The organism is Akkermansiaceae bacterium (assembly GCA_017798145.1).
In the GTDB taxonomy this organism is placed as follows: domain Bacteria; phylum Verrucomicrobiota; class Verrucomicrobiia; order Verrucomicrobiales; family Akkermansiaceae; genus Luteolibacter.
The window spans coordinates 1151844-1209095 of the sequence record CP059069.1; the positions used below are offsets into that span (position 1 = coordinate 1151844).

The following is a 57252-nucleotide window of genomic DNA, read 5'->3' on the forward strand; positions in this document are numbered from 1 at the left end:
CACGCCGCCGTGAGCCACTGGACACCCAAAGGCTGGGTCGTCAACCTCGGTGCCGGATTCCAACACAGCTGGTGGGACAAGGACGAGGTCTCGATGAGCGGAAACCAGTTCCTGCTCGACACCCAGGCACGCGCCCACGGCACCGAGGAATACCTGAAAGTGCTCCGCGCAGAATGGATCAGCCGCATCCTCGGCGAGCAGGCCTATAACGAGCGCCGGAAAATTGACGGCGGCTTCTGGAGCGGCATGGCCCGTTACCAGAGGAAACTTCTCGCAGCAACCGCCGTCACCCTCGGCCCCCTCGGCCAGGAGCTTGGCGAGGCCAATGAGCGCGAGCAAAAAGTCGCTTCCGACACCGTCTCCGCTGCGGATCAGGATATCATCGTGAAAGACGGCAACGTCACCATCCCCGCCGTCGCCCATGGGAAGTCATCCGGAAAAGCCGCCGCCATGAAAAGCTTCGGCGGGGGCATGCAAGTCCACTTCCTCGGCGGAGCCACCGCCGACTACGAGTTCGAACTCCCCTTCTCCGGGAAATACCTGCTCACCGCAAAAGTCGCCACCGTCCAGACCGGACAGCAATTCACCTTCGCCGTGAACGATTCCAAGCAACCCGTGGAAACCCCCGTCCCATACACCCTGGGCATGTGGCAGCAGTCGGAACCCATCGAACTCTCCCTCGACAAAGGCAAGAACACCCTACACTTCCAACTCAAGCAAGGCAGCCGCGGGGTCACCGTAAAGGAGTTCACGCTCACGGAAGTGAAGTGACCATGGAAGGGCTGGATCCTGTGCCCGGCAAGCCGGGCCATATCCTCCATTCCTATCCGGCGGCAGAATGCATACCCTCCTGGGCCAAGGATGCCTTCCAAGGCTCCAGTTGATCCACCGCCACGTGGATCTCGCCCTCGGCGGAACATGGGGTGATGATGGCGATGAATTTCAGATCCCGGTCGGTGCGGTTGAACGTGGCGTGGACGGCACTCTTCGGCACATACACCGATGACCCGGGGCCGAGCGACTGTTTCTCCTGCTCCAGCCATTGCTCCGCCTCGCCCTCGATCACGTAGATCACCTCTTCCTTGTTCGGGTGGGTGTGGAAGGCATGGCAGCCGCCGGGCGGGATCGTGCAGTGGACGACGAGGAGATCATCGGTGGGCGTGAGGCCGGGCTTGGAGTGCCAGATGTGGTCGCGGCCGTCTATGGTCTCGGTCGAGGCGGTGTGGGCGTGGGTGAACATGGTAATAAGTGGCTAGTGCCAAGTGAGCAGTGATCAGTGGAAGATCATTTTCCGGAAACCCATTGGACGGCGTTGGTGATTATCGTTTGGTAGTTGGGGTTGGCGTGGGATTTGTCGTCGTGGCCGTGGGTGTAGGCGACGATGCGTGCCTTCGGGTCGTTGACGATCCAGAGGGCGGGGTGGCGGTCGGGGCTTTTGCCGTCGGGCTGGTTCTCGATGAGTGTGGTGTGGCCGTCCTTGCTGGAGAATCTGAAGTGGTAGGACTCGTCGGCGATGGTGAAGGATTCCGGAACACCTTTGAGGATGGGGTGATCGGCGGAAGCGATGCGCTCCGCGTCCACATCCCCTTTGCCGTGGGCTTTCGTTTCACCGGCGACGAAGCGTTCGTTGTAGCCCTTCCACGGGTGCGACCATGTGGCGGCGTGGAGGAGGAGTATCCCCTTCCCTGCGTCGGCGAAATCGTGGAGGGCTTTCTGGAATTCCGGGGTGCCCCATTGGTCGTGGTTTCCGGAGAAAACGAGGACATCCGCCTTGGGCATGGCATCGAGCGCCTCGGCGAGGTTCATGGTGCCGATCACATCCGCGCCGGTCTTGGAAAGTGTCGCGCGATCCGTGGCGATGAAATCGCGCGGGAAATGGTGCGAAGATCCCGCGCCGACGAGGAGTACGCGCAAGCTTTCGTCCGTCCTGCGAGGTTCGAGGAATTTCTGCCCGGTGGCGGCGGTGCTGTCCGGCGGCAGATCGGACAGGCTGGTCTCGGGAGCGGCCTCCTTCTTTTCCTCCGTGCCGAGACGCGCTCTGTCAGCGGCTCCCATGTAGGCGATGATGTCGCGGATGTTCTTTGCGCCGAGACCTTCGAGCCCTTCCGGCATGAGCGAGCGGCGGGTGTTCTCGCGGATCCTGATGTCCGATTTCCGAATCTCCATCTCGCCGCCCTGGTTGCGGATGGCGACGGTGGTCGCGTTCTCCGAGGTCACCGTGCCGGCGATGGACTTGCCGTCGTTGGTGGTGATGTTCCACTGCCAGAAACTCGGATCGACCTCAAGGTTCGGGTTGACGATGTGACCCAGAAGCTCCGCAGGGGCATGGGTTCCCATCCCGGTCAGGGCGGGGCCGACCTGGCTGGTGCCGAGATCGCCGAACTGGTGGCAGACGGCGCAGGCGGCGGTGAACACGGCCTTGCCGTTCCCAACATCCGCCGGTTTGGAAAGCTCGGGTAGGAGGCTTGCGATGATCTCGTTCTTCTCCCGCAGGCCGGGACGGAGCTTGTCGTTCATCTGCCTGGCTTTCCCCAGAACCTTCCCATCCGGATGGCTGAACAGGCGGGAAATGTCGCTCGGCGAAAGCTCCCCCACCTGCATCCGCCCCCCCTCGATCTCCTCCAGGAGTTTCAGCGTGGCTCCCGGATGTTTCACGATTCCCTCGAAGGCCGCGATACGCAGCGGTTCCGCGATCTGAGCGAAGGCGAGCGCCAGTTTGACGACCTCCGGGGAATCGGCGTAGGCGGAAATGATCGCGAGGTTCATCGGGCTGGCCGTGGCCTTGGCGTCCCTGACCATGGCCATCGTGGAATCCAGCGCCTCCTTGTTGCCGATGGAAATCAGCGACTTCGCCGCCGCGATCCGCTCGGCCTCCGTGGCGGATTCGCCGGACAGATCCGCGACGAGCTGGGCGACCCGTTTTTTCACTGCGGCATCGAGTTCGCCGCTCTCATCGAAGCGCTTGATGAGGGAAATGGCGGCGGAGGAAGTCCCGGGGTCTTCCAGCAGTTTCACCAAGGAGGATTCCAACGGCGAGTCGAGTGCGACCTTGCCCGTTTTGGCGGCAACGATTTCCTGGAGGATCGTCGCGCGCAGGCTCGATCCTTCGGCCGTCACGCTTCCGGCGACCGCCTGGATCAGCTCGGAAACGTGTTGCGGCGAATCGCCCGAAAGCGCGGAGCGCACGAGATTGCCGGCCAGTTGTTCGGTGTTTCCCGGCGCGGAGGAGCCGAGGCAATCGGTGATCACGGCGACGGGATTCTCGCTGGCCGCGGCGATCAGGGCGGACTTCGTCCAGTTGTCCTTCGCTTCGGAAAAAGCGGCGATGAGTTGCTTGCGGTCTTCGGCGGATTCCGGATTCCGGAATTTTCCGTAGGTCGCCATGGCCTCGGAGCCGGTCTTGGCCTGCGGCGGATTTCCCGCCTCGCGGAGCAGGCGCATGGCGGTCTGGCGGGTGTGCCCGTTCGGGCTGCCGAGAGCGGCCTTGACCGAGTCCGGGCTGCCCTTGTCGATCACCGGCACTCCGATTTTCTTCGCCTGCTTGTGCTGGATGCGCCAGATCCGCCCGAAGTAATGGTCGCGATCCGGCCTGACCGCCGCGTTCGCCGGATTGTGTTTCGGGCCGCGGGTGTCGTTGTGGATCACCGCCTGGTTGTAGAAATCGATCACATACAGCGCGCCGTCAGGACCGATGCGGGTATCGATGGGGCGGAACCAGAGATCGCTGCTGCGGATGAACTCGGTTTCCTCCCTGCCCTTTTCCTTTTCCGCGGTGTAGGTGATGCCATCCGGCCTCACGAAATAGTGGCTGACGATGTTGATCGTCGGCTCCCCGGTGAAGTAGCTCAGGTTCCATTTCTCCGGCCAAGCCCCGCCCTCATAGACAGCGCAACCCGCGGCGGCGGTGTAGGAGCCGACCCAGTCGATCTGCCGGTAGGCGGCCTGCTGCCAATCCATGAGCGGATAGGTTCTCTGCCCCGCTACCATCCCGTGGAAACTTTCCGTCCCTGGCAATTTCCCTTTCTGGAGAACGCTCTCGGGCAGCACGGTATGGAAGAAGACGACGCCACTGGTCGGCTGGGTCCAGAAAACCTGGCCGTCGGTGCCCATGCAGAGTCCCCAGGTGTTGCCGCGCTTGCTGGAATACATCTCGATCTCCGTACCGTCGGGTTTGAAACGAACCACGCCGGAGCCGATGTTCACGGGTGGCTTTTCGGGTGCACCGAGGCATTTCACATTTCCGGCGGAATAGCCGTGGGTGGCATAGATCCAACCGTCCAGCCCCCAGCGGAGGTTGTTGATGACGGCGTGGGTGTCACCGTTGCCGAGGCCGGTGTAGAGCTTGGTGCGCTTGTCCGCGACCTCATCGCCATCGGTGTCCTCGAGAAACCAGATGTCCGGCGCGGCGGCGGCGATGACGCCATTGCGGTGAAGGACGAATCCGGTGGCGAGCTCGAGCTTGTCGGCGAAAACCTTCTTTTGATCCATGCGCCCGTCGCCGTCGCCATCGGAGAGGATGCTGATCCGGTCCGTGGGTTCGCGGTCGTAGGCACCGGCTGCGATCGAACCGGAATCCTTCCAGACATCGGTGTTCGTTTTCCGCAATCCGTTCGGGTATTCGGGACTCTCGACCACCCATAGTCGGCCTTTCTCGTCCCAATCGAGATTCATCGCCTTGTTGATGAGCGGTTCCGCGGCGACAAGCGAGATCCCGAACTCCGGATGCAGCTCAATCTTCGCCGCCGCCTCTTCCGGACGGGTCGGGCCGCCGACGGGATAACGCAGGGCGGACCTGGTCTTTTCCCTGTCTGCTAGAAGCGCATCGGCATCGTCCATTTTCCCCGCCCATGCGATCCCGCGGAGCAGGACGCTCTCGATGGAGTTATGGGAGAAATTCGCGTAAACGTGTCCCGGGATGCAGACGAAGGCGCGCCGGTTTCCCGTTTCATAGGTCCACATCTGGGGCTGGATGTCATAGACGTTCACCCGGTTGTCCTTGCCGACTTTCCCGTCCTTCGCCTTCGGCGTGTAGGCGGCAGCGAGGATTTTCGCCTCGGGAAGGATTTCCATGTCGTAATAGATCTCGTCGTCGAGGTCGAAGTTCGAGACGCCCTGCGTGATCGGGTTCTCGATGTCGGTGAAATACAGGGACATCTGGCCTTCGAGGAATTTCGTCTGGGCGAAGTTCCATGATCCGCCGATGACCTGCTTGTACCAGCCGTGATCCCGCGAGACCGCGCCGCCGTGGATCGCGACGACCCCTCCGCCGCGCTCCAGATAGGCCTCGAAGTTTTTCCTGTTTTCCCCGTCTATGTTCCCGGCCTCCGAGGCGTGGAGGATGACCACATCCGTTTCCGCGAGCTGTTCCTTCGTGGGAAAATCGTTTCCGCCGGTGGCCTTCGCACCGCGTTCGTTCAGCAACGCCGTCCAGTCCCTGAGGAACGCAGGATAGTCATGGCAGCCCGGGCGATGCGTCTTCGGGCCGGAGCGGATGAAGACACGGAGAGGTTCTGCAGCGGCTGCGACCTGGAGGAGGGCGAGAAAAAGGAGCAGGTGTTTCATGGGCTTTGTTCCAATAGTGTCAGGAGGCGTTCGGCGCAGGCGCGTGCGAATCCGGAATCGTTGATCTCCGCGTCGATTCTTACGACCTCAACGGTGGCATGTTTTCCGATGGTTTCGAAAAGCGCCGCATCCGCCTCGGGATCGTGGAATGGCTGCCCTTCCGCGCTGATGACGCTGATCGCCTTGGTCGGGATCAGGATCGCGCTGTTCGCTCCGCAGGCGTTCGCCTTTTCCGCAAGGATGCGACCGAGTTCGGCGCATTCCTCCGGCGTGGTGCGCATCAGGGTCACCTGGGGATTGTGGATGTAGAAATTGCGTCCCTCGAATTTTTCGGGCACCGAGGCGCGCTCGCCGAAGTTCACCATGTCGAGGCAGCCCGGCGCGATCACCACGGGGATCCCCGCCTTCGCGGCGGCGTCCATGCGCGTCGGCCCGGCGGTGAGGACGCCGCCGACTAGCTCATCCGCCCACTCGGTGGTGGTGATGTCGAGGACGCCGACGGCCATGCCGCTTTCGATGACCGCTTCCATCGATTTCCCGCCGGCTCCTGTGGCGGCGAAGACCAGCACTTCGTAGCCGTTCTCCTCAAGGATGCGCTTCGCCTCGGTGACGCAGGCGGTGGTGTTACCGAACATGGAGGCTACGATCAGCGGCTTGTCGTCCGATACATCGATCCTCGCCTCGACCATCCCGCAGATCGCCCCTGCGGCGCGGGCGAAGATCGTTTTGGAAAGGCGGTTCAGCCCGGCCACATCGGCGATGCTCGGCATCATCGTGATGTCGCTGGTGCCGAGGTAATGGGCGGTGTTGCCGGAAGCGAGGGTGGAGACCATCAGCTTCGGGAAACCGATGGGCAGAGCCCGCATCGCCGCAGTGGCGATCGCCGTGCCTCCCCCTCCCCCGAGCGAGATCACTCCGTGGATTTCCCCATCGGCCTGAAGTCTCGAAAGCAGGATCGGCGCCGCCTGCGACATCGCCGTGACGCATTCGCCGCGATCCTTGCGGGAAATGATTGCATCAAGCTCCAGTCCCGCCGCCCCGGCGACCTCGTATCGGGTCACATCCGGCTTCATGGCCGGTTCCGCACCCGTTCCCACATCGATGAGGAGCGGTGCGTGCCCGCGCGCGCGGATCAGTTCCGCGAGATACGCGTGTTCCGCGCCCTTCGAGTCCAGCGTTCCGAGGACGGCGATGGTCTTCATCTTTTGATCGGGATGGCCTTGAACTGGCGGGTGAGATCTTCCAGCGATTTCTCAACGCTCATCCGCTCCAGGGAGGATGCGCCGACGAAGCCGACGCAATCCGTCGCCTGGATCACGCGGTCGGCGTCCTCCGGCGTGTTGATCGGGCCGCCGTGGCAGAGGTAGAAGATGTCATCGCGGACGGTCTTCGCCGCGTCGATGATGTCCTGGGTGCGTTTGATCGTCTCCTCCCAGCTCACCACCGCATCGCGCACCCCGATTGAGCCGCCGACGGTCGTGCCGACATGGGCGATGATCGCATCCGCGCCGTTCTCCGCCATGCGCTTTGCCTCCTCGGGAGATCCCACATAGACGATGGAAAACATATCCATCCTGCGTGCGAGCCCGATCATCTCGAACTCCTTTTCCACGCTCATTCCCGTTTCCTCAAGCACCCCGCGGAAGTGTCCGTCCACGATCGTGTGGGTGGGGAAATTGTTCACTCCGGAGAAACCCATGTCTTTCACCTTCCCCAGCCAGTGCCACATGCGGCGGCGGGGATCGGTGGCGTGCACCCCGCAGATCACGGGGATTTCCTCAACGATGGGAAGCACCTCGTATTCGCCAATCTCCATCGCGATCGCGTTCGCATCGCCATAGGCCATGAGACCCGCCGTCGAGCCATGACCCATCATGCGGAAGCGGCCGCTGTTGTAGATGATGATGAGATCCGCCCCGCCTTTCTCGATGAATTTGGCACTGATCCCCGCCCCCGCTCCTGCGGCAATGATCGCGGTTCCTTTCGAGAGCGTGTCATGCAGCCGCTCGATGACCTCGCTGCGGGTGTATGGGTTTCCTTTTCCTGTCCATTGGTTCGGCATGGGATGAAAATGCCTCTCCGGAGCCCTTGCGCCAAGCCGGAAAGCTCCACGAACACATATCCGAAACACACATCGAGGGGAACCCGCGTGATGGGAAAACGGCTGCCGGAGCGAACCGGCAGCCGTTTCATGGAAGGGAAGCGAACACCTGGCGGCGGCGGCGAAGAAGGCCAAGCGCTCCGGCGAAGGCGAGAAGCGCGGTTGACGGCTCCGGGATCACGGAGCTGTCGCTCAGGCGGATGAAGTCGACCTCGAAAAGGTTGTTCGCGGTTTCCGAGTTGCTGTTCGATCGGGCGCCGCCGATGGGATCTAGGCGGATCTGGGTGATGGGCGTTGCGGGATTGAATCCGCTGATGTTATAAGTGACCTCGAACCATCCATCCGCCGCGACCGTTCCGTTTGCAGGGGATGAGATCGCCTGGGACGAATTGTTTAGGCTGAGAATGAGTCCCGTGCTGTTGAACACAGTGACGATGCCTGCCGCTTGTGCCGGGTTCGCGATGTTATCGGCATCCTGGGTTTCGCGGACGCGGAAAGTGAGGGCGACCCAGCTTTCGCCGGCTCCCGGGGTGAGGTTCAGCCCGGTTCGGTAAAGCTGTGGATCGTTGTTGTTGGAAAGCGCGGTTCCGCTGAGGAATCCTCCGGATGCGGCGACAGGATCGACCGTTGTCTGCGTGAAAGGGGAAACGGGCAGTGACGACGTCCAGCCTTCGACCCCCGAATCGAAATCCCATGAGACAACCACCGCTGCGGGAAGGAGGGGTGAGGCGAGAATTGCAAGGACACCTGCGGCAAGACGGATCTGGGTTTTCATTTGCAATCATTGTTCCAATACTCCGCCCTGTAAGCCATGGCCAAAAACAGCCATGCGGCGATCACCGACTCCCTATCCCGATGACGGGTTCCGGAAACTGCAAGGCCTCATTGCCCGCACATCCCGGCAAGGCTGGCACGGAGCAGTTTCCCCATATCCGAGCGCGGGAAACCAGTCACCACATGACACCGCGAGATGCGCTCCGGGCCCGGTGCCTGGCGGTTGTAATCATCGACCGCGGAAGGCAATGCCTCGCCCTCGAACACAGCGATCAGGGCGTGTTCCTTCCTGGTATCCGGGACGGCGATCACCGCCACGCTTTTCCCACGCTCGCCGCAAAGCCGGCCGAGCCGCGCTTCGATCCCGTCCAGATCCACCAACTCGCCCATGACTTTCACGAGGGAATCGGAACGGCCCAGAGGTCTGACCGTCCTTGCGGAAAGCTCCACCCTGTCGTTGGTCGTGAACCAGTCGCCCTCCCTGCGGCGGAATCCCCCGTCCGTGATCGTCCCGGAAAAAAGCGCATCCCCGCGCAGGCGCAGCAGCCCGGCATCGGATAGCTCCGCATCCCAGATGGGCAGCAGTTGGAGCGGAGCTTCCGCGAAAGGCAGGCCGAGCGAATCCAGCGCCTGGGTCGCCACCTGGGAGCAGGTCTCCGTCATGCCGTAACTGGCCAGCACAGGCCAGCCGGCATCGCGCGCAGCCTGCCCCATTTCATCCGGGAGCCTGCCGCCACCCACCACCACCGCACGCAGGGATGGGGCAGCCTCCATGCCCGCGCCCAGGAGGTCGTGCAACTGGGTCGGCACCAGCGAAAGATGGGTGACGCAGCTTTCCCGCAGCCAGCCCGCGCATTTCCGGGCATCCCATTTTCCCTGGTATCGGGAAAACCCGCAGCCCGCCGCATGGGCACGCGCCACCACGCCGAAGCCACCCACGTGATCGATGGGAAGCGCCAAGCCCCAGACCGCATCCGCCCCGGCACCGAGCCATTCGTTCACCGCCCGCGCGGAGAGCAGCAGCGCCTCTTTTGGCAGCACGATGCACCTCGGCTGCCCGGTGCTGCCGGATGTGTGGAAAGGCACCCCGTCCGGGTAGCATCCCTCGTCCTCCCAGAACCTTGCCGATCTGACAGCCTTCACATTCATGAAAGTTTCACCCAGGTGAGCGCATCAAGCTGATCATCGAAACCTAGGCCCGTGCCGCCAGGAACCGTGAACCCCGGCTTCCATTCGCCCAGCGCCTCCGTGAAGGCATTGTTCTCGAAAAGATGGTGCGTCTGCAGCCCGCAGACCCTCACCAACCCCGGAAAAAGCAGCTCCATACGCGCCGCCTCCCATGCCGCAAAGGCCTGTCCGAGCGGATGATCCATGTAACTGGTCACCACCACCGCCTGGCCGTTCATCGCAGCCGCTTCCGCCAGCAGGAAAGGCTCGTCCAGCGCAGGCTTGATGACGGTGAGCTGCGCCGCCTTGCGGTGCGGCCCGGACTCTCGGTCCACCGCCAGCGGTACCCGGTGTTTTTTCCAAAGCCCAGCCCATGTGGTTTCGGAAAACGGGCAGATGTCCTCGATGAAATCGAGAGCCTCTCGCACCTGCGGCGGGAGCCCTGTTAGAAACCCGTCCGCCGTTTCCGGATCCGGCACCTCATTGAAATCCAGCCGCCACCGCAGCGTTGGATAAGCCGCCACCATTTTCCCCAGGAAATCGGCCTCTGCGGCGAGATCTCGTCCCGCCTTCATCTTCACCACCGTGAAGCCCGCCGCCACGGCCGCCGAGACCTCCGCCGCATCCGCCTTCACCAGCGTCGCATGGCTGGTCGGCACCTCCATATCCTCGAACAAGGACTCCTCCGCAACGCGCGCCGCATCATCGAACTCCGCGCACCTCAGCGCCCGCCTCACAATGGGCCAGGCACGCCGCCCCTTGAGATCCTCCAGGCATTTCCCGACAGGGATATCTCCCAGCTCCGGCCACGGGTGGATGCAGCCATATCCCTTGCCCACCCGGATCAATACTCCGGAAAACTCCCGGCGGGAGGAAACCGCATTGAGGAAACCCCGCGCACGCAGCGTGTAGGGGGAGATCCAGATCTCATGGCGTTCTGCAAAATCCATGATCGTTCAGCCGACAAGCTCCCTGGCGATACCCTTCCATTCCTCCTCGGACGAGACACCCTTGCCCGGCATCGTGCGCCCCGCCCGCGAATACCAGTAGCCGGCATTCCCCGTATCGCCTTCCTGCCTGTGGAGCCAGGCATGGATCCAGGATCCAGGCGTTCCCGGGATCTCCTGGCAGAGATCATGCGCCGCATCCCAATTCCCCGCCAGGCAATGCCAGAGCGCCCTAGCCTCCATGGAAATCCCATCCGGCGGAGCCCCACCGTTCCGTGCGGATTCCGCCAATTCAACTGCATTCATCGTCACACCGCCAGCCAAGCCCACACTTCCCTTCCCCGCAAAGCATTTCTCTCACCGCAGCCGCTGCGCAACTCCCAGCCCTTGACCTTTCCCGCGCAAAACCTAGCTTCGCCTAACCATGCCAGACAGCACCCCATTTTCCCCACGCAAGGACAAGGCACAGATCGAGGAATCCGGCGAATTCGCCCCGAAATTCGATTCCGACGGGCTGATCCCGGCCTTGGCGGTAGACGCCACCACCAAGGAACCTCTCATGCTCGCATACATGAATGCGGAATCCCTCAAGCTCACCCTGGAAGCGGGCGAGGCGGTTTATTGGTCACGATCCCGCTCGGAAATCTGGCACAAGGGGAAAACCTCCGGGCACACCCAGAAAATCATCGAGATCCGCACCGACTGCGACCAAGACGCGCTGGTGCTGGTGGTCGAGCAAATCGGCGCGGGAGCCTGCCACACCGGGCGTGATTCCTGCTTCTACCGCAAGATCGTCCCAGGCAGCCCCGCCGCGCTGGAATTCACCCAAACCGATCTCTCTTTCGACCCCGGTTCCGTTTACGGAAAATAGGATCCGTGATCCACCATCACGGGTTTTGCGCATTTCCGCATTTATTTCCCAATTTCACCCTTGCAAAAGGCGAACCCATCCACTAGCCATCTCGCCCCGCGCATGAGGCTGCATTTCACGCAGCGCAAATTCAGATACCTTTCCGCAACCACCAACGCCATGGACATCATCAAGAAAATCGAGCAGGAGCAACTCAAGGAAGACGTTGCATCATTCAACGTGGGCGACACCGTCAAGGTGCATTGCCGGGTGGTCGAGGGCGGCAAGGAGCGCGTCCAGATCTTTGCAGGCCTCGTCATCGCCAAGGGCGGCAGCGGCATCAACTCCGCCTTCACGGTGCGGAAAATTTCCTATGGCGAGGGCGTCGAGCGAGTATTTCCCGTGCACACCCCGCGCATCGCCAAGATCGAGGTGACCAACCGTGGCAAAGTCCGCCGCGCCAAGCTCCACTACCTCCGCGAGCGCGTCGGCAAGCGCGCCCTGCTCGTCAAGAGCGCCGATTGACCGCAGCCCCGATATCATTCCAGAAATGCCCCGCAGGTTCATCGCCTCCGGGGCTTTTTATTGGTTTCCTTCCGTATTTCCCCGCCTAGAGTCACGCAGAAAACATCATGCGAATCCCCCTCTACTTCGCCATACCCATCTGCCTCATTAGCGTCGCCCTGATCTGGGTCGGAGGCACACGTAGCATGGATTTCCTCACCCCACCATCCGAGGCCAGGCTGGAAATGATACGGGCGGAAGCCCTCGCCTCCCTGCCCGTCTCACGCATCGAGGACGATGCCATCTCCATCAGGATCCCTCTCCCGGACAGCGAACCGGCTCTGCCCGACCCCATCCGCATCGATCCCGTGGAACTCGGCGACATCCAGTCGCCCCCGCAGCTCGACAGCTACTCCGACCGCGCCCCGGAAGGTGCCGCGAAACTGATCGCCCTCGCCCGTGCGCTGGAGGGCGAGGGCGCATTCCAGCGCGCCCTGCTGGCCTACGAGCGCGTGCTCGACCTCTCGCAGGCGGATCCGGAGGAAACGAAATCCGCCCTCTCCGCCATCACGCTGCTCCGCCCCACCCTGCCGCGCTGGAACTCACAAAAGGAAGCCGCCCTGCCCGTCCTCATCCATGTCGGCACCGGCGAGAAATTCGCGGATGTGCTCCCGGAAATCCTCGGCCAGATCAGCTCAGACCTGGGCACCGCCTCCTCCGGGTTGCTGGATTTTTCCTTCAAGCTCAACATCGGCCGCTCCATACGCAGCACGGATGCGCCCACGCCCGTCGCCGTATGGATCACCGGAGCCGGTGAAAACGCACCCTCCACGGACGTTCTGTCCTTCACCACCGACAATCCGGAAGCCCTCGCCGCAGACCTCCTCAAGACCTCCTTCAACCTCATCCGCGCCCACCTCGCGAAATCCGCTTCCTACAACCCCGCCCCGGAAGCCCTCGACGATCCCATGGCCGCCATCAACTCCAACATCACCCGCCTCCTGTGGAGGGAGTTCGGCACCATCCTCAATCCTCCCCAAGAGCCCGAAATCAACGAAAACTGACCCATCGCTTCAGACTTTCAGACTTTCAGTTTTTACCCGAAAATGGATTCCCTCACCCAAGCAGCACTTGGCGCAGCCGTCGGCGAGGCCGTCCTCGGGAAAAAACTCGGCAACCGCGCCCTCGCCTGGGGCCTGCTTTTCGGAACACTGCCGGATCTCGATATCATCGCCGCACCGTTCCTCGACACCGCCGGGAACCTCTACCACCACCGCGGTGCCAGCCACTCGCTGCTGCTCATGGTCATCGCCTCGCTGTTTCTCGCCAAGCCCTTGGCGAATCTATGGAAGAGGGAAAAAATCAGCCCCGCCCGCGCCGGTATCTTCGTCTTCCTGACATGGTCCACCCACGTCCTCATCGATTGCTTCACCGTCTATGGCACCTCAGTCCTCTGGCCGTTTTCGGAAACCCGCATCGCATTCAACCACCTCTTCATCATCGATCCCCTCTACACCCTGCCGCTCGTCGCTTCCCTCGCCTGGCTGGCATTTCTCCGCACCAAAAAACAGCAGCGGAAACGCACCCGCATCCTCCGCTGGGGGCTTGGCCTCAGCACCGGCTACGTGCTTTTCTCCATCGCCATGAAATTCATCGCCTCCGCCGGTTTCGAGGCGGATCTCGCCCGCCGGGGAATCACCTGCGAGCGCCGCATGGAGGCACCCACCGCCTTCAACACACTCCTCTGGCGCTCTGCCGTCGATCGGGGCGACGAGATCTGGATCGGCTACCGCTCCGTCCTCGAACTCCCATCCACGCCCGTGCGGTGGACGGTCTATCCACGCCGCAAGGAAGCCCTCGCACCCTTCCTGGGCGAGCGGGAAATCAAAACCCTCACATGGTTCTCACGCGGCTGGTGGATCGCCCGCCCCCACGCCAAGGGCGTATGGCTCGCCGACATGCGCTTCGGCGAGACCCGCACCCACGGAGCCAAGCCCGGAATGGTCGATTCACGTATCATGTTCTCCTGGTCCTTCGACCCGGCTGCCCCCGGAGACCGCCTCCGTAGCCCCGTGCGCAACATCGACGCCAAGGACTCCCTCCGCCGCATCGCATCCCGCATCATCGGCAAGGACGACCAGTGGGAGGCCAACCCCCGCCTGGCCGGCGTCCCCGGAACACTCCCGGAATGGCTGCCCGTCGTGGAATGAGTCCTTATCTTGGAAGATTCCGTGAAAATGCTTGCCCTTTTTCCGCGGAACCCGTAAATCCCCCGCCCCTTCAGCCACCTCAGAACAACGGAGCCCTTGGGAAACCATGCGTGGCAGGACTCCAGAATCGCCCGATCTGATTCAAGACGGGACAAGCAGAACAAACAAAATGGTCAACGAACTAATCGCAGATATGGTGGACGCAGGCGTCCACTACGGTCACCAAACGAAAAAATGGAACCCGCGCATGAAGCCCTTCCTCATGAAGGACAAGGGCGGGATCTACATCATCAACCTCGAGAAAACCGTCCAGCAGCTCGACAAGGCCGCGGACTTCCTCGCAGATCTCGCAGGAAAAAACAAGAACGTCCTCTTCGTCGGCTGCAAGCGCCAGGCACAGGATGCCATCCGCGAGGCCGCTGAGGCCACCGGACAACACTACGTCAACCACCGCTGGCTCGGCGGCATGCTCACCAACGCGACCACCGTCCGCAAATCCGTCGAGCGCCTCCGCTACCTCGAGAACATCGAGAAACAACCCGAGTTCAAATCCATGTCCAAGAAGGAACTCGCCGCCCTCGGCCGCGAGCGCGAAAAACTACTCCGCAACCTCCGCGGTGTCCGCGATCTCGACAAAAAGCCAGATGCCATCGTCATCGTCGATTCCGCCCGCGAGACCATCGCCGTCGCCGAGGCGCACCGCCTTGAGATCCCCATCGTCGCAATCGTAGATACCAACGCCGACCCTGCCAAAGTCCAATACCCGATTCCCGGCAACGACGACGCGATCCGATCCATCCGCATCATCCTCCAGAACCTGGTCGATGCCATGGTCAAGGCAAAGAAGAAGTAATTCACCCCGGAGAGCCGCCGATTTTCAATCAGCCTCTTCCCTGAACACTGAACACTCCCAACCAGCAAACTTCCACAAATGATCACCGCATCAATCGTCAAGGAACTCCGCGACAAGACCAACGCCGGCATGATGGACTGCAAGAAAGTCCTCACCGAAACCAACGGCGACATCGAAGCCTCCATCAAGCTGCTCCGCGAGCGCGGCATCATGAAGGCCGGCACCAAGTCCGACCGCGAGGCCAACGAAGGCATCATCACCGCACGCGTCAACGACAGCACCACCTCCGGCATCCTCCTCGAGGTCAACTGCGAGACCGACTTCGTTTCCCGCAACGAGAACTTCCAGGCATTCGTTTCCGGCATCGCCGACAAGCTCTCCGCTTCCGATGCCAAGGATCGCGATGCAGCCCTCGCCATCCCCCACGGCGACAGCAGCCTTGAAAACTTCGTGAAGGAAAAAGTCCTCGAGCTCGGGGAAAACATCCAGCTCCGTAAGTACGTCCGCTTCGATGCCGCCCCGGGCGGGGTCGTCGCCTCCTACATCCACCTCGGCGGCAAGGTCGGCGTGCTCCTCGAGGTCGGCACCACCAAGCCGGAAACCGCGTCGGCCGCTGCCTTCCAGGAACTCACCAAGGATCTCACCCTCCACATCGCCGCCTCCGCCCCGAAAGGCCTTTCCCGCGACGACATCCCGCAGGACATCGTCGATGCGGAGAAGGAAATCTTCCGGGTCCGCCTGCTCGAGCAAGGCAAGCCGGAGAACATCATCGAGAACATCCTCAAGGGACAGCTCTCCAAGTTCTTCGCGGAATCCTGCTTCCTGGAGCAAGGCTTCGTCAAAGACCCCGATACCACCGTGTCCCAGCTCCTCGAGAACAAGGGGAAGGAACTCGGCGACACCCTCACCGTCACCCGCTTCGTCCGCTTCGGACTCGGTGAGTGAAACCAAGCGGCCCGGTTTCAAGCTTGACTTGCCAGCACTTCAAGCCCATACACCGCGCCCCAAACAAGATCCAAGACTTACAACAAACGAAAATCATCAGCATGCGTGGAGTGAACATGAAAAAAGGGGAGCCGGTTGACCGCGCCCTCAAACGCCTCAAAACCAAGCTCGATTCCGAGGGAATCCTCGAGGAAATGCGCCGCCGCCGCGCCTTCGAAACCCCGACCGAGCGCAAGCAGCGCAAGCTGCGCACCGCCTCCAAGCGCAACAAGGTTCGCTGGCGCTTCAGCATGGGCGCCGCCCCCGCCGATCAGGAGACGGTTGATCTCACCAACGGGTGAGTGAACGCGTTCGTAGGAACGCCTGGCCGTAGGATTCATAGAGCGGAAGCCCCTAACGGCTTCCGCTTTTTTCGTGCGGGTAGCCTACCCGGGAACGCAGCCTGCCCCATCGGTGAAACCGCATCTCATCGCTTCTCGCTGGCCACATACCTGAGGAGCAATCCGCCGACGATGAGTCCGCCGAAGAAGATCCACCAGAACATCCCCTGGACGAATTCAGGCAGTTCCACGTTCATCCCGAAAAGCCCGCCGAAGGCCACGAGCGGCAGGAAAAATCCGGTGACGAGGTTGAGCTTGAAGAGGATGTTCCCGAGGCGTTCCGCGGACTTCGCGTGTTCCTCGGCCGCCTCCGCCTGCCAGAAAAACATGGTCTCCCTGGCATCTGTGTGCAGCAGCTCGGATGCACGCACAAGCTCCTGCGCCCTGTCCCGGTATGCCCTCACCTCCCTGTCTTCCGGCTCCTGTACAAGCGCCTGGTCCAATGCCCCGACAAGGTTCCTGCTGGTACGCGCAAGCGGCCCGGCATGCCTCAGGATATCGAAAAGATCCTGGGCGGATTCCGTTTTCTCAAGCAACTCCTCCCTTTCATCGATCGCCTTCGCATAACGATCCAGCAGATCGCCGAGTTCATCCAGCCCCGGCCCCCCCGGCTGGATCCAGCGCCCGTCCATCCTGCGCCAGAAAAACAGCGCATCCCGCTCCGGCACGCCCGCTTTGGGAACCTCGTGCAGGACAAGCAAGAGCTCGTCATGCCCAACCACGCAGCGCTGGTGCCCCGGCCTGCCGCTCAACTGCTCGCGAAGCTCGCGCTCCAGTTCGTAATGCCCCGGCAATTGCAATTTCTCATCCATCGCTGCGCCCTTGTAGACAATCCCGCAGCTGCCTGCAACCCCGCCATCCGCCCATGTTCAACCTTGATTCCCGGCGAAAATGCGGCATAAGTCCTTCGCAAACATGAAATATCTGCTTCTACTCACCGCCTCGCTCCTGCTGGCGTCCTGCCTGAACAGCTCGCCGCCGGGTTCCGACTACATGGCGGGCATAGGCGGCCCGATCTCACGCCCTGCCTCGGGCGGCCCTCATCATCCGGCTCCGGCCATCCCCGATGATGTGTCCTACTGGGACGGTGACGGCATATCCGGCTCCCCGCTCATCAAGATCAACCGCCGCGAGCAGAAGGCGTATTTCTACAAATCCGGCGTACTTGTCGGCGTATCCAAGATCTCATCCGGCAAGGAGGACAAGGGCACCCCACCCGGCACCTACGAGATCAGCCAGAAGAGCAAGGACCACAAATCAACACTCTATGGTGTCATCAAGGACAAGGCCACCGGGATGACCGTCAACGAAAGTGCGGATATCCGGAAGGACAAACCCGGCCCCGGCCAGGTTTTCTATCCCGCGCCTATGCCCAACTTCATGCGCTTCAACGACGCGATCGGGATGCACACCGGATACCTTCCGGGCTACGCCGCATCCCACGGCTGTGTCCGTATGCCCCATCACATGTCGGAGAAATTCTTCGAGAACGTCTCGGTGGGAACGCCGGTCATCGTCGAGTGAATCGCACGGCGGTTGACGGGGCGGGGAAAGAGTGAATGGTAGCGCCCATGCCGGAGACAGTCCAGGAAGACAGGGAGTATATAGCCAAGGCCTTGGAAGCCCTCTCGGCTGCGATCAGTGCCAGGGACGGCATCCGCGCCCTTGGGGCAATCAAGACCCTCGACTGGGAGGACCAACGCCGCGCCGTCTCGCGCCTGAGCGCGGAACGTGCGGAAACGCTGATCCAGATCCTCGGTGCGGAGGATGCCGCAAAACTTCTCTCCCACCTCACCGAGGCCCAGGCCGTCGAGATCATCGAAGGACTGGCCGCGGAAGAGGCCGCCGCCATCCTTTTCGAACTCCCCACGGAACAATCATCCAATCTCCTGCGCGAACTCCACGAGGACGATGCGGAGGAAATCATCGCCGGGATCGCGGATCCGGGGATCAGGAGGAGCTTTAGGAAGCGCCTCGAGTATGAGGACGGCTGCGCGGGATCGCTGATGCGCGGCAGGCCGGTGACCTTTCGCGAGAGCTGCAGCGTCGGGGAAGTGCTCCAGGATCTCGGTGAGCACGCGGAGGATTACTCTGACCGGGATGTGCAATACCTGTACGTCGTGGATGCGGGCGGAGTCCTCATCGGTGTGCTGCGTCTCCGGGACCTTGTGCTTTCCCTTCGCAACATCACGGTGCGCGAACTCATGATCCCGGATCCCCTGACCGTGGTCGACACCATGCCGCTGGAGGACCTTGCGGAGGTTTTCGAGAGGAAACCATACTTCGGGCTGCCTGTGGTCGATGCCGGGGGACACATCCTCGGGGTCGTCCCGAGGGATGCGGTCAGGCATGAGACGGCGGAAGACCAGGCGGAAATGTTCCTTCAGGCCAGCGGTATCGTCAACGGGGAGGAACTCCGCTCCATGCCGATCCGGGACCGCTGCATCAAGCGCCTCGCCTGGCTCGGGCCCAACATCGTGCTGAACATCGCCGCGGCCTCCGTGATCGCCGCGAACGAGGCGACCTTGCAGGAGGTCATCGCACTGGCCGTTTTCCTGCCCATCGTTTCCGACATGTCCGGCTGTTCCGGGAACCAGGCGGTAGCCGTCTCCATCCGTGAGCTCACGCTCGGAATCCTCCGTCCCGGAGATTACTGGCGGGTGGTCATCAAGGAAGGCGCGGTCGGCATCATCAACGGCATTGTGCTCGGCTTTGTGCTCGGCTCCATCGCCACTCTCTGGAAAGGCAACGTCTATCTCGGCCTGACCGTCTTCATCGCGCTCTGCCTCAACACCATCCTCTCAGTTCTACTCGGCGGACTCGTCCCTCTTTTCCTCAAGCGCCTCAAGGTCGATCCCGCGCTCGCCTCCGGCCCCATACTCACCACCTGCACGGACATGTGCGGTTTCCTGCTGGTGCTGTCCATCGCCTCCGCGATGATCTCCAAGCTGTCCGGCATCTGAGTTCAGCCCGAGCGGCGGTCGAAGTGAAATGGCTGCGGTTGGGAGATCTTGATTTTCACGAAATCGGGATGCCGCACATTGACCATCAGGATGCGCTCTTCGGGAATGATCGCGCTTGGCAGCAGGATGGCCGCACTCGCACTTCGCTCCAACCAGCCAGCACCGAAGTTGCGGGATGGCGATGGTGATTCGAGATCATCCCAGCCAGCTGGCAGGTTTCGCGGAGTGGCGGAATCGGTGATTTCCCCGGGCACATCCACCGTGATGACAACCCATGGCAAGCGCACGGCATCCCACCCTGCATGGACGAGGATTTCCAGCGCTGCAAGCGCCCTCGATTCGGTTAGATATGCGGCGGGAACCCCTTGCGGGTTCCAGCGTCCACCCATCTTCCTGGCGGCCTCGCCGTCCATCGCGGTGGCGGCGCGGTGCTTGCCAACGATCCGGTAGAAAACGGCCATGTCAGTTTGGCACCCCGTTCTCAATCCTCCAGATCAGCGCCTCCACTTCCCGCGCCCCGATCTCCGTATCCGCATAATCGAGCGGGTTCTCGTAATTGAAGGCCATCTCCGGACTATTGAGCCAACGGGCGGCTGTTTCCTGATTTCGATGGAAATCCCTGACCGTCCTGAAAACCCTGGCGTAGCGCACAAGCCGATCCGATTCCGCACGATCCAGGAAACCCGTGTTCTTCCGGCGGTGCAAGGTGGCGCGGGACATCCCCAGCAACGCGCCCATCTTCTCCTCCGTAACCCCGGGGATTTCCTGCATCGCGTGGAACTCATCGAAAGACAGCCCCTCGCGCACCTTGTTCACCACATAGGCTGACTCAGGCTCTCGGAGAATGCGGTTCCCTGCAAATTCCCCATCTGCTCCAGCATGCTGATGCCCATCCATTTTCTGGACCCGATACGCTGCCTTCTTTCGTTTCGTTTGTGACAAAAATTTGCATCACATGAGATAAACCAAGCATTTTTGCCAAACAAAAAAGCCAGCCGTGTTCCAACGGCTGGCTTTTGGATTCGTTTCGGATAAAACCGATCAATAACGGTAATGATCCGCCTTGAACGGGCCGTCCGGGGAAAGTCCGATGTAGTCGGCCTGTGCCTGGGTGAGCCGGGTCAGCTTCGCCCCGATCTTCGCGAGGTGGAGGCGTGCAACCTCTTCGTCGAGATGCTTCGGAAGCACGGTCACCTGTCCGGCCTTGTAGCTATCCCGGTTTTCCCACAGGTCGATCTGGGCGAGCGTCTGGTTGGTGAAGCTGTTCGACATCACGAAGGACGGATGGCCCGTTCCGCAGCCGAGGTTCACGAGGCGACCCTCGGCGAGCATGTAGATGCTGTTGCCGGTCGGGAAGGTGTATTTGTCCACCTGCGGCTTGATGTTGAGACGGGTTACGTCAGGCGCCTTGTTGAGCTTGTCCATCTGGATCTCGTTGTCGAAGTGGCCGATGTTGCAGACGATGGCCTGGTCTTTCATCTTCGACATGTGATCGAGGGTGATGATGTCCTTGTTGCCGGTGGTGGTGACGTAGATATCGCCCCAGCCGAGGGTGTCCTCGATGGTGAGGACGCGGAAACCTTCCATCGCCGCCTGGAGGGCGCAGATCGGATCGACCTCGGTGACGACGACCTGGGCGCCGGCTCCGCGGAGAGCCTGGGCGCAGCCTTTGCCGACATCGCCGTAGCCGAGCACGACCCCGACCTTTCCGGAGATCATCACGTCGGTGGCGCGCTTGATGCCATCAAGCAGGGATTCGCGGCAGCCATATAGGTTGTCGAACTTCGATTTGGTGACGGAGTCATTGACGTTGATCGCAGGGACAAGGAGGGTGCCCGCCTTGGCCATCTGATAGAGGCGGTGAACGCCGGTGGTGGTCTCTTCGGAAACGCCTTTCCAGTCTTTGACGATGGTGTGGAAAATACCGGGCTGCCTGACCTTGATGTCGGCAAGCAGATCCTTGATGACCTGCTCCTCCTCGCTCTCGCCGGGGCTTTCGTGCCAGGTGGAGCCGTTTTCCATTTCGTAGCCCTTGTGGATCAGCAGGGTCGCGTCGCCACCATCATCGACGATGAGCTGCGGGCCGAGGCCGTCCTTGTTGACGAGCGCCTGCCAGGTGCACCACCAATATTCCTCAAGTGTCTCGCCTTTCCATGCGAAGACCGGGATCTCGCGGGCTGCCATCGCGGCGGCGGCGTGGTCTTGCGTCGAGAAGATGTTGCATGAGACCCAGCGCACATCTGCGCCGAGATCCGCAAGCGTCTCGATGAGCACCGCGGTCTGGATGGTCATGTGCAGGGAGCCCATGATGCGGACGCCCTGGAGCGGCTTGGTCTTGCCGTATTTCTCGCGGGTCGCCATCAGGCCGGGCATCTCGTGCTCGGCGATGTCGATTTCCTTGCGGCCGAAATCGGCGAGGCCGATGTCCCTTACTTTGTAGTCTGTGAAGCTCATAAAATATTTCTAGTGTTCAGTTGTCGGTGTTCAGTGTGATTGCTCAGGCGATTGCCTTCTTGAGGGCGGAGGCCTTGTCGGTCTTCTCCCATGTGATGTCGGAATCCTCCTTGCCGAAGTGGCCGTAGTTGGTGGTCTTCGAGTAGATGGGGCGGAGCAGGTTGAGCTGCTTGACGATGTCCGCGGGATTGAAGGAGAAAACCTTGAGCACGGCGCCGAGGATCTTCGCGTCATCGACGGTGCCGGTGCCGAAGGTGTCGATGTGGACGCTGACCGGTTCGGGATGGCCGATCGCATAGGCGAACTGCACCTCGCACTTCTCTGCGAGACCGGCTGCGACGACATTTTTCGCGACCCAACGGCCCATGTAGGCGGCGGAGCGGTCGACCTTCGAGGGATCCTTTCCGGAGAAGGCGCCGCCGCCGTGGCGGCCGCTGCCTCCGTAGGTATCGACGATGATCTTGCGCCCGGTCAGGCCGCTGTCGCCCTGGGGCCCGCCGATGACGAACTTGCCGGTGGGATTGATGAGAAACTCGGTTTTCGAGGTGAGCATTTCCTTCGGGAGCACTTTCTTGATGACCTGCTCGATGCAGAATTTCTCGATCTCCGCGTGGGTCACATCCGCGGTGTGCTGGGTGGAGATGACAACATTGACGATGCGGGTCGGCTTGCCATCGACGTATTCGACGGAGACCTGCGTCTTGGCATCCGGGCGCAGCCAAGGTGCGAGCTTGCCGGCCTTGCGGATGCGGGTCATCTCACGGCCGAGGCGGTGCGCGAACATGATCGGCGCAGGCATCAGCTCAGGGGTCTCGTTGCAGGCGTAGCCGAACATGATGCCCTGGTCGCCGGCTCCCTGCTTGGCGGTTTTCTTACCTTCCGCCGCCTTTGCGTCAACGCCTTGTGCGATGTCCGGGCTCTGGATGGTGAGATAGTTGTTGATGAAAAGAGTGTCGGCGTGGAAGACATCGTCGCTGTTCGTGTAGCCGATGCCGCGGACTGCATCACGGATCACCTTGCCGATGTTGATCACTTCGTCGATCGGCTTGGTCGTGCCTTTCTTCTTGTCCTGGAGTTTCGGGATCGTGATCTCACCGCCGACGACGACGATGTTGCTTTTCACGAAGGTCTCGCAGGCAACGCGACTCTTTGGATCGATGGCCAGGCAGGCGTCGAGGATGGCATCGGAGATGGTGTCCGAAACCTTGTCCGGGTGGCCTTCGCCGACGGATTCTGAGGAGAATATGTAGGTGCTCATGTGTTTTTCAATTTTCGTATCGTCAAATCGCGATGCGTTGATGTAAACTTTACCCACATGGAGTCAATCATCAAATCCCTGAAATTGGTTTCCGATCCCACAAGGCTCCGCATCCTGTCGCTGCTCCTCCAGGACGCGCTGACCGTGGCCGAGCTTCAGGAAATCATGGGGATGGGGCAGAGCCGCATTTCCACCCAGCTCTCCCAGCTCAAGGCCGCTGGGCTGGTGAACGATGAACGAAGCGGGAAAAACAACGTCTATTCCGCCGACATACCCGATGCCCTGCTGCCGATCACGCTCCGAGCGGCGGGGGAGATCCCGGAGCTTGGAGCGGACAACACCGCCCTGCGCCACATCCTCTCCAAGCGCAAGGACTACGCCCGCGCCTACTTCGATGAGCTGGCAGGCCGTTTCGGGAAAGACTACGTGCCGGGCCGCTCCTGGAAAGCCCTCGCCGAAGCGCTCATCAAGGTTCTCAATTACCGCCGCGTGGCCGATCTCGGCGCAGGCGAGGGCACGCTCTCGCAGCTCCTCGCGCAGCGTGCCGAAAAGGTGATCGCCATCGACCTATCCCCGAAAATGGTGGATTACGCCCAGAAACTGGCCGTCGCAAACGGGCTCACCAACCTCGAATTCCGCATCGGTGACATCGAAGAGCCACCCATCGACGCCGAATCAATCGACCTCGCCATCCTCAGCCAGGCGCTCCATCACGCGGAGAACCCGCAGCGTGCCATCGACTCGGCGTTCCGCATCCTCCGGCCCGGCGGCAGGCTGATCATCCTCGATCTGCTGCAGCACAATTTTCCCGAAGCGCGCGAGCTCTACGCAGACCGCTGGCTCGGGTTTTCCGAGAGCCATATCCACTCCATGATGCAGAAATCCGGCTTCCAGGGGATCGAAACGCTCATCGCCGACAAGGAGGAGACCGCACCAAAATTCCAGACATTGCTGGCGCTCGCATCGAGGTGATGCACGCAAAGACCCCTCACCCCACGCGTCCGTCATTCTCCCCCCGGATCATGACAGCGCTGCGCGGAATGAGAGGCGGCAGCCAGTCTGTTCATGGTGGTCGGTTCCGCAAGATGCTTTTGGAAAGTGAAACGCACGTATTTTTGTATGCATACATTACCCATTCATTTCCAACATGTTATGAAAATATCTAACATCACACAATCCCACGATTAACGGAAGCGGACATTCCGGGAATTCACAACATCCCGGACACTTCTCCTTTGCCATTTCGAACGGCGCGGATAGCTTCAGCCCCGACATGAACCGCTACGCATACGCCCTGGCCATTACGATCAGCCTGTTTCTAACAGCCAACGTCCGGGGGCAGGGTGGCTCGTCCGGCCTCTACCGCTCCGTCCTCCGGATCGAGGTGGCAACACAGACACCGGACTACCAGACTCCATGGAATTCGGGGCGTTTCGGCGGGGGCATAGGCACCGGCTTCCTGATCGGGAAAAACCAGATCATGACCAACGCGCACGTCGTCTCAAATCACCAGCGCATCCTCGTGACGATTCACGGCTCACCGGAAAAATACCCGGCCAAGGTGGATTTCATCGCGCACGACTGTGACCTTGCGATCATCTCGCTGGAGGATTTCTCGGACTTTGAGGATTTTCCCATTTTTTCCCTCGGAGAAGTGCCCGTGCTGGAGTCCCAGGTCACGGTCATCGGCTATCCCGTCGGTGGCGAGCGCATCTCCGTCACCAAGGGAATTGTCTCCCGGATCGACTTCCAGCCCTATTCCCACAGCCGCTCGGACTCCCACCTTGTTGTCCAGATCGACGCGGCGATCAACCCCGGCAACTCCGGCGGCCCAGTGCTGCAGGATGGGAAAGTCGTGGGAGTGGCGTTCCAAGGGCTGCGGCAGGCGGACAACACCGGCTACATCATACCCACGCCCGTGGTGAAACGTTTCCTGAAGGACATCGCGGACGGCAGATACGACCATTACGCGGATCTTGGCCTGAGCACCTTCCCCCTGCACAACCCGGCGATGCGCAAAGCCCTCGGCCTGCCCAACAGCGGCGAAGGCGTCCTGGTCACCAACGTGGTGCCCACCAGCACAGTGGACGGCATCATGGAAACGGGTGACATCCTCATTTCGCTCGATGGCAAGACCGTGGACAGCGATGGGAAAGTCCTCTTCGATGGCGAGAAAGTGGATCTCAACGAGATCGTCGAGCGGAAATTCAGCGGAGACAAGCTCGCCGTCCGCTTCCGCCGCGATGGCGGCTGGAACGACGTGGAGATTACGCTCAAGCCCCTTCCGCCATCCAGGATGTATTCCATCCAGTATGAGAAAAAACCCCGCTACGTCGTCTTTGCAGGGCTTGTGTTCCAGCCACTGGATACGAACCTCTTCGCCACCTCGAAGTTCACGGACATCACCGTCCGGCGCCTCTACTCGGACTATGTTTCCAAAGGGATATTCCAGGAAAAGAAAGACATCGTCATGCTCACCCAGATCCAGCCGGATCCCGTCACCTCGCAGGTCGATGATTTCAGCGGGCTGGCCGTGGACAAGATCGATGGCGTGGCCGTGCGCGATCTCAGCCACGCCCACGGGCTGCTGTATGCGGAGAAGCCCCCGGAATTCCATGTCATCGAGCTCTATGGTGCGCGCCGGCCACTCATCATTCCCTCCGCAAAGGTAGCCGAGGCGAATCTCCGTGTGCAGGAAAACTACGGCATCAGCAAGCTCTACAACCTGGAGGACTGACACAATCGGCGGGAGCCTTTTGTTCGAAGAATTCCAGAACCCACCGACAACGTGCCGCTCGTAGCCATCGCCCTAGGCTCCAACCTCGGTGACCGTGAGGCGAACATCGCCGCGGCCATATCCAGCCTCCGCAGCCTGGCCTGTCCGGAGCGGCCATTTCTGGTGGCATCCATCCACGACACGGAGCCGGATGGCTGCCCGGCCGGCTCCCCGCGATTCCTCAACACCGCCGTTGCCTTCGATTACTCCGGCGGGGATCCCCTGGAGCTCCTGGCCCGGACACAGGCCATCGAAAGGGAATTGGGGCGCGAGCCTTCGCCAGTGCGCAACGCCCCGCGCGTGATCGACATCGACATTCTCACCTTCGGCGGCATGACCCTGGATCACCCCGCGCTCACTCTCCCCCACCCGCGCATCGCCGAACGAACTTTCGTGCATCTGCCGCTGCGGGAAATCGTGCCGGACTCCTGATCGTCAATTCGCGCTTGCGCGGCCATGATCCCACCCCACCTTCCGCCATGACGAAAAACACATTGCTGTTAGGCGGGAATTCCGGGATCGGCCTGGCCACCGCAAAGCTCCTGCTAAGCACCGGCCATTCCCTCACCGCCGCCTCGCGCTCATCCGGGCAACTCACCGAACTCGGCATCCACGTCCAACCCTTCGATGCGGAAAACCCCTCCCCCATCGAACTCCCCGAAACGCTCGACGGGCTGATCTACTTCCCCGGCACGATCAACCTCAAGCCGTTCCACCGCCTGACAGCCGAGGATTTCCTCCGCGATTTCCAGGTCAACTGCCTCGGAGCGGTAGCCGCCATCCAGCAAGCCCTCCCCGCCCTGAAAAAATCCCCCGCCGCATCCATCGTGCTTTTCTCAACCGTTGCCGTCGCACAGGGCATGGCTTTCCACGCCTCCATCGCCGCCGCCAAGGCAGCCGTCGAGGGGCTCGGGAGATCGCTCGCCGCGGAGCTGGCACCTAAGATCCGCGTGAACGTGATCGCTCCCTCCCTCACCGACACCCCGCTTGCCTCCACGCTCCTTGGAAACGATGCGAAGATGGAGGCCGCCGAAAAGCGCCACCCGCTGCAAGCCGTCGGGAACCCCAAGGATGTCGCCCGCCTCGCCGCATTCCTGCTCTCCGACGAATCCGCCTTCATCACCGGCCAGATCCTCCGCCCCGATGGCGGCCTGTCCTCCATACGCACCTTCTGATCCCAGGATGAAAACCATCACGAGCGCCGACATCGATGCCATGGACAAGCTCGCGCGCGTCCAATTCGCCAACTCCCTTCCCGGCCCGAAACCCATCTCGTTGATCGGCTCCATCTGTGCCGACGGGCGGACCAACCTCGCGCCTTATTCCACCGTCACCCACCTCGGATCGAACCCCGCCCTCATTGGCCTGGTATCGCGCCCGGATCTTGTGGAAAGGCATACGCTATCCAACATCCTCGCCACGAAATCCTACACCATCAACCACGTCCACGCGGACATCCTCGGCAAGGCGCACGCCTGCTCCGCCCGCTATCCGCGCGATGTCTCGGAGTTCCACGCCACCGGCCTGACAGCCCATTTCGAGCAAGACATCGCAGCACCATTCGTCTCGGAGTCGCGGCTTCGCTATGCCCTGGAGCTTGTCGGCACGGTTCCCATCGAGGCGAACGGAACCGTCCTCATCATCGGGAAAGTCCTCCTCGTCCAGCTTCCGGAAAACACCCTCGGCGAAGACGGCTCCATCGATCTCACCTGCCTCGGATCGCTCGCATCCACCGCGCTCGACACCTATTTCCAGCTCACCTCGCCCACTCGGCTACCATATGCCAAGGCCAAGCCGGGCGACGCCTGAAATCAGAAGAGCCGGCCCTCACTCAGCGGTCTTGCCCGTTTCCACAGGCAGCCCTGCCTCCCTCCAGGTGTCGATGCCCGCACCGAAAACCAGGATGTCGTAATCGCGGCGCGCCAATTTTTTCGCTACGTTGCGTGCTTCCGGACAGCCGCTGTTGAAGCAATACAAGACGACCTTCTTGCCATCGTTCAGGGCTCGCTGGATCTCGAGGTCGCGTTTCTGCACCTGGGCATCATACTCGGTGTAAGGCCAGTTCACCGCCCCGGGGATGTGATCCTTGGCATAGAAGTATGCGACGCGGACATCGTAGACCAGGGCGGCGCCGGCTTGCTGGAGCGCGAAAAACTCGTCAAGGGCAATTCCCCTCGAGCTGCCGAGCTTGCGGTTCGTCGGCGGCATTTTCACCGGCTTGGCCTTAGGCTCGCCAACCGACGTCGGCGGAGCCGGCGCAACTTCCGAGCACGAAACGGAGGCCGCGCAAACCGCAGCGAGCAAAAAATTCACCCTTGGAATCCAAAGGCTCACTTTTTCGTCCCGAATTCCTTGGCGAAGGAATGAAGCAGATCGTGCAGCTTTGTCACGTTGGCCATATCGGTGGATTGCTTGCATTTCATCGCCGCAACGATGACCTCATGGCAGAGCCTGAGCTTAGCGATATAGGCCTCATTTTGCTCATCGTTTTCCGGAAGTTTCAGACGCTGCGCCATGAAATGGTTGAGCACCTTTTCCTGGAGATCCTGCGCATGCGTCTCCTTGTTCGTCGTCCAGCGGACGATCTGATGCGCATTGGCAGCGGGATCCTTCGAGAGCGCGGCGATCTCCACACACGCTTTTTCGATCGTGAGGAAATCGGTGTTCATCGAACCGATCACGTTGTCGTCGTCGAAAATCCCGCAAGGCACCTGGCAATGCGCGGAAACATTTGTCGGGATTGCTGCGACAAGCAGCACGGCTGAGAGCAATTCTGTCAGTTTCATGATCCCCAAAAATAGGAGCCTTCCCGCCCGATGCAAGGGAAACCCATGGAATCAGCCCGCGATGACCCCGTTCATCCTTGCGTCATGCTCCTCCATGACGATCGATTCCACCAGCTGGTAGCCGTAGCAAACCCCAAGCTTCACCGCATCCGGGCGCGCCCGCTCCAGCATCCTGTCGTAAAAACCCTTGCCCCTGCCTATCCTCCCGCCCTTCAGGTCAAAGCCCAGCCCCGGGCAGAGAAAGAGATCCACCTCATCGATCCTCACCCTCCTTAGCTTCGCCTTCGGCTCCAGGATCCCGAATTTCCCCTTTTTCAGATCCTTTTCAAAATCCCCCACCTCATGGAAAACCAACTCCTCCCCCTCCACCCTGGGAAAAACCCAGACCCTCTCGATCACACCCGGCAGCGCCCGCAGATTCACCTCCCCCGGCAGCGCCGCAAACACCGCAACCACTTTCAGCGCCGGCCTTTCCGCAAGATACGCCGCAATCTCCCTCACCACCGCCGCATCGTCGCCATCCGGGTATTCCGCGACCCTTCGCCGCAGATCCTCCCGCAGCCTGTCCTTCAGATACGCCTTCGCAAACGGTCCGACAAGATGGCAGGCCAGAAGGTCGTCGGGATTTGTCACTTGCCACTCGCCCATGCTTTCCCATCTTCTACCGCGATGAGAAAAACATGGCAATTCCCGATGATCGCGATCTTCGCCCTCGGCTCCACCCTTGCCCGTGCGGAAGAGAAAAAATTCGACTGGCAACCGCTTGAGATCAAGGTGAGCGCCTTTTCCCCGGAGCTCGTGATGCTCAACACGGAACGGGACGAATACGCCACCAACCTCGCCGCCTATGCCGCCAACCGCATCGTGGCGGAAAAAGCGTCCGCCGCCAGCACCGGCCAAGCCCGCCGCATCATCGCGCTCGCCCTGCACCTCTCCCCGCGCAACCGCCAGGCCGTCGTCACCCAGTTCCAGCTCGCCAAGGGGATCATGCCGGAAAAAACCGAGGCCGACTACAGCCCGCAGGTGCTGGCCCGCCTCCTTCTCACCCGCGGCCAGCTCCTCCTCCAGCAGGCCGAGGGCGAAAACACCCTCCTCGGGCATTTCCTAATCACCCTGGCCGCCGAGATCGACCCTCACAACGAAGATGCCGTCTACGCCAGCGAGCTGATCCGCATCGACCACGGCACCCCGGATTGGAAAACCCTGACCGATCCCGGAAAGAACAATGAGGCTGAGCCCTCCAACCGGCAACAACCCTGAAACCATGGCCATCGAACCCTACGAAGGACAATTCCCCAGCATCAGCCCGACGGCATTCATCGCCGCCAGCGCGGATCTGATCGGCGATGTGGAAATCCGCGATGAGGCCAGCGTATGGTACAACGCGACGCTGCGCGGAGATATCAACCGCATCCGCATCGGCCCGCGCTCGAACATCCAGGACAACGCCGTCATCCACCTCTCCGATGATTACGGATGCCATGTCGGGGAGCTGGTGACCATAGGCCACTCCGCCATACTCCACGCCTGCATGGTAAAGGACGAGGTGCTTGTCGGCATGGGTGCCATCATCCTCGACGGCGCGGAGATCGGCGAGCGCTCCATCATCGGCGCGGGGGCGCTCGTCACAGGCGGCAGCATCATCCCCCCGGGATCGCTCGTCCTCGGCTCCCCCGCAAAGGTCGTGCGCACCCTTTCCCCGGAGGAGCAGTCAAAGGTCAAGGGCTGGGCGCTGAAATACGTCGTCCAGTCGCGCAAATTCCTCGCCCGCTGATCCGGCCGCCTTGCCTGCGGAAAAAACGCCGCGATGTTAATATCGCTGGCAAGTGACCGAATCGGTGTTCCCTTGATGCATCATGGAACATCCCAACAGAGCAATGGCCATTGCAACCGCATGCCTCACCCTCACCCTCGTGCCAGGCACCGCCTTCGCAAAACCCGGATCCGTCGCCGAGTTCTCCCCGGATGAGTCACGCAAACTCGGATGGCAGGTCGTGAACGACGGCGTCATGGGCGGCCTTTCCAAAGGCAAGCTCTCGATCGGCGCGGACGGCATACTCAGCTTCAGCGGGAACCTCTCGCTTGAGAACAACGGCGGATTCTCCTCCCTGAGGACGAATGATGTTTCCCTCGATCTGAGCGATGCGAAAGGCCTCGCCGCCCGCGTCAAGGGCGATGGCCGCACCTACCAGATCCGACTCGCCACCGATGCACGCTTCCGTGGCATGGAGGTTTCCTTCTCCGCTGATTTCCCCACGGAAAAAGGCAAATGGACCGAGGTGGAAATCCCGTTTTCCGACTTCACAGGAAGCTTCCGCGGCATGAGCCTCAATAACGAAAATTCGACCCCTGCCAAGATCCGCCGCCTCGGGATACTTCTCGGCGACAAGAAAGCGGGCGCCTTCGAAATGCAGATCGACTGGATCAGGACATACGGTGCGAACAAGCAAGAGGACGGCAATTCCATCCTCTCCGCCGCCGCAAAGGACGGTCGCTTCAAGACCCTCGCCGCCGCGATCCAATCCGCAGGCCTCGCGGAAACCCTCTCCGGAGATGGCCCCTTGACCGTCTTCGCTCCCACGGACGAGGCTTTCGCAAAACTGCCGCAAGGCACCGTCGGGGATCTGCTCAAGCCGGAGAACATCGACCAACTCAAAGCTGTCATCACCATGCACGTCACCCGTGGAAAAGCCGGGCTGGCCGATGCGCTCAAGTCAGGCAGCGTGAAATCGCTCCAAGGCTCTCCGCTCAACATCGCCTTCGCCAAAGGCCGGGTGCGCGTCAACGATGCCGCCATCCTTGACGCGGATCTAGCCTGCGGGAACGGTGTCATCCATGTGATCGATTCCGTCCTCCTTCCGCCGCCGCCGGAAAACGACATCCTCGCGGTCGCGGAAAAAAACGGGAATTTCAAGACACTCATCGCCGCCGTCAAGGCTGCCGGCCTCGTCGATGCCCTCAGCGCCGATGGACCCATCACCATCCTCGCACCCACCGACGAGGCATTCGATCGTCTTCCGGAGGGAACCGTGGAATCCCTCCTGCAAAAGGAAAACCTCGGGAAACTCCGGTCCATCCTCACCGGTCATGCCATCCCCGGGAAAGTATCCGCAGGTGATGCCCTCAACGCCCGCAAGGCAAAATCCATCTCCGGACAGACGATCAACTTCGCCATCAAGGACGGCACTTTGAAAGCGAACTCATCCACCATCCTATCCACCGATATCGCCTGCGACAACGGCATCATCCACATCATCGACGCCGTCCTCCTGCCTGAAGGAAATGACAAAAAATCGGACGCACCCGCCAGCGCCCTGAAAAGCATCGAGAACGCCATCGACCGCGGGGTGCCGATCTACAATTCCGGAGACCCTGCGAAGTGCGCAGCCATCTACCGTGAGTGCCTCATGTCCCTCTCCAAGGACAAATCCCTCGATGCCAGGCTACGCGAAATGCTCTCCACGGTCGCCGAGCGCGGCTCCCGACATGACAACGCGGAAGACCAGGCCTGGCTGTACCGCAGCGCGCTGGACAAGGCATACGCCATCATCGGACAGGACTGATCCCGGTTGGAATCCCTCGATCCCCTTGTGCAAACCCCCATTCCCATTGTTCCGGAAACGCACCTGCTCATCGCCCAGCTTGTCATCTCCGCCCTGATGACAGGCGTCATCTGGCATGTGCAGCTGCTCACCTACCCGCAGTTTCGCAGACTGCCGCCAGAATCCTTCCTGCCCCTGCACGACTTCCACTGCCTGCGCATGGGGATGCTTGTCGTCCTCCCCATGCTCCTCGAGCTTGGCCTCGCCGCACTCCATCTCATCATGTTCCGCAGCACGCCTTCCCTGCTCGGCTTCATCGCAGTGGCCCTCATCTGGGCAAGCACCGCATTTTTCCAGGCACCACTCCACCATAAGCTCGGCAGGCGCCACGATCACGCCGCAATGGAACTCCTCATCCGCACCAACTGGATCCGCAGCGTTCTCTGGTCTGCCCGCACGATGCTACTCGCCTACATGCTCTCGGTTGCATGAATCCACCCATCTCACACCTTCGCCTCCAGCCATTTCCCCTTGAAATGCAACCGGGAGAAAACGACAGCCTGCGTAACGAGATCCAGCCCCAGGACGATCCAAACCCCGGTCAGCGAAATCCAGCCGAGCTGCGATAGCACCCACAGCACTCCTACCCGGTAAAAGATCATGCTGCCGAACGCCCAGCGCATCACCAGCTTGGTCGCTCCCGCCCCGCGCATCGTCGTTTTCAGGATGATGCAGGTGGCGAAAAACGGCTGGGTGAACGCGCAAACGACAAGCAGGGGACCCGCCAACCGCTCATGCAAGCCGCTGCCGGGAGCCATCAGGCCGATGAGCCACTCCCTGCCCAGGACAAAGCAGAGTCCCATGGACACCATCAGCGCAACCGCCAGCTTCCAGGAAAACCGGACAGCCTTGACCGCCATCCCCGGGGCACCCGCGCCGAGGTATTGGCCGGTCAGAGCAGCAGCCGCCGCCGCAATCGCGAAGCCGGGCAAGAAACTCATCGACTCCAGGCGCACGGCGATGAAATGCGCCCCCAGCGCGCCCTTCTCCCCGAGGTTTGAGATCACCCGCAGCCCATAGGAATGGATCACCCACATGCCGGCGATCTCCACCGCCTGCGGCACCCCGACCCGCCAGATCCGAAGCATCGTTTCCCCGTGGAAGCCCAGCCCCTCTCGGGTCCAGCGCAGGCCCTCGTTGCGCTTCAGCGCCAGGATCAGCACCACGGTCACAAGCCCCACGCCCCAGCCGACCACCGTTCCCAGCGCGATGCCCTCCACCCCGTGCCCGCCGAAGGGAGCCGGCCCGAATACCAGCAGGACGCTGACCGCGACGTTGACAAGGTTCACCACCACCATCGCCAGGAAAGGCGTCCTCGTATCGCCCGATCCGCGAAGCGCGGCGTTCACCGCGAACATCGCCCCCGCCAGCGGCCCGCACCACGCGAAGACACGGATGTATCGCTCAGCCTGTGAGGATGCCTCGGGGCTCAGACCCATCCAATGGATCAGGGGGGAAAGGCCGATCTGGAGGATGAAGAAAGCCGCCAGCCCGGCGATGAATCCAAGCCACAGCCCCTGCCCCAGCGCCAGCGCGCCGAGCTTGGGGTCGCGGGCACCCGTCGCCCTGGAAACCAATGCCATCACACCGGTCGCCACCGCTCCTTGGAAAATATAGATGAACCATCCCACGTAGCCGCCAAGGCTCATCGCATCGAGGATCGCCACGCGCTCCGCTCCATCAGCCATGCGCCCGGCGATGACGATGTCCGTCATCCCCACAAAGAATGCGAGGATCTGCTCCAGCAGCGGCCAGAATGCAAGGGTCAGCACCTGCTTCGGCAGGGTCATCTCCCCCAGTTTCCCTGCAAGTCGTATCTCCCCCCCGCGCTCCTGCGCCTCGATTGTCATCCCCGGCCTGTCCATCCGCCGCGAGCCTCGCCCGCAGCCTGCCGTTCATCAACCAATCATTCGCAATATCATGCCAAGCTCAGGCACGGCGCATGTAGTCCGGCACCTGGTTGCGCTGCTTCGCGGGTGGCAGCGAGGGGCTCGCGAAGGAAATGACCGCACCTATCCCCGCCGCATGGCTGCCGCCCAGCCTCGGTTCCACCTCGAACTCCGGGAAACGGAACCTCACCCTGCTGCGCCACCACATCACCAGGCTCCAGAGCGCGAGAAGCCCGCCACCCGCGGCGGCAGCCGACCACAGGGCGAGCCGCCCCCATGCGGGCACTTCAAAACGTTTCGGCCTGGGCTGCTCATTCCCAGCCGGCACCGCCACCACATCTCCGGGCATCTCCTCCATCGTTTCATCCGCCATCCCGGATGCCATGCGCTCCATCCAGTAGATGCGGATGGACATCTGCACCAGGAAAGCCTCCAGCTGCTCGAAGGGCTGGGCGCTGCCGAAGGCCTGCATCACGGAGCTTTCAAGCGCCCGCCTCTGCTCGGCCGCAGAGACCGAATCAGTGATCACCGGGCTGAGGTAAACGGTAGCTCGCTGCGGCGCTCCAAGATGGTAATAGACCACGAGCGCCGGCTTTCCCACCGAATACAGCCGCTCCACGACCTCCTCCTCCCGCACATCGCCCGGGATCTGCTGGTCCATCCCGAAGAGATACACATACATCTCGATGGATGAGTCCCCGGAGTGCCTCGCCAGGAAAGCCTCAAGATCCTGGCTCTCCCGCGTGGAGAGTAGATTCTGCGGATCGACAAGATGCCCCTCCGGCCGCTCCGCGAAGTAAGCCGCCAGGAATTCCTCGGAGACCTCGTTCTCATCCTCCGGAAAACCGGCAAGTTCCTCCGCAGTCGGCCCCTCGACATCCAGGGGGGTCTCCGCCTCCTCCTCTTCGGGGGGGAAGGCTTCGTATGTAAGTAGCGATCCGCCTGCGACCCATCCGCCTCCAATGGCTTTCCTGCGCTCCTCGGAATTCCAGTCCGGAAGCGGCGGCTCCGAGTTTGCGGACGCCAGGCAAGACCCCAGCAGCAGGATGGAAAGGTGGCGCATCATCGCTCCGCCTCCTTCCTCGCCGCTTCCGTGGAAGCTGCAGGGCGATGGTCCCCCCGGATTTTCCGAACCAGATCCCCCACCGCCACCGGGGGGGCGACCTTGCGCTCGTATTTCTCCGGATCGCGCCTCACCTGCCGGCTGCGCTTGGCAAGGATCTTCCGCAGATGCCTGAGGCTGCGCAGCATCCCCTCCGCATACCTGCCCTCGAGCCAGTGCGCGTGGGCGCGCGAAAGGCACTCGAAGCTATCCTGCTCCTCGATAAACGGATCCAACAGGTAGCCGAAGGTCATTCCCGCCGCCTTCGAGTCCGGGTCGATGACGAACAACACCCCTGCCTCGTTCGGTTTCTCCACCGCCACATCCTCGAATACACCGCGGTTGAGGAGCCAGAACCCGAATTGCCGGAGGTTCGCAAGCTCGCCCAGGCTGCCTGTATAGACCGCCACGAACATCTGGGGGAAAGCCGCGCCGAAACGCCAGATCTCATCCTCCAGCCTGTCCCGCTCCCCCCTCCGGAAAAGCCCCGCCGTATCCGTCAGGCTGCGGAGCTTCACCTCCTCGTTGCCGAACACCCTATCGGCATCCCCCAGATTGAAACCGCAATGAGGGCAGCCCGCGGCAGCGCGGTGGATCTGCTGCACACATCGCGGACATTTCATCTTTGCCGCCGATTGCTACAGAATTCCCGGTATTTCGTCAAAGCAAAACATCTCCCCGACTACCATGTTAACCGTAGTTGGCGGCGGTCATGGCCCCAGTTACGCGCCGCAGATCACGATGGAATCCGTTTCCCGCTCAGAACATTGCGGCAAGGCTCTCCTTGTCGCGCATCCCGAGCAGGACGAAGACGAAGTCTCCGCTGCACCAGCTTGCCTCCGCCCAATGGCCGTCCTGTTCCAGCATCGGGCTTGCCATGCCTGGCAATTTGCAGCCGACATCCTTCTTGCGGAAAATGACCAGATGGACGGTGCCGCCCGCCTCATCGAAGCATAGCAGGGACCCCCGCTTCCCATCGATCACCAGCTCGCGGCAGCCCAGCCCTTTGACGCCGATCAGCCCGGGAGGCAGATAGCCCTTCCCGCATGGCAGCCCCTTGCCCCGCAGGTAAGACATGAGCTGCGGCGGCTTCTCATCCTCACGGTCCAGGCTGAAAATCGGGGATTCGAATGTCCTGACAAAACCAGCCTGCACGGCCTTCACAGTGATAGGGCGCGCTGCCGTGTTACCCGCGGCGGGCGCACTCCCATCCACAAACACAAAGGCCAGCGCAACCCCTGCGGCGGCGGCCAGCGGAATGCCGAAACGCTTCCACCCAAAGCTCTCGCGCTGCACCTTCGCCGTCTGCTCCATGGCCTCCAGGATACGGCCGCGCAGCCCGGGCGGAACCGCTATGCCGGCCATCGCCACGATGATCTCGCGCTCGCCCTCCTGATCGACTCTCGGGAATCCGCCTTCACCCCTGACCATAGCAAGCAGCACTCCCTCGCGCAGCCCTTCCGGCAGATCGACACGCGCCAAGGCCTCCGCGAACTCCGCGTCAAAGGCGCGCTCCCTCATAAGCCACTCGCCAAGCTCGCGGTCTCCTGTCGCCATCTGCAGCGCCTCCGCGAAATCCGCGTCCACCGCATCCGCCCCGTCGGGGCGGAAGCTCCGCAATACGAATTTTGCCCTCTCCCTATCCATTTCTGTGTTCAAAAAGTTCCGGTTTCACATCTACAAGGTTCTTGGGGCCGCTAGAGGGCTCCGCAACCATCCTTTTCCTCAGCATTTCCTTACCCCGCGAAAGCCGCGACATCACCGTCCCTATCGGGACATCGAGGATCTCGGCGATTTCCTTGTAGCTGTGCTGCTGCAGGTAGAAAAGCGCCAGCGGTGCCTGATAGATCTCATCCATCTCCCCCAGCAACTCCACGGCGCGCTGCCCGTCCATCTGGCGCTCCGCGCCGTCCTCCCCCAACTCCTGCTCGCCCATGCGGTTCTCATCCACCGGCTCGTCGGAAAACCGCGACATCTTCCTCCTCTGCCCGAGGAACTCCCGGTGCAGCGTCGTGAAAAGCCAGGTCTTCGCCTTGCTCCTGTCACGCAGCTGGGCGTTCTTCTCCGCCCAGATGCAGAATGTCTCCTGCACAAGATCCGAGGCCCGGTCCGGGCTCCTCGTCAGGGAGTAACCGAACCGATATAGCGCCTGATAATGGGCATCAACCAATTCCGCGAATTCGCTCATCTTCTGCACATTAGAGAGGATTCCCACGGATGCTATTCCGAAAATATCCTCCTTTCATGAAAAACACCTCTTCCATAAACCGTAGCCGACCGTTTACCGCGCCCATCCCATGAAAATGCATGCCCCCCGTATCGCTGCGGCGATCGCCCTCGCAATATCAGCGCCTGCCGCAAAAGCGGAGTTCTCTTTCGCCAGGACTGACGGAACGCTCCAACTACTCGATGGCGGCAAACTCATCACATCCTTCCGCACCGACTACCGCGTCCCTTACCTTTATCCGCTGACCGCCCCCTCCGGCGCGAACATCCTCCGCCACTGGCCCATGGAAAAGGACGCCCCATCCGAGGAAAAGGACCACCCCCACCACCGCGGCGTCTGGCTCTCCCACGGCAATGTCAATGGCTACGACTTCTGGGCGGGGACCGGAAACAAGGACGCATCCATCAAGGAGAAATCGATCTATGGCGAGAAAGTGGAAAACGGGGTCGCGAGCTTCAACGCGGATCTCTATTGGAGCGTGGACGGAGCGGCGGCGATCCTCACCGAAGACCGCCGCCATTTCATCTCGCGCCCGGACGCAGACACCCTGCGCATCGACATCAGCTCGCGGCTCACCGCACGCAACGGGGACGTCGTTTTCGGCGATACCAAGGAAGGCACCTTCGCCATCCGCACCGACCGCACCCTCAGGGTCAAAGGCAAGGAGGCCAAGGCCACCCTAACCAACTCCAACGGCGAGACCGACCTCGACGCCTGGGGCAAGCGCGCCACATGGCCGCCTACTCCGGCCCCGGACGAACTCGGCAAACCCGTCGTCGTCGCCATCCTCGACGACCCCTCATCCTTCCGCCACCCCACCCACTGGCACGCCCGCGACTACGGCCTCCTCGCCGCAAACCCCTTCGGCATCCACGATTTCGAAAAAAACAAAGACAAGAAGGCAGGGAACCATGTCCTGAAAAAAGGGGAGTCCATCATGCTGAAATACACGGTCATCATCCACAGCGGCTCGCTGGAATCCGCGAAACTCGATGAAATCCACAGATCGCTTTCATCAAAGCCCTGAAAAAACGGCCATGAACACCACACGCCGCGGCTTCCTCTCCAGCACCGCACTCGCCGGCGCGTTCGCGCTCACACCCCCTTTCGCCCGGGCGGCGGGCAGCGCCAACGGCGATCTCCGCGTATGTGTGATCGGCTTCAATGGCCGCGGAAAAGGCCTGGCCAACGAGGTCATCAACGCCAAGGGTGCAACTCTCGTAGCCCTCTGTGACGTAGATTCCGAAGTGACGGAGGGCTTCGCCGCCGAGCTCGAAAAACGTGGCACCAGGGTCGTGAAATTCGGCGACTACCGGAAAGCCTGCGAATCCAAGGACATCGACGCCGTGGTGATCGCCACCCCGAACCACCTCCATGCCCTCATCGCCACCACCGCCACCGCCAACGGCAAGCACGCCTACGTGGAGAAACCCGTTTCCCACAATGTCCGGGAGGGCCGCCAGCTCGCCAACGCGGCGGGGAAATACGGTGCCGTCATCCAGCACGGCTTCCAGCGCCGCTCCGAGACCGCATGGCACGAGGCCTTCGATTTCCTGAAATCCGGTGAGCTTGGGAAAATCACCCTCTCGCGCGGATTCTGCTACAAGCCGCGAGGATCCATCGGAACGGTCGGAAAACCCATCGCTCCCCCAAGCTCGGTGAACTACGATCTCTGGTGCGGCCCCCGGGAAGTAGTCCCCATACCGCGCAAGCGCTTCCACTACGATTGGCATTGGCAGCAGGACTATGGCAACGGCGACCTCGGCAACCAGGGCCCCCACCAGCTCGACGTCTGCCGGTGGTTCATCGGCGATCCCAAGCTCCCCGCCTCCACCGTATCGGTAGGTGCCCGCCTCGGCTACGTGGATGACGGAAACTGGGCGAACACCCAGGTCTGTTACTACGACTATCCCATTCCCATCGTCTTCGAGGTCCGCGGCCTACCCACCGGTGACTACCGGGGCGAAAGGATAGGCAACATCATCGAATGCGAGGGCGGTCACCTCTCCGGCGGCCACGGCGCCGGCTGCTCCGCCTATGACAAGGACGGCAAAAAGCTCAAAACCTTCAAAGGCGGGAAATCTCACATGCAGTCGTTCGTCGATTCCTGCCATTCGGGAAAAATCCCGTACTCCCATGGCGCGGAAAACGGGCACCTCTCCTCCGCTCTCGCACACATCGGCAACATCTCCTGGAAACTCGGCAGACCCACGACACCCGCCGACATCAAATCCGCCATCAAGGACGAGGCGAGCACGGACGCCATCGAACGGATGCTGGAGCATCTCGTGAAAAACGGCATCGACCCATCCAAACACCTGCTGACGCTCGGCAAGCACCTCTCCCTGGATCCGGAAAGCGAAAGCTTCACCGGTGAATACGCGGACATCGCCAACCCATTGCTCCAAGGCTCATACCGGAAAGGCTACGAGATCGTGACCTGAGCCGCGATCCGATTGCAGCATCCTCCTCCAGCCCTCCCAAGGAAGGGTTGATCCCGCCGCCCGGCAACCCCTGCCGTTTCCTCTGGCACTCAGCCCGGCGCGTCGGTTGCTGATCCCGCGGATTTCAATGCTCAGTCCCCGCCGCGGCCCCGCCCGGCACGGTCGCCGCCACCCCACATGGGTTGGCCGCTGAGGAGGCGTTCCTTCATCTCGTCGGGGATGGCCGTGTTTCCGTTTATGTATTGGGTGGCGGCGGCCTTGTCCTCCTGCATCCAGCGGGCTGCGACGATACCTGTCGCCCGGTTCCTGTCGCCCTCGTCGGTGATCATGCCGGCGACTTCCGCGAGCTCTGACGGCGGCGAGTTCCGGTTGCTCCAGACGTAGGTTTCCGCCGCACGATCCTTCACTTCGGGCGAGGTCTGCCCCTTGATGAAATCCATGGCGGCGGCGCTGTCGGCGGCGGCCCAGATCGGCATGACCTGACGCATGGAATCACGTTTCGCATCGTCGTTGTCGAGGCTGTTGAGCCAGTCCATCGATCCGCGAACATCGGAGCGGGCGTAGTTCATCGCCACGGTCGGCACCGCATCCCGGATCGCATCCGCATCGGTCATTTTTCCGATCTCCGCCGCAGCCAGTTCAGGGCTGCCCTGGGCAAGCCCGGCTATCGCCGCGGACATGGCGGCGGCTCGCTGTTCCTCGGGAAGGCCGTTCGCCCAGGCACGGGCTTCTGAGAAATCCTTTGCGCCCCACTGCTTGGCGATGTTCTCGTAGGCGGCGGTCTGCTCATCCGCAGGCATGCCGCCGACCATTTGCGCCGCCTTGGTGGGATCCGTCTTGGCAACCTGGGAGATCACGGCGGTCATGGCCTGGCCGCTGTTGTTCTTCAGGCCGGATGCCCATGCCATCGCTGCGGAGGGATCCTGCTTCGCCCACTCGCCGGCGATGATTTCCCCTGGTCCCTGGGCTCCCATGCCGCCACGCCCGCCGCGCCCGCCCATCATGTTCATCATGGCGAACTGGGATGGATTGTCGGTATAGTATTTCGCGGCGTTGACCGGATCGGTGCTCGCCCAGCCCTGGAGAACGGTCGGCTTCACGAAGGCACCGGCAAAACCCATGGTGTCGGTGAAGGCCATCGCGGCGGTCGGATCGACCTCCGCCCATTTTCCGAAAAGCAGCACGGAAGCGAGGATGCGCTCGTTGAAAGGCAATGCATCGAGCTTCTCCGCCTCCCCTGCGAACTCATCGGGGCCGAGGCTCGCATAGCGGTCGAGCAAGGCCTGGATGCGGTTGCTCTGTCCCGGCTTGTTGTAGATTTCATCGAGCGTCCTCGCCTTCTTGTCCCTTCCTGGCTGCTCCCCCGCCCTGTCCATCCCCGGGCGCGCGCCGGGGCCCGTTCGGGCGTTCAGTGCCTCAAGGCCATCGGCGGTGGCGGGGTCACCGCCGGATTTGCCTACGCCAAATCCCACACCCAGCCCGATGGCCAGTGCCAAACCCGGAATCAATACGTTCGTTTTCATGATGATAAAAAATGGAATCAGCCGTGCAACACCGGCGGCAGGGCAAAGTTGCGCGGGATCCGGGAAACCGCCGCAAAAAAAAGCCGCTCCGGACAGGAGCGGCTTTTTGGAAAAGGTTCGGAAAGCGGATCAACGCTTGGAGAACTGGAAGCGGGCGCGGGCGCCTGGCTGGCCGGATTTCTTGCGCTCCTTCATGCGAGGATCCCGGGTGAGGAAACCTTCCGGCTTGATGAGCTTGCGGTGCTCGGGATCGACCAAGGTCAGCGAGCGGGAGATTGCATGTCGGATGGCGGTGGCCTGGGCATGCTTGCCGCCGCCCTTGACGACCACGTTTGCGTCGAACTTGTTGACCAGGTTGACGGCCTGGAAGGGCGCGATGACGGTGTTCTGGAGGTCGATGGTCGGCAGGTATTCCTCGAAAGAGATCCCGTTGATGGTGATCTCCCCGGTTCCCTCGGAGAGGCGCACGTGTGCGACTGCGGTCTTGCGGCGCCCGGTTGCGCTCTTGGTTTCGGTGGCTGGCATGGTGTTGGAAAGTTAGGTTAGCGGATCTCGTGGACGGCCGGTTGCTGGGCCTCGTGAGGATGGCTCTCGCCGGCATAGACCTTGAGTTTGCCGAACTGGGCGCGGCCAAGGCGGGTCTTGGGGATCATGCCCCAGACAGCACGTTCAACCAGGAGCACCGGGCGGCGCTCACGCAGCTTGTGCGGGGTCTCCACCTTCTTGCCGCCGACGTAGCCGGTGAAGCGGGTGTAGATCTTCTCGGTTTCCTTGTTGCCGGTCAGTACGCATTGATCCGCGTTGATCACCACGACGAAGTCGCCGGTGTCAACGTGGGTGGTGAAAATCGGCTTGTGCTTGCCACGGAGCAAACGCGCGGCTTCGACGGCTACCTGGCCGAGGACTTTGCCTTTGGCGTCGATCACATACCATTTGCGGTCAACTTCGTGCGGCTTTGCGGAAAATGTCTTCATTTCTTTGGATGGGAAGTCCTGCGGGACGTGCGCGAAATTGCTCGTTTCCCGAAGGGGCGCGAAAGCTAGGGCAGCCGCGGCGGGCATGTCAACCGGGAAATATCGTGAAACTTGAGCATTTTTTCCTTGGCTGCGGCCATGAATCGACAGGATTCCATCCGAGCCCACGCGGATGGCGGGGTGGCAGGGGTTGCCACCGATGGCCCTGTCTTCCGGCATCCATCCAAATTTCCCCTCCCCGCCCCATTTTGCCCTTTTCCCCCCGCCGCAAGTCGGCTGTATTCGCCCTGCGGAAGCGGAACCTTCCGCCCCAACGTCATTTTTCCCAATGCTCGCCCTCCTCGTCGCACTTCCCATCCTCGCATTCCTCGCGATCCTTTTCGGCGCTCCGGCCCGCCTCACCGCGATTGCCGCCGCCGCGATCAACCTGGTGCTAGGCCTCGGCTCGATGTTCTGCTGGCGGGAAAAAATCTGGGAGTTCTCGCTGCCCGTGCTTGAAAAGCCAGCCATCCACCTAGCCTTCGGATACATCGATGGGATGAGCCTGGTGATGGTGGCGCTCTCGGTCATCGTGACCCTCGCCGCCGTGATGTCGGGCAAGGCCCCCGCGGGATCGGAAAAGCTTTACTACGGTTCCTCACTGCTGATTTCCGCAGGGGCGCTCGGTGCCTTCGCTTCCACCGACCTGTTTTTCTTCTACGCCTTCCACGAACTCGCCCTGATTCCCACTTTCCTGATGATAGGCATACTCGGCCGTGGCGACCGCCGCGGCATCGCCTGGAAAATCACCATCTACCTCGGCCTCGGCTCGCTGGTGCTTCTCGCAGGGCTGGTCTGGCTGGCATCGCTCACCGGCACCTTCGACCTCCGGGAAATGCAGAACGCCGCCGGAACCATAGGCCCCGCTGCCCAGAAAGGCATCGCCGCGTTGCTCATCGTCGGCTTCGGCACGCTCGTCTCCCTTTTCCCCTTCCACTCCTGGGCCGCACCCGCCTACGCCAGCGCGCCTGCGCCCACTGCCATGCTACACGCCGGGGTTTTGAAGAAATTCGGACTCTACGGGATGCTCCGCATCGCCATCCCGCTCGTCCCGGAAGGCCTCCAGGCATGGCTGACCCCCTTGCTCGTTCTTCTTCTCGGAAACATCCTCTGGGTCGGGCTCGTCACCATTTCCCAGAAGCGCCTTGATACCCTGCTCGGCAATTCCTCGGTGATGCACATGGGCTACATCTTCCTTGCCATCGCCGCACTCATAGCGGCGCCAGACTCCAACACCCTCGCCCTTCCCGCCGCTGTCGTCCTGATGTTTGCCCACGGCGTTTCCATCGCACTTCTCTTCGGCCTCGCGGATCGCATCGAGCGCAGCACCGGTTCCCTCGACCTCGCGGACATGGGCGGGCTCGCAAAATCCGCCCCCGGCATGGCTTTCCTCTTCGGCATCGCCGCGATGGCCTCGATCGGCCTCCCCGGACTAGCGAACTTCTCCGGCGAAGTCCTCGTCTTCCTCTCCGCCTTCGAGAACTACGTCCCGGCCAATGGCCTCGGCCCCGTGCAGATCGCCTGCATCCTCGCCATCTGGGGCGTGGTGATCTCCGCCGTTTACATGCTCCGCGCCTACCGCAACATCTTCCAAGGGCCAACCGTGAAATCCACCGAGAACGCCGCCGACCTCACCCTCGCCGACCATATCCCGGCAGTCCTTCTCATCACCGCCCTACTCGCCGTCGGCTGCTACCCGAACCTTTTGCTCAATTTGCTGAAGCATTGAGTTAGATGTTATTCGTTATCAGTACATAGGAAGAACACTTCTAACCGATAACAAATCACCAACCACTTTCCAACCATGCCCGCCTACTACCTCGAAGCCCTCACCGTCACCCTCGGTTTCGCCATCCTGATTTTCGAGGCATTCGTGCCATCGAAAAACAAATCATGGCTTGGCATATCGGGCGCCATCGGCCTGGTCCTGATCCTCATCACCACCTGCCTCGCCATCGGCCCGAATGAAAAACCCGATTCCGCTTGGGCCGGCTGGCCGATCTGGAACTTCTACCAGTTCGATTCCCTGGCCCGCTTCTACAAGATCTTCGCCCTGCTCGCCACCGCGCTGGTGCTGCTGATGGCGGTCGATTACCGGAAGATCCTTTCCCGTTTCACCGAAACGCCGGACTCCGAGGAAGGCACCGGGGAATTCTACTCCCTCCCCATCTTCGCCTGCGCGGGCATGATGTGGATGGCCTCCGCGAAAGACCTTGCGGGCGCATTCGTCGCGCTGGAGCTGGTCACGATCACCTTCTACATACTCGTCGCCTACATGCGCCGCAACGTAGGCTCGCTGGAGGCGGGCGTGAAATACCTCATCCTCGGTGCGCTCAGCACCGGTTTCCTCGTCTATGGCATCGCCTGGGTCTATGGCTCCACCGGCACGATGCGACTCGATCTCATCCCATCCTCATTCCCAAATCTCCAATCCCCAATCCCGCTCCTATTTGGCATCGCACTCGTGCTCGTCGCGCTCGGATTCAAGGTCGGTGCCGTGCCGATGCAAATGTGGATCCCTGACGTCTACCAAGGCGCACCAACCCCCACCACCGCCTTCCTCTCGGTGGCTTCCAAGGCCGCAGGCTTCGTCCTGCTGATCCGTTTCCTAACACCCTTCCTCGGCGAAAGCTCCCCTGTCCGCAACCAGGTGCTGACCATCCTCCTCATCATCGCCGGAGCCACCCTGCTCTACGGCAACCTCGCCGCGATCCCGCAAACGAATTTCAAGCGGCTGCTCGCCTACTCCTCCATCGCCCACGCGGGTTTCCTGCTCCTTGCCCTCGCCGCATGGCGTCCCGTCTCCGGCTGGAGCGTCACCTCCACCGAGGCGGTCTCGTTCTATCTCGCCACCTACCTGCTGATGACGCTCGGCGTGTTTTTCATCCTCGCCCAGATCCGCATCCACCGTGATGGAGAGGCGGTCACCGACTTCAACGGCCTTGGCAAGACCAATCCCCTGCTCGCCCTCGCCCTCACCATCCTGCTCGCCGCCCTTGCCGGAGTCCCCCTGACCGCAGGATTCATCGGGAAATTCTTCGTCTTCTCCCTAGCCGCCGAGTCCGGCCTCTGGATAGGCATCGGCATCGCGGTCATCGCAGCTGCCGCCGGCTTCTACTACTATTTCAAGACCATCCGCGCCATGTGGTGGATAGACGCCGGCGATAACACCACCATCGCACTGCCGCAGATCTCGAAAATCGCCATCGGAGCACTCACCGTCCTGACATTGGTGTTCGGCGTGTATCCGGCACCCATCCTCGCGCTGCTCCGCTAGGGTTCCGAGGGGTGATCCAAAACAGGCAGCTGTGGGAACCACACCCGCCCTAACATGATTTTCGTTGCGCCGCACGGCGGCTTGGAGAGGATCGTATCCATATGAAACTCAAATTTTGCGGCGCAGCCGGAACCACCACCGGCTCCCAGCACCTGCTGGAAGTGAATGGCAAGCGCATCCTCCTGGATTGCGGGCTCTATCAGGGCAGCCGCAAGGATGCCTACGAGATCAACTGCTGCTTTCCGCACTTCGATCCCGCATCGGTGGATGTCGTGGTGCTTTCCCATGCCCACATCGACCACAGCGGCAACCTGCCCAACCTTTCCAAGAAAGGCTTCAACGGCACAATCTTCTCGACCCACGCCACCCGCGATCTCTGCCAGATCATGCTGAGGGATTCCGCGCGGATCCAGGAACATGACATCGAGTGGCTCAACAAACACCGCAAGCGCAGCGGGCTTGCTGCGGTGGAGGCGCTCTACACGGAGCAGGATGCGGAAAAGTGCCTCCGCCAGTTCGTGACCCTCGGCTATGACAGGCCTCTGACAATCTGCGATGGCGTGGAGCTCACCTTCGTTGACGCGGGACATATCCTCGGGTCCGCGCAGGTCGTGCTGGATGTGAAGGACCAGTCCGACGGGGTCGAGAAACGCTTCCTGTTTTCCGGCGATGTCGGCCGGGGCGGCAACGAAGTGTTGCGCGATCCGGTGGCCGTGAAGGACGTGGATTTCGTGCTCATGGAAAGCACCTACGGCGGGCGTGAGCATGAGGCGCCTCCCGGTTTCGACGACCATTTTGCCAAGGTCATCAAGCAGGCGGCGAAGCGCGGCGGGAAAATCCTCATCCCCGCCTTCGCGGTCGAGAGGACGCAGAAGCTTCTCTACGTGCTCAACGAGATGTTCGTTTCCAAGGATCTTCCGCCCATCCCCGTTTACGTGGACAGCCCGCTGGCGGTGAGCGCCACCGAGATCTACCGGCTGCATCCCGATTCCTTCAACGAGGAAGTGTATGCCGCCCTTTTCGAGAAACAGAACCCCTTCGGCTTCGAAGACCTCACCCTGATCCGATCGGTGAAAGGCTCCAAATCGCTGAACGATCTCAAAGGCGTTGCGATCATCATTTCCGCCTCCGGCATGTGCGAGGCGGGGCGCATCCTCCATCACCTGCGCAACAACATCGAGGATCCGAAAACCACCGTGCTCTTTGTCGGCTACTGCGCAGAGCGCACACTGGGGCGGCGCATCCGCGATGGAGAGAAAACCGTTAGAATCCTCGGCGACGAGTTCCGCGTGAACGCGAACATCGAGATCGTGGATTCCTTTTCCGGCCATGCGGATCACTCCGAGCTGGTGGACTACCACAATCGCATCACGGGGCCGAAAACCCACACCTGGCTCGTCCACGGGGAACCGGAATCCGCGGAACACCTGGAGGCCGCCCTCAAGGAACAGGGTGCCACGGTGGATATCGCAGAGCTGGGCAAGGAAGTGGTTTTCTGAAGCCGGCTGCGGCCAAAGTGGGGCTTGATATCCGAGCTGGAACCGAAGCAGACTCCCGCCCCTCATCGGGAAATCCTGCCATGTCCGCCAACCAAGAGATCCGAGTTTTCGCCCCGGCAACCGTTGCCAACGTCGCCTGTGGCTACGATGTGCTCGGCTTCGCCATCGACTCGCCCGGCGATGAAATCGTCGTCCGCCATTCCCAGAAACCGGGTTTCCAGATCACCAAGATCACCGGTGATGGGGGCAAGCTGCCCAAAGATCCCGAGAAAAACACCGCCGGCGTCGCGGCGCTCGATCTGCTCAAGCACCTCGGGATGCTCGACCGCGGGATCGAGATGGAGATCCACAAGAAGATGCCCTTCGGTTCCGGCCTCGGTTCATCCTCCGCATCTGCCGTCGCAGGTGCGTATGCGGTCAACAAGCTCATCGGCGAGCCACTTTCAAAACGCCAGCTCCTACCCTTCGCGATGGCCGGGGAGGCCTCGGCGGACGGGGCGTGGCACGCGGACAACGTCGGCCCCTGCCTGCTGGGTGGCATCGTTTTCATCCGCTCCAACGAGGAACTCGACATCGCCCAGATCCCCGCCCCGAAAAATCTCTGGGCCGCTGTCGTCCACCCGGACATCGAGATCCTGACCAAGGTCGCCCGCGAAATCCTGCCCAAGGACATCCCGCTGGTGAACGCCACCCAACAGATCGGCAACCTCGGCGGCCTTCTCTGCGGCCTGATCCAGTCGGACTACGGCCTCATTTCCCGCTCCATCCATGATGTGATCGCCGAGCCGCGCCGCCAGAAGCTTATCCCGGATTTCTACAAGGCGAAACGCGCCGCCCTCTCCGCCGGGGCACTCGGATTCTCCATCTCCGGTGCCGGACCCTCGGTCTTCGCACTGTGTGAGGGCGAGGAAAGCGCCCGCAAGGTCGGGGCGGCGGTGGAGAAGGTTTTCCAGGCGATCCCCATCAACTGCCAAGTGCATGTGTCAGGGATCAACCCGCGCGGCGTACATGTGGTTGAGTGATCCGAGAGTGAGTGTTTCGTGAAATATCATTCCACCAACAACCCCGGCCATCGGGTCGGCTTGAAAGAGGCGATCCTCCGCTCGCTGCCGCCGGACAATGGCCTCTACATGCCCGATGCTATGCCCGTCCTCGGAGAGGGCTTCTGGTCGTCCTACCGGGAGCTTTCCTTCCGTGAGATCGGTTTCGCCGTGGCGGAATCGTTTTTCGGCGAGGATGTCCCGGCGGATGACCTGAAGAAGATCGTGGACGGCACCCTGGAGTTCGATGCGCCGGTGGTGACGCTGGATCCCGGCGACCACATCCTCGAGCTGTTCCACGGGCCGACTCTGGCTTTCAAGGATTTCGGTGCGCGTTTCATGGCGCGGCTCATGGCTCACCTGACCGAGGATGATGACAGGATGCTGACCGTGCTGGTCGCGACCTCCGGCGATACCGGCGGTGCGGTGGCATCGGCCTTCCATAATGTGCCGGGCACGCGGGTGGTGATCCTCTATCCGAAGGGCAAGGTATCAGGACTTCAGGAAAAGCAGCTCACCTCGCTGGGCGGGAACATCACCGCGCTGGAAATCGAGGGAACCTTCGACGACTGCCAGGCGCTGGTGAAGAAAGCGTTCCTCGACCGGGAGCTTTCCGAGCGGATGAACCTCACCTCTGCGAACTCGATCAACCTGTCGCGGCTCGTTCCGCAAAGCTTCTATTACATCCATGCCGCCCGCCAGTTGGAGGAGGGGGCAAAGCCGGTGTTCGTGGTGCCTTCCGGCAATTTCGGCAACCTAACGGCCGGCCTTCTCGCCCGCCAGCTCGGTTTGCCCGTCGAGGGATTCGTGGCAGCCACGAACCGCAATGACGTCGTGCCGCGCTACCTCGAGAGCGGAAGCTACGAACCGCGTCCCAGCATCTCGACAATCTCCAACGCGATGGATGTGGGGGCACCATCGAACTTCGTCCGCATGACGGCCATTTTCGGAAACTCATGGCAGGAACTCAAGGGCTGCATGGGCGGGATGAGCTTCTCCGATGAGGAAACCCGTGCGGCCATCCGTGAGGTGAAATCCCTCTACGGCTACAACATTGATCCCCACGGAGCGGTCGGCTGGCTTGCTGCGGGCAAATACCGCGAGGCGAATCCCGGTGCCGAAACGATCACCTTGGAGACCGCGCATCCCGCGAAGTTTCCCGATGTGATGGATGAGGAGCTGGGAGCCGGAACCGTCGATATCCCGGAACGTCTGGCGGTTCTTGCCGATCGGCCTAAGGTGGCAACGGAGCTCCCGAAGCACTGGGAGACTTTCAGGGACTGGTTGGCGGCGAACATTCACTAGCGCTCGGTGCGTGCCTTGTAGGGGCCTTCTGCGGAGGATTTCTCAATGTCGCAGGGGGCTATGGGAGGTCTTTCGATGGTTGGGGCGGATTTTTCCGACAGGTCGGATTCCGACGTGAACCCCATTCCCCGGATGATCTCGTTAGCCCGGCAGCCGAGAACAAACCCCCGCATCGCAACCCTTGGACATTGAAAGAATCCCGATAAGCCTCATGCTTGTCGCAGCTCTTCGGGGGGTGGGGATTTTTTGGAACTTATGAACGAAGTACGAATCAGCGGTGCACGCCAGCATCACCTGAAAAACCTGACGGTCGCCATCCCGAAAGGGAAACTGACCGTCATAACCGGCCCCTCCGGCTCCGGAAAATCCTCGCTTGCCTTCGACACCCTCTATGCGGAGGGACAGCGCCGCTACGTCGAGTCCCTCTCGGTCTATGCCCGCCAGTTCCTATCCCAGCTGGAGAAGCCCGATGTCGATTCCATCGAAGGCCTCAACCCCGCCATCGCCATCGAACAGCGCGTCGGCGGCCTCTCCCCCCGCTCCACCGTCGCCTCCGCCACGGAAATCTACGATTACCTCCGCATCCTCTGGGCCGCAATCGGCATCCCCCACGACCCAGAAACCGGCCAAGCCATGACCCGCATGGGTCCCTCCGAAATCATCTCCGAGCTCTCCGCCCAGCCACAAGGCACAAAGCTCATCATCCTTGCCGCCGTCCCCAAAGCGGAAGCCGCCGAACCCGAACGACTGCTCGGCGACCTCCAGCGCCAGGGCTTCATCCGCATTCGCATCGATGGGCAGATCAGGGAAATCAACGAGGTCACCATTGCGGATCATGCCAGCCCGGAAATCGAGATCGTGATTGACCGCCTGGTAATCCGCGAAGGAATCGGGTCACGCCTCGCCGATTCCATCGAGCTCGCCCTCCGCCTCTGCGGTGCGGAAGCGAAAGTCCTCTTGCAGAAACCCGGCGAGGCCGAATACCGCGAACTCACATTCCAAACCTCCTACCGCAACCCCCGCAGCGGGGAGATCTTCGGTGATCTCACCCCCCGCCATTTCTCCTTCAACACCCTCGAGGGTGCATGCCCCGCCTGCGAAGGCCTAGGCTGCAAATCCTGTGGAAACCTCCGCCTTAAAAACGAAATCCAGTCCGTGAAAGTTCGTGGCGGCGGATTGCATCCGCCAAGCCTTTCGCTGGGCATCATGCAGTTCTGCCAACTGGGAGTTTCCGAAGCCAAGCAATGGATCTCCGCCCTGAAATCCTCCCCCGCCCCGCTCGGAGACCTCGCAGCCGAAGTCGAAAAGCGCCTCACCTTCCTGGAAGAAGTCGGCCTCGATTACCTCACGCTAGACCGATGCTCCGGCACACTCTCGGGCGGCGAAGTCCAGCGCATCAAGCTCGCCACCCAACTCGGGGCCGGCCTCTCCGGCGTGATCTACGTCCTCGATGAGCCCTCCATCGGCCTCCATTCCTCGGACACCGCACGCCTCATCTCCGCCATCACCCGCCTCCGCGACATCGGAAATACGGTGGTCGTAGTGGAACACGACGAGGACATCATCCGCGCCGCAGATCACCTCATCGACATGGGGCCCGGCGCAGGCGCGCAGGGAGGGGAAATTCTCGCCGAGGGCTCACCCCTTGATATCGAAAGCCCGACAGGAAAATGGCTGCGCGGGGAGATTCCGCGATTCTTGCCAGAGAGCGGCCCGCGGAACCCGGAGGCCAGATTCATCACGATCCACGGTGCCCGGGAACATAATCTGAAGGATCTGACGGTGAAAATCCCCCTCCACCAGGTCACCGTGGTTTCAGGCCCCTCGGGATCGGGAAAGTCCACCCTCATCAACGGCATCCTCGCAAAGTCACTTGCCAGGCATTTCAACAATGCGAAGGAAGAACCCGGTGCCCACGACTCGATCACCGGCCTCGGGCACATCGAAAAATTCGTCCTCTGCGACCAATCCTCCATCGGTCGTTCGCCGCGTTCGAATCCCGCCACATTCATCGGCGCCTTCGACATCATCCGGGATCTTTTCGCAAAACTCCCGCTCTCCAAACAACGCGGCTACGGCAAAGGCCGCTTCTCCTTCAACGCAAAAGGCGGCCGCTGCGAACGCTGCCAGGGCAACGGCAAATTGAAGATCGAGATGCACTTCCTTCCAGACGCATGGACGGGGTGCCCGGCCTGCCTCGGCAAGCGCTTCAACCGGGAGACACTCGAGATCACATACAAGGGGAAATCTATCGCCGAGGTCCTGGAAATGCCTGTGTCCGAGGCAAAGGCGCACTTCCGCCCCATACCGAAACTTTACCGCCTGCTACATACCATGGACGGCTTGGGGCTAGGCTACCTAGGCCTCGGCCAAGCCGGAAGCACGCTCTCTGGCGGCGAATGCCAACGCCTCAAGCTAGCCCTTGAAATTTCCCGGCCAAGCTCGCCACACACCCTCTATCTCTTCGACGAGCCGACCACCGGCCTGCACTTCGGAGATGTTGAAAAGCTGTTGGAAGCCATCTTCCGGCTCCGTGATTCCGGCCACTCCGTCATCATCATCGAACATCATCCCGATGTCATCGCCGTCGCGGATCACCTGATCCGCCTCGGCCCCGGCGGCGGAAAGAAAGGGGGCGCCTTGCTCAGAACGGATTGTCATCACCCACCCACTCGCTCCCCACGTTCCACTCCTCCACCATCTCCTTCGGGAAATCGTTGAGGAAGCGCGAGGGGCGGCAGAGGATGTCGCCCGTGTAGCTTTTCGGATTGAGCATCGGGTAGCTGAGGTAGAGCTCGTCCTTCGCCCGGGTAAGTGCGACGTAGAACAACCGCCTTTCCTCCTCAAGGGCAGCCTCATCGTCCGCTTCCAATATGCGCCCGTTGGGAAATTGCCCGTCCACCAGCCAGATGAGGAAAACCGCTTTCCACTCCAAGCCCTTCGCCTGGTGGATGGATGAGAGCGTGACCTTGTCGTCATCGGCTTCCGCCCTGTCACCGGTCGGTTCCACATCGGTGGTGGCCATCAGGGAAAGCTGTGCCAGAAACTCCAGCACATCCCCGAAGGCCGTACCGTACTGGATGAGCTGCTCGATGTCCGCACGGCGCAGCTCGTAATTATCGAAGCTTTCCTTCAGGTAGTCGTCGTAGACACCCTCCAGCACGCTGAAAATCATTTCCGAGGGCGTGACGAATTCCCCGCCGGGACTGAGCTCGTCGAGCGTGTAACAGAGCTGCTCCCAAGGTTTTGCCGCCTTCTTCGGCACCGGGTACGACAGGAAAACCTCAGACCATTTCCCCGGTGGCTCCGGGTTTCCCGAAGCGGGATCGCGCAACCATTTCTGCCATAGTTTCTCCGAACTTCCCGGTCCGCATCCGGGCAACAGTTCGACCATGCGCTTGAAGCTGACCTCATCCCTCCGGTTCGTGACGAAGCGCAGGAAGGCGGCGATATCCTTGACGTGCGCCTGTTCGAAAAACCTCAGGCCGCTTGTGATCGCGAAGGGGATGCCGCGCCGCGTCAGCTCCATCTGGATCTCCATGCTCTGGAAATGCGCCCGGTAAAGCACCGCCATTTCCGAGAGCTCGATCCCCTCCTCGCGCAGCTCCAGCATCCGCTGCGCCACAAACATCGCCTGCGAGGAAGGATCCTCCACCGCCACCAGCGCCGGCTTCGCGCCGATCTCCGCGCGCGACGAGCGCAGGTTTTTCTCGTAGCGCATCCGGTTGGCGGAAATCGCCGCGTTGGAGAGATCGAGGATCTCCGGCACGCTGCGGTAGTTCGTCTCGATCGTGTGCACCACGGAATCCGGGTAGCGTTTCTTGAAATTGAGGATGTGATCCACCTCCGCACCGCGCCATGAGTAGATCGACTGCGAATCGTCCCCGACCGCCATGAGGCTGTTTGAATCGCCCGCCAGGAGGTCGATCAGCTGGCTCTGCACCGAGTTCGTGTCCTGATACTCATCGACAAGGATGTTGCGGAAACGTTTCCGATAGATTTCCAAGACATCCGGATGCCCGCGGAAAAGCTCCACCGCCATGACCAGCATGTCATCGAAATCCAGCGAGTTGGTGTCCCGCTTTTTCTTCGCGTATCCCTCCCGCACCTTCTCGAGCTCATCCTCCCTGTCGGCGAAATACGGATACCTCGCATGAAGCACATCGCGCAGTTCCGCACCGGTGTTCGACATCAGGCTGAACATCGCAATGAGAACGTCCGCCTTCGGGAACCGGCGCTGCTTCGTATCGATGTCGCAGGAGGCCACCACCGCGTTCATAAGGGATTTCTGGTCGTCCCTGTCGAGGATGGAAAATGATTTCGTGAAACCGATCTCCTCCGCGTGGCGGCGCAGTATGCGGTTGCAGATCGAGTGGAACGTCCCCGCCCAGAGATCCGAGACATCTCCTGCCACCAGCGCCCGCACCCGCTCGACCATTTCCCGCGCGGCCTTGTTGGTGAAGGTCAGCAGCAGGATGTTGCGAGCATCCTCGCTGCGATCCAGCAGCCAGGAAACCCGGTAGGTCAGCGTGCGCGTTTTCCCAGAGCCCGCCCCGGCGATCACCAGCGCTTTTCCGGGCGGCGAGCTGACCGCACGGAATTGCTCCGCGTTGAGTTCCTTTTCGTAGTCGATCCCGGAGGCCGAAACCGGCTTCGATCGCTGCAGTTTGTATTCACGCGCCATTGTCAGCCGCAGCTTTCCATGCATTCAGGGAAACGTCCAACCGCATCATTCGGCGGAGACCTTGGCCTCCGCCTCATCCAGCGAGTCACCGGCATCCACATGCTTCGTGTAGGCTTGGAATTTCCTCAGCTCCCTTGCCACGACGGGCATCAGCACATACACGCCGATGAGGTTCGGAACGCTCATCGCGAAGAGCGAGGCATCCGAAAAATCGATCGCGCTGGACATGGAGGCGGCAGCTCCGGCGACGATGATGACGCAGAACAGCAGCTTGTATGAGAGGGCGACGAGCGGGTTTTTCCCGAACAGGAACTGCCATGCCTGGAGCCCGTAGTAGCTCCATGTGATGAGCGTCGAGAAAGCGAACAGCAGCACGCACATGAACAGGACATACTTGAAGCCCGAATGAACCGTCTCGAAGGAAGCCGAGGTCAGCCCGATCCCGAATGCGGTGCTGTTGTTCGCGGGGTTGCCGATCTCAAAAGCCTGGCCATTGATCAGGAAATTCCCCGAGTCGTTGTCGAAGTGCATGGTCGTGACCAGCACCAGGGAAGTCATCGTGCAGACCACCACGGTGTCTATGAACGGCTCGAGCAGCGCGACGATCCCTTCGCTGGCCGGCATCCGTGACTTCGCCGTGGAGTGGGCGATGGGCGCGGACCCTATCCCCGCCTCGTTGGAAAAGGTGGCCCGGCGCATGCCCCAGATGAATGCGGCGAGAATCCCTCCGCCCACCGCTGCGCGCGGGGTGAACGCCTCTGTGACGATTTCCCGCAGCGCAATGGGGATATGCCCCGCATTCACCACCAGCACAATGGCCGCGCTGATGACATAGACCACGCACATGAGAGGCACCAGCCGCGAGGTCACGCGGGCGATGCTGTTGATGCCTCCGATGATGACCAAGCCTGTCGCAACCGCGATGATCAGCCCGAAGAGCCACTGCTTGTCAGCGAAAAAGCTGGCTTGACCGCCGGTCACGTTCAGGAGCTGGGCGGTCGCCTGGTTGATCTGGAAAACATTGCCGCCGCCAAAGGATGCGAACACGCAGAAGATCGCGAAAAAAAACGCCAGCACCACACCGACCGGTTTCAGCCCCAGATCGGCAAAGCCCTTGCGCAGATACTGCATGCCCCCGCCCTGGATGCGGCCTTGCTTGTCAATCTCCCGGTATTTCATCCCGAGTGTGCATTCCGCGAATTTCGTGGCCATGCCGAGGAATCCGCTCAGGAAAAGCCAAAACGCCACACCCGGGCCGGCCATCGAGATGCCGATGGCGACACCCGCGATGTTCCCCAGCCCAACCGTCCCCGAGACCGCGGTGGCCAGCGCCTGGAAATGGGTGATTTCCCCGGGATCGGACTCATCGCTGTATTTCCCCTTCACCGTTCGGATCGCGAGCGGAAAGGCGCGGATGTTGATGAAGCGGAACGCGAGGGTGAAAACCACACCTGCCAGCGCGAGCCAGAGGACGATCCAAAGCACATCGTATCCCGCGACCCTTATGGTCGAAAAAATCCCGGAAACGAACCAGCCTGTGGATTTCGCAAAGACCGCATCGATTTTCTGGTCGATTCCCTGCGCCTGCACAGCCGGATCGGGAGCAGGCTTTCCCGCCACCGCGACGTCCTCAACCGGGACAATCGGCTCGTTGTCCTGCGCATGCAGGACATTCGGCCCATTGAGAGAACATAGAATGATGGCAAGCCACGGCAACAGGGACATCCTTCGGGTCATGCGCAATAGGCTGGCAATCCGTGTGCCATGGTGCAAGGAGCAATGCGGATTCTGCGTAGCCTTTCCGGGATTCGTTTGCCACCGGTTGATATCCCGCCTACTGATACCCCGGCCAGACCCTCACCATCACCATGAATCGTATCCTCCAATCCGCATTTTTCGCGCTGTCACTCAGTGCTGCAATGACCGCATCCGCAGAACCCGTCAGGGCGCTCTCATGGAACATCGAGTGGTTCCCCGGCGGGCGCCCCAACGCAAAACAGGATGAGAAAGACAAGCAGTTCGCAGCCGTCCAGGCGGAACTCGAGAAGCTCAAGCCGGACATCCTTCTCGCACAGGAAGTCAGCGATGAGGTGGCTTTCGAAAAACTCGTCGCCACCATGCCGGGGATGAAAGTCGATGTCTTCAGCCGTTTTCCGGAACCGGATTCCGACAAGCTCGGCCTGCAGCAGTGCTGCATCGCCTCGAACCTCAAGGCGGATTCCGCCTTCTTCGAGCCGTTCAAGCCCACAGCCAACCTCCCGAACCTTCGTCGTGGATTTGCCTTCGCGGCCCTCTTCCATCCCGATGGCGGCCTGATCATGGTCTATTCCGTCCACCTGAAAAGCAACGGCGGCAGCAACACCCCGGAGGGCGAGCAGGATGTGGCCAACACCCGCGCGGAATCCGTGCGCCAGATCCTCGCCCACAAGGCCGAGATGGAGAAACGCTTCGCCGGGCGCAAGATCGCGGGCTGGCTCATCGGCGGGGATTTCAACACCAACCACGACGGCCAGTTCCCAAAGTGCACCGTCGTTGCTGACCTGGTCAAGGCCGGCTTCCACAACTCATGGGATTCCACGCCGAAAGACCAGCGCCTCACCTGGCACAACCCCCCATGGGACAAGAAATTCAAGCCGACCACCTTCGACTACATGATGACCATGGGCTTCAGGGAAAAACAGGCAAAGGCCATGCCGGATCCGCTACGTGGCAAGCAAGGCCACGAGCCCGCCTCGGATCACGATCCGGTCGGGCTGCTTCTGGAAGTGAAATAGGCAGAGGCCTGCTAGCCGAAGCACTGCGTCAGCCACGCGTCGATGGCCTCCACCACCACCGGGTAGCTCTCCTCATCGAAGGAGTGCCCGGCATCCGGGATGCGGATCAGCTTCTTCTCGCACCTCGCCGCATCATGGGCGTCGATGCTATCCTGGAGCGGCACCACATCATCCGCCGTGCCGTGGATCAGCAGCCATGGCTGCCTGACCTTCGCCGCCGTTTCGACAAGGCTTCCGATTTGCTTCATGTCCTCGGAAAAAGCCTTGGATAGCGGGCAGCCCTCCTCATCCCACATGTTCCCTTCGCCCGGGCTGACATCCCCGAACTCCCTTTCCAGGAACT

Annotated in this window: 55 protein-coding genes (2 of these 55 running past the window's edge); 28 read left to right on the forward strand and 27 right to left on the reverse strand. The window is 61.5% G+C overall.

Annotation, left to right across the window (positions count from 1 at the left end; all coding sequences use genetic code 11):
* A protein-coding gene (locus tag HZ994_04895; GenBank protein ID QTN31687.1) for a hypothetical protein crosses the window boundary here: on the forward strand, positions 1-771 show its end. 1335 nt of this gene lie to the left of the window's left edge; the window shows 771 of its 2106 coding nt (coding positions 1336-2106); its start codon lies beyond the left edge, outside the window; it ends in the stop codon at positions 769-771.
* Between the two features lie 52 nt (positions 772-823).
* Here the strand turns inward: HZ994_04895 and HZ994_04900 are convergent, their stop codons facing one another.
* The 8 genes from HZ994_04900 to HZ994_04935 form a co-directional block, all read right to left on the reverse strand.
* A complete protein-coding gene (locus tag HZ994_04900; protein QTN31688.1) occupies positions 824-1240 on the reverse strand; it encodes a cupin domain-containing protein in 417 nt (138 codons plus the stop codon).
* 44 nt (positions 1241-1284) lie between these two features.
* Positions 1285-5562 carry a ThuA domain-containing protein gene (locus HZ994_04905; GenBank protein ID QTN31689.1) on the reverse strand — a complete coding sequence of 1426 codons (4278 nt, stop codon included), beginning with the start codon at positions 5560-5562 and terminating at the stop codon, positions 1285-1287.
* Complete coding sequence (locus HZ994_04910; protein QTN31690.1) at positions 5559-6764, reverse strand: Tm-1-like ATP-binding domain-containing protein; 1206 nt, start codon at positions 6762-6764, stop codon at positions 5559-5561. Before HZ994_04910 ends, HZ994_04905 begins: the two co-directional genes overlap by 4 nt.
* Positions 6761-7624, reverse strand: a complete 864-nt coding sequence (locus tag HZ994_04915; GenBank protein QTN31691.1) for a phosphoenolpyruvate hydrolase family protein — start codon at positions 7622-7624, stop codon at positions 6761-6763. Before HZ994_04915 ends, HZ994_04910 begins: the two co-directional genes overlap by 4 nt.
* 127 nt (positions 7625-7751) lie before the next feature.
* Positions 7752-8438, reverse strand: a complete 687-nt coding sequence (locus HZ994_04920) for a PEP-CTERM sorting domain-containing protein (GenBank protein ID QTN31692.1) — start codon at positions 8436-8438, stop codon at positions 7752-7754.
* 107 nt (positions 8439-8545) lie between these two features.
* Positions 8546-9586: an AMP-binding protein gene (locus HZ994_04925; protein ID QTN31693.1), complete on the reverse strand. Its 1041-nt coding sequence runs from the start codon at positions 9584-9586 to the stop codon at positions 8546-8548.
* Positions 9583-10554, reverse strand: coding sequence for a hypothetical protein (locus HZ994_04930; protein QTN31694.1), 972 nt, complete (start codon positions 10552-10554; stop codon positions 9583-9585). The genes HZ994_04925 and HZ994_04930 overlap by 4 nt, the downstream gene beginning before the upstream one ends.
* Positions 10555-10560: 6 nt before the next feature.
* Positions 10561-10857, reverse strand: coding sequence for a hypothetical protein (locus tag HZ994_04935; GenBank protein ID QTN31695.1), 297 nt, complete (start codon positions 10855-10857; stop codon positions 10561-10563).
* Between the two features lie 118 nt (positions 10858-10975).
* Between HZ994_04935 and hisI the strand changes: the two genes are divergently transcribed.
* From hisI to rpsU, 7 genes are all read left to right on the forward strand, one after another.
* Positions 10976-11422, forward strand: coding sequence for a phosphoribosyl-AMP cyclohydrolase (gene hisI, locus HZ994_04940; GenBank protein QTN31696.1), 447 nt, complete (start codon positions 10976-10978; stop codon positions 11420-11422).
* Positions 11423-11581: 159 nt separating this feature from the next.
* On the forward strand, positions 11582-11926 hold the full coding sequence (rplS, locus tag HZ994_04945) for a 50S ribosomal protein L19 (GenBank protein ID QTN34322.1): 345 nt from the start codon (positions 11582-11584) through the stop codon (positions 11924-11926).
* A 107-nt stretch (positions 11927-12033) separates the two neighbouring features.
* On the forward strand, positions 12034-12969 hold the full coding sequence (locus HZ994_04950) for a hypothetical protein (GenBank protein QTN31697.1): 936 nt from the start codon (positions 12034-12036) through the stop codon (positions 12967-12969).
* 42 nt (positions 12970-13011) lie between these two features.
* Complete coding sequence (locus HZ994_04955) at positions 13012-14115, forward strand: metal-dependent hydrolase (protein QTN31698.1); 1104 nt, start codon at positions 13012-13014, stop codon at positions 14113-14115.
* A 169-nt stretch (positions 14116-14284) separates the two neighbouring features.
* Positions 14285-14968 (forward strand): 30S ribosomal protein S2, encoded by a 684-nt coding sequence (rpsB, locus tag HZ994_04960; protein ID QTN31699.1) that lies wholly within the window; start codon positions 14285-14287, stop codon positions 14966-14968.
* Between the two features lie 78 nt (positions 14969-15046).
* Entirely contained in the window at positions 15047-15913 is an 867-nt protein-coding gene (locus HZ994_04965) for an elongation factor Ts (GenBank protein QTN31700.1), read from the forward strand.
* A gap of 101 nt (positions 15914-16014) precedes the next feature.
* Positions 16015-16254 (forward strand): 30S ribosomal protein S21, encoded by a 240-nt coding sequence (gene rpsU, locus HZ994_04970; GenBank protein ID QTN31701.1) that lies wholly within the window; start codon positions 16015-16017, stop codon positions 16252-16254.
* A 125-nt stretch (positions 16255-16379) separates the two neighbouring features.
* Here the strand turns inward: rpsU and HZ994_04975 are convergent, their stop codons facing one another.
* Positions 16380-17105 (reverse strand): hypothetical protein, encoded by a 726-nt coding sequence (locus tag HZ994_04975; protein ID QTN31702.1) that lies wholly within the window; start codon positions 17103-17105, stop codon positions 16380-16382.
* Between the two features lie 79 nt (positions 17106-17184).
* Between HZ994_04975 and HZ994_04980 the strand changes: the two genes are divergently transcribed.
* Together HZ994_04980 and mgtE are read left to right on the forward strand one after the other, a co-directional pair.
* On the forward strand, positions 17185-17817 hold the full coding sequence (locus HZ994_04980) for a L,D-transpeptidase family protein (protein ID QTN31703.1): 633 nt from the start codon (positions 17185-17187) through the stop codon (positions 17815-17817).
* A 47-nt stretch (positions 17818-17864) separates the two neighbouring features.
* Positions 17865-19256: a magnesium transporter gene (gene mgtE, locus HZ994_04985; protein QTN31704.1), complete on the forward strand. Its 1392-nt coding sequence runs from the start codon at positions 17865-17867 to the stop codon at positions 19254-19256.
* A 2-nt stretch (positions 19257-19258) separates the two neighbouring features.
* Here mgtE and HZ994_04990 read toward each other — a convergent pair whose 3' ends face one another.
* The 4 genes from HZ994_04990 to HZ994_05005 all read right to left on the reverse strand — a co-directional run bounded on the left by HZ994_04990 (position 19259) and on the right by HZ994_05005 (position 22968).
* Entirely contained in the window at positions 19259-19717 is a 459-nt protein-coding gene (locus HZ994_04990; protein ID QTN31705.1) for an RES domain-containing protein, read from the reverse strand.
* A 1-nt stretch (position 19718) separates the two neighbouring features.
* Positions 19719-20072, reverse strand: coding sequence for a DUF2384 domain-containing protein (locus HZ994_04995; protein QTN31706.1), 354 nt, complete (start codon positions 20070-20072; stop codon positions 19719-19721).
* 225 nt (positions 20073-20297) lie between these two features.
* A complete protein-coding gene (locus HZ994_05000; GenBank protein ID QTN31707.1) occupies positions 20298-21710 on the reverse strand; it encodes an adenosylhomocysteinase in 1413 nt (470 codons plus the stop codon).
* Positions 21711-21753: 43 nt separating this feature from the next.
* Positions 21754-22968, reverse strand: coding sequence for a methionine adenosyltransferase (locus tag HZ994_05005; protein ID QTN31708.1), 1215 nt, complete (start codon positions 22966-22968; stop codon positions 21754-21756).
* Positions 22969-23025: 57 nt separating this feature from the next.
* Between HZ994_05005 and HZ994_05010 the strand changes: the two genes are divergently transcribed.
* From HZ994_05010 to HZ994_05030, 5 genes are all read left to right on the forward strand, one after another.
* Positions 23026-23940: a metalloregulator ArsR/SmtB family transcription factor gene (locus HZ994_05010; protein QTN31709.1), complete on the forward strand. Its 915-nt coding sequence runs from the start codon at positions 23026-23028 to the stop codon at positions 23938-23940.
* A 301-nt stretch (positions 23941-24241) separates the two neighbouring features.
* The gene (locus HZ994_05015; GenBank protein ID QTN31710.1) at positions 24242-25705 is read left to right on the forward strand and encodes a trypsin-like peptidase domain-containing protein; all 1464 of its coding nucleotides are present in this window, start codon (positions 24242-24244) and stop codon (positions 25703-25705) included.
* Between the two features lie 51 nt (positions 25706-25756).
* Positions 25757-26176 (forward strand): 2-amino-4-hydroxy-6-hydroxymethyldihydropteridine diphosphokinase, encoded by a 420-nt coding sequence (folK, locus tag HZ994_05020; protein ID QTN31711.1) that lies wholly within the window; start codon positions 25757-25759, stop codon positions 26174-26176.
* Positions 26177-26223: 47 nt separating this feature from the next.
* Positions 26224-26919, forward strand: a complete 696-nt coding sequence (locus HZ994_05025) for an SDR family oxidoreductase (GenBank protein ID QTN31712.1) — start codon at positions 26224-26226, stop codon at positions 26917-26919.
* Positions 26920-26926: 7 nt separating this feature from the next.
* A complete protein-coding gene (locus tag HZ994_05030; GenBank protein QTN31713.1) occupies positions 26927-27553 on the forward strand; it encodes a flavin reductase in 627 nt (208 codons plus the stop codon).
* 18 nt (positions 27554-27571) lie between these two features.
* Here the strand turns inward: HZ994_05030 and HZ994_05035 are convergent, their stop codons facing one another.
* From HZ994_05035 to HZ994_05045, 3 genes are read right to left on the reverse strand one after another with little or no spacing between them, the layout of a single operon-like run.
* Complete coding sequence (locus tag HZ994_05035; GenBank protein QTN31714.1) at positions 27572-28057, reverse strand: rhodanese-like domain-containing protein; 486 nt, start codon at positions 28055-28057, stop codon at positions 27572-27574.
* A gap of 17 nt (positions 28058-28074) precedes the next feature.
* On the reverse strand, positions 28075-28530 hold the full coding sequence (locus HZ994_05040) for a hypothetical protein (GenBank protein ID QTN31715.1): 456 nt from the start codon (positions 28528-28530) through the stop codon (positions 28075-28077).
* 51 nt (positions 28531-28581) lie between these two features.
* Positions 28582-29178: a 5-formyltetrahydrofolate cyclo-ligase gene (locus HZ994_05045; protein QTN31716.1), complete on the reverse strand. Its 597-nt coding sequence runs from the start codon at positions 29176-29178 to the stop codon at positions 28582-28584.
* Between the two features lie 21 nt (positions 29179-29199).
* Between HZ994_05045 and HZ994_05050 the strand changes: the two genes are divergently transcribed.
* From HZ994_05050 to HZ994_05065, 4 genes are all read left to right on the forward strand, one after another.
* Positions 29200-29790 carry a hypothetical protein gene (locus HZ994_05050; protein ID QTN31717.1) on the forward strand — a complete coding sequence of 197 codons (591 nt, stop codon included), beginning with the start codon at positions 29200-29202 and terminating at the stop codon, positions 29788-29790.
* A gap of 4 nt (positions 29791-29794) precedes the next feature.
* A complete protein-coding gene (locus HZ994_05055) occupies positions 29795-30304 on the forward strand; it encodes a gamma carbonic anhydrase family protein (GenBank protein ID QTN31718.1) in 510 nt (169 codons plus the stop codon).
* Positions 30305-30407: 103 nt separating this feature from the next.
* Positions 30408-32093 (forward strand): CIA30 family protein, encoded by a 1686-nt coding sequence (locus tag HZ994_05060; GenBank protein ID QTN31719.1) that lies wholly within the window; start codon positions 30408-30410, stop codon positions 32091-32093.
* Positions 32094-32120: 27 nt separating this feature from the next.
* Positions 32121-32564, forward strand: a complete 444-nt coding sequence (locus HZ994_05065) for a hypothetical protein (GenBank protein ID QTN31720.1) — start codon at positions 32121-32123, stop codon at positions 32562-32564.
* An 11-nt stretch (positions 32565-32575) separates the two neighbouring features.
* On the opposite strand, the gene HZ994_05070 is transcribed toward HZ994_05065, so the two are convergent.
* From HZ994_05070 to HZ994_05090, 5 genes are all read right to left on the reverse strand, one after another.
* Entirely contained in the window at positions 32576-33982 is a 1407-nt protein-coding gene (locus tag HZ994_05070; protein ID QTN31721.1) for an MATE family efflux transporter, read from the reverse strand.
* Positions 33983-34061: 79 nt separating this feature from the next.
* The gene (locus HZ994_05075) at positions 34062-35087 is read right to left on the reverse strand and encodes a hypothetical protein (GenBank protein ID QTN31722.1); all 1026 of its coding nucleotides are present in this window, start codon (positions 35085-35087) and stop codon (positions 34062-34064) included.
* On the reverse strand, positions 35084-35746 hold the full coding sequence (locus tag HZ994_05080) for a hypothetical protein (protein QTN31723.1): 663 nt from the start codon (positions 35744-35746) through the stop codon (positions 35084-35086). Before HZ994_05080 ends, HZ994_05075 begins: the two co-directional genes overlap by 4 nt.
* A gap of 136 nt (positions 35747-35882) precedes the next feature.
* The gene (locus tag HZ994_05085; protein QTN31724.1) at positions 35883-36770 is read right to left on the reverse strand and encodes a hypothetical protein; all 888 of its coding nucleotides are present in this window, start codon (positions 36768-36770) and stop codon (positions 35883-35885) included.
* Positions 36763-37311 (reverse strand): RNA polymerase sigma factor, encoded by a 549-nt coding sequence (locus HZ994_05090; GenBank protein QTN31725.1) that lies wholly within the window; start codon positions 37309-37311, stop codon positions 36763-36765. The genes HZ994_05085 and HZ994_05090 overlap by 8 nt, the downstream gene beginning before the upstream one ends.
* A 109-nt stretch (positions 37312-37420) precedes the next feature.
* Between HZ994_05090 and HZ994_05095 the strand changes: the two genes are divergently transcribed.
* Together HZ994_05095 and HZ994_05100 are read left to right on the forward strand one after the other, a co-directional pair.
* A complete protein-coding gene (locus HZ994_05095) occupies positions 37421-38377 on the forward strand; it encodes a PmoA family protein (GenBank protein ID QTN31726.1) in 957 nt (318 codons plus the stop codon).
* Positions 38378-38387: 10 nt separating this feature from the next.
* Complete coding sequence (locus HZ994_05100) at positions 38388-39794, forward strand: Gfo/Idh/MocA family oxidoreductase (GenBank protein ID QTN31727.1); 1407 nt, start codon at positions 38388-38390, stop codon at positions 39792-39794.
* 131 nt (positions 39795-39925) lie between these two features.
* Here the strand turns inward: HZ994_05100 and HZ994_05105 are convergent, their stop codons facing one another.
* The 3 genes from HZ994_05105 to rplM form a co-directional block, all read right to left on the reverse strand.
* Complete coding sequence (locus tag HZ994_05105; protein ID QTN31728.1) at positions 39926-41317, reverse strand: hypothetical protein; 1392 nt, start codon at positions 41315-41317, stop codon at positions 39926-39928.
* A 129-nt stretch (positions 41318-41446) separates the two neighbouring features.
* Positions 41447-41842 carry a 30S ribosomal protein S9 gene (gene rpsI, locus HZ994_05110; GenBank protein QTN31729.1) on the reverse strand — a complete coding sequence of 132 codons (396 nt, stop codon included), beginning with the start codon at positions 41840-41842 and terminating at the stop codon, positions 41447-41449.
* Between the two features lie 17 nt (positions 41843-41859).
* A complete protein-coding gene (rplM, locus tag HZ994_05115; GenBank protein ID QTN31730.1) occupies positions 41860-42291 on the reverse strand; it encodes a 50S ribosomal protein L13 in 432 nt (143 codons plus the stop codon).
* 328 nt (positions 42292-42619) lie between these two features.
* Here rplM and HZ994_05120 point away from each other — a divergent pair, with 328 nt between their 5' ends.
* From HZ994_05120 to uvrA, 6 genes are all read left to right on the forward strand, one after another.
* Positions 42620-44059 carry an NADH-quinone oxidoreductase subunit M gene (locus HZ994_05120; protein ID QTN31731.1) on the forward strand — a complete coding sequence of 480 codons (1440 nt, stop codon included), beginning with the start codon at positions 42620-42622 and terminating at the stop codon, positions 44057-44059.
* A 75-nt stretch (positions 44060-44134) separates the two neighbouring features.
* Positions 44135-45607 carry an NADH-quinone oxidoreductase subunit N gene (locus HZ994_05125; protein QTN31732.1) on the forward strand — a complete coding sequence of 491 codons (1473 nt, stop codon included), beginning with the start codon at positions 44135-44137 and terminating at the stop codon, positions 45605-45607.
* A gap of 101 nt (positions 45608-45708) precedes the next feature.
* On the forward strand, positions 45709-47106 hold the full coding sequence (locus HZ994_05130; protein ID QTN31733.1) for an MBL fold metallo-hydrolase: 1398 nt from the start codon (positions 45709-45711) through the stop codon (positions 47104-47106).
* Between the two features lie 80 nt (positions 47107-47186).
* A complete protein-coding gene (locus HZ994_05135; protein ID QTN31734.1) occupies positions 47187-48128 on the forward strand; it encodes a homoserine kinase in 942 nt (313 codons plus the stop codon).
* 18 nt (positions 48129-48146) lie between these two features.
* Entirely contained in the window at positions 48147-49451 is a 1305-nt protein-coding gene (gene thrC, locus HZ994_05140) for a threonine synthase (protein ID QTN31735.1), read from the forward strand.
* A 255-nt stretch (positions 49452-49706) separates the two neighbouring features.
* A complete protein-coding gene (uvrA, locus tag HZ994_05145) occupies positions 49707-52172 on the forward strand; it encodes an ABC-ATPase UvrA (GenBank protein ID QTN31736.1) in 2466 nt (821 codons plus the stop codon).
* On the opposite strand, the gene HZ994_05150 is transcribed toward uvrA, so the two are convergent.
* Together HZ994_05150 and HZ994_05155 are read right to left on the reverse strand one after the other, a co-directional pair.
* Entirely contained in the window at positions 52096-54135 is a 2040-nt protein-coding gene (locus HZ994_05150) for an ATP-dependent helicase (GenBank protein ID QTN34323.1), read from the reverse strand. The two genes, uvrA and HZ994_05150, sit on opposite strands and share 77 nt — an antisense overlap.
* Before the next feature lie 45 nt (positions 54136-54180).
* A complete protein-coding gene (locus HZ994_05155; GenBank protein ID QTN34324.1) occupies positions 54181-55860 on the reverse strand; it encodes an alanine:cation symporter family protein in 1680 nt (559 codons plus the stop codon).
* 143 nt (positions 55861-56003) lie between these two features.
* On the opposite strand from HZ994_05155, the gene HZ994_05160 reads away from it, so the two are divergent.
* Positions 56004-56909, forward strand: a complete 906-nt coding sequence (locus HZ994_05160; protein QTN31737.1) for an endonuclease/exonuclease/phosphatase family protein — start codon at positions 56004-56006, stop codon at positions 56907-56909.
* Positions 56910-56920: 11 nt separating this feature from the next.
* Here HZ994_05160 and HZ994_05165 read toward each other — a convergent pair whose 3' ends face one another.
* Positions 56921-57252: the final stretch of an alpha/beta fold hydrolase gene (locus HZ994_05165; protein ID QTN31738.1), read on the reverse strand. It continues 400 nt past the right edge of the window; 332 of the gene's 732 nt are visible here — the last part of the coding sequence; its start codon lies beyond the right edge, outside the window — the gene reads right to left on this strand; the stop codon is at positions 56921-56923.

Bases quoted from the DNA above. Each gene is read 5' to 3' on its own strand.
- HZ994_04900 (QTN31688.1), bottom strand. From the start codon at position 1,240: ATGTTCACCCACGCCCACACCGCCTCGACCGAGACCATAGACGGCCGC.
- HZ994_04905 (QTN31689.1), bottom strand. From the start codon at position 5,562: ATGAAACACCTGCTCCTTTTTCTCGCCCTCCTCCAGGTCGCAGCCGCT.
- HZ994_04910 (QTN31690.1), bottom strand. From the start codon at position 6,764: ATGAAGACCATCGCCGTCCTCGGAACGCTGGACTCGAAGGGCGCGGAA.
- HZ994_04915 (QTN31691.1), bottom strand. From the start codon at position 7,624: ATGCCGAACCAATGGACAGGAAAAGGAAACCCATACACCCGCAGCGAG.
- HZ994_04920 (QTN31692.1), bottom strand. From the start codon at position 8,438: ATGAAAACCCAGATCCGTCTTGCCGCAGGTGTCCTTGCAATTCTCGCC.
- HZ994_04925 (QTN31693.1), bottom strand. From the start codon at position 9,586: ATGAATGTGAAGGCTGTCAGATCGGCAAGGTTCTGGGAGGACGAGGGA.
- HZ994_04930 (QTN31694.1), bottom strand. From the start codon at position 10,554: ATGGATTTTGCAGAACGCCATGAGATCTGGATCTCCCCCTACACGCTG.
- HZ994_04935 (QTN31695.1), bottom strand. From the start codon at position 10,857: ATGAATGCAGTTGAATTGGCGGAATCCGCACGGAACGGTGGGGCTCCG.
- hisI (QTN31696.1), top strand. From the start codon at position 10,976: ATGCCAGACAGCACCCCATTTTCCCCACGCAAGGACAAGGCACAGATC.
- rplS (QTN34322.1), top strand. From the start codon at position 11,582: ATGGACATCATCAAGAAAATCGAGCAGGAGCAACTCAAGGAAGACGTT.
- HZ994_04950 (QTN31697.1), top strand. From the start codon at position 12,034: ATGCGAATCCCCCTCTACTTCGCCATACCCATCTGCCTCATTAGCGTC.
- HZ994_04955 (QTN31698.1), top strand. From the start codon at position 13,012: ATGGATTCCCTCACCCAAGCAGCACTTGGCGCAGCCGTCGGCGAGGCC.
- rpsB (QTN31699.1), top strand. From the start codon at position 14,285: ATGGTCAACGAACTAATCGCAGATATGGTGGACGCAGGCGTCCACTAC.
- HZ994_04965 (QTN31700.1), top strand. From the start codon at position 15,047: ATGATCACCGCATCAATCGTCAAGGAACTCCGCGACAAGACCAACGCC.
- rpsU (QTN31701.1), top strand. From the start codon at position 16,015: ATGCGTGGAGTGAACATGAAAAAAGGGGAGCCGGTTGACCGCGCCCTC.
- HZ994_04975 (QTN31702.1), bottom strand. From the start codon at position 17,105: ATGGATGAGAAATTGCAATTGCCGGGGCATTACGAACTGGAGCGCGAG.
- HZ994_04980 (QTN31703.1), top strand. From the start codon at position 17,185: ATGCGGCATAAGTCCTTCGCAAACATGAAATATCTGCTTCTACTCACC.
- mgtE (QTN31704.1), top strand. From the start codon at position 17,865: ATGCCGGAGACAGTCCAGGAAGACAGGGAGTATATAGCCAAGGCCTTG.
- HZ994_04990 (QTN31705.1), bottom strand. From the start codon at position 19,717: ATGGCCGTTTTCTACCGGATCGTTGGCAAGCACCGCGCCGCCACCGCG.
- HZ994_05000 (QTN31707.1), bottom strand. From the start codon at position 21,710: ATGAGCTTCACAGACTACAAAGTAAGGGACATCGGCCTCGCCGATTTC.
- HZ994_05005 (QTN31708.1), bottom strand. From the start codon at position 22,968: ATGAGCACCTACATATTCTCCTCAGAATCCGTCGGCGAAGGCCACCCG.
- HZ994_05010 (QTN31709.1), top strand. From the start codon at position 23,026: ATGGAGTCAATCATCAAATCCCTGAAATTGGTTTCCGATCCCACAAGG.
- HZ994_05015 (QTN31710.1), top strand. From the start codon at position 24,242: ATGAACCGCTACGCATACGCCCTGGCCATTACGATCAGCCTGTTTCTA.
- HZ994_05025 (QTN31712.1), top strand. From the start codon at position 26,224: ATGACGAAAAACACATTGCTGTTAGGCGGGAATTCCGGGATCGGCCTG.
- HZ994_05030 (QTN31713.1), top strand. From the start codon at position 26,927: ATGAAAACCATCACGAGCGCCGACATCGATGCCATGGACAAGCTCGCG.
- HZ994_05040 (QTN31715.1), bottom strand. From the start codon at position 28,530: ATGAAACTGACAGAATTGCTCTCAGCCGTGCTGCTTGTCGCAGCAATC.
- HZ994_05045 (QTN31716.1), bottom strand. From the start codon at position 29,178: ATGGGCGAGTGGCAAGTGACAAATCCCGACGACCTTCTGGCCTGCCAT.
- HZ994_05050 (QTN31717.1), top strand. From the start codon at position 29,200: ATGAGAAAAACATGGCAATTCCCGATGATCGCGATCTTCGCCCTCGGC.
- HZ994_05055 (QTN31718.1), top strand. From the start codon at position 29,795: ATGGCCATCGAACCCTACGAAGGACAATTCCCCAGCATCAGCCCGACG.
- HZ994_05060 (QTN31719.1), top strand. From the start codon at position 30,408: ATGGCCATTGCAACCGCATGCCTCACCCTCACCCTCGTGCCAGGCACC.
- HZ994_05070 (QTN31721.1), bottom strand. From the start codon at position 33,982: ATGACAATCGAGGCGCAGGAGCGCGGGGGGGAGATACGACTTGCAGGG.
- HZ994_05075 (QTN31722.1), bottom strand. From the start codon at position 35,087: ATGATGCGCCACCTTTCCATCCTGCTGCTGGGGTCTTGCCTGGCGTCC.
- HZ994_05080 (QTN31723.1), bottom strand. From the start codon at position 35,746: ATGAAATGTCCGCGATGTGTGCAGCAGATCCACCGCGCTGCCGCGGGC.
- HZ994_05085 (QTN31724.1), bottom strand. From the start codon at position 36,770: ATGGATAGGGAGAGGGCAAAATTCGTATTGCGGAGCTTCCGCCCCGAC.
- HZ994_05090 (QTN31725.1), bottom strand. From the start codon at position 37,311: ATGAGCGAATTCGCGGAATTGGTTGATGCCCATTATCAGGCGCTATAT.
- HZ994_05095 (QTN31726.1), top strand. From the start codon at position 37,421: ATGAAAATGCATGCCCCCCGTATCGCTGCGGCGATCGCCCTCGCAATA.
- HZ994_05100 (QTN31727.1), top strand. From the start codon at position 38,388: ATGAACACCACACGCCGCGGCTTCCTCTCCAGCACCGCACTCGCCGGC.
- HZ994_05105 (QTN31728.1), bottom strand. From the start codon at position 41,317: ATGAAAACGAACGTATTGATTCCGGGTTTGGCACTGGCCATCGGGCTG.
- rpsI (QTN31729.1), bottom strand. From the start codon at position 41,842: ATGCCAGCCACCGAAACCAAGAGCGCAACCGGGCGCCGCAAGACCGCA.
- rplM (QTN31730.1), bottom strand. From the start codon at position 42,291: ATGAAGACATTTTCCGCAAAGCCGCACGAAGTTGACCGCAAATGGTAT.
- HZ994_05120 (QTN31731.1), top strand. From the start codon at position 42,620: ATGCTCGCCCTCCTCGTCGCACTTCCCATCCTCGCATTCCTCGCGATC.
- HZ994_05125 (QTN31732.1), top strand. From the start codon at position 44,135: ATGCCCGCCTACTACCTCGAAGCCCTCACCGTCACCCTCGGTTTCGCC.
- HZ994_05130 (QTN31733.1), top strand. From the start codon at position 45,709: ATGAAACTCAAATTTTGCGGCGCAGCCGGAACCACCACCGGCTCCCAG.
- HZ994_05135 (QTN31734.1), top strand. From the start codon at position 47,187: ATGTCCGCCAACCAAGAGATCCGAGTTTTCGCCCCGGCAACCGTTGCC.
- uvrA (QTN31736.1), top strand. From the start codon at position 49,707: ATGAACGAAGTACGAATCAGCGGTGCACGCCAGCATCACCTGAAAAAC.
- HZ994_05150 (QTN34323.1), bottom strand. From the start codon at position 54,135: ATGGCGCGTGAATACAAACTGCAGCGATCGAAGCCGGTTTCGGCCTCC.
- HZ994_05155 (QTN34324.1), bottom strand. From the start codon at position 55,860: ATGTCCCTGTTGCCGTGGCTTGCCATCATTCTATGTTCTCTCAATGGG.
- HZ994_05160 (QTN31737.1), top strand. From the start codon at position 56,004: ATGAATCGTATCCTCCAATCCGCATTTTTCGCGCTGTCACTCAGTGCT.